Origin of the sequence: Marinobacter profundi (assembly GCF_002744715.1) — a bacterium.
Taxonomy (GTDB): domain Bacteria; phylum Pseudomonadota; class Gammaproteobacteria; order Pseudomonadales; family Oleiphilaceae; genus Marinobacter; species Marinobacter profundi.
The window spans coordinates 115,343-172,078 of the sequence record NZ_KZ319370.1; the positions used below are offsets into that span (position 1 = coordinate 115,343).

Genomic DNA, 56,736 nt, shown 5'->3' on the forward strand with positions numbered 1-56,736 from the left:
CCTCGGCCTGGGCCAGGTCCAGCTTGTCGTTGAGGAAGGCCCGTTCGGAGAACTCACCGGGCCGGGCGAGGCGGGCGCCCAGGCTGCAGACCTCACGCAACAGCAGGTCCAGGATCACCGTTCCGCCGTGTCCCTGGAGTTCGAACACATCCTCACCGGTGAACGATTGCGGATTGGGGAAAAACAACCCGATGCCCTCATCGATCAGCTCACCCCGGCGGTCGAGGAACGGGCCGAAATGGGCAAACCGGGGCTTCGGTTCAAAACCCAGCATCTGGCGGGCAATGGCGGCCGCTGCCGGGCCGGAAACCCGCACAATTCCCACCCCGGCCTGACCGGGAGCGGTGGCAATGGCGGCAATGGTGTCGGTGGTCTGGTTCATCGGGTTTCCATCCGGCTGAAATGACAGAGGCTCCGTCACGGAGCCTCTGTCTGGGTCAGGTTAACGGCACCGGTCAGTGCTTTTTACCTGCAACTTCCGCTTCAATCTTGCGGGTAATGTACCACTGCTGGCTGATCGACAGAATGTTGTTCACCAGCCAGTACAGTACCAGGCCAGCCGGGAACCACAGGAAGAACACGGTAAAGATCAGTGGCATCATTTTCATGATCTTCGCCTGCATGGGATCCGGTGGCGTCGGGTTCAGGCTCATCTGCAGGAACATGCTGGCGCCCATCAGAATCGGCAACACAAAGTACGGGTCCATCACCGACAGGTCGTGGATCCACAGCATGAACGGCGCATGGCGCAGCTGGACGCTCTCGAACAGTACCCAGTACAGGGAGATGAAGACCGGCATCTGGACCAAGATGGGCAGACAGCCCCCCAGTGGATTGATCTTCTCCCGCTTGTACAACGCCATCATTTCCTGGGACATGCGCTGGCGATCGTCGCCATACAATTCTTTCAGCCGGGTCAGTTGCGGTGCCACGGCGCGCATTCTTGCCATGGAACGGTAACTGGTGGCTGACAAATGGAAAAACAGGCCCTTGACCAGTACGGTCAGCAGGATGATCGCTACACCCCAGTTACCGACAAGTCCATGGAACCATTCCAGAACGATGAACAGCGGCAGGGCGATGAAGAACAGGAAGCCGAAATCCACCGTCCGATCAAGGTTGGGGGCGACGGCTTCAAGTCGATCGATAATTTTCGGACCCACGTAGGCGCGGGCACTGACTTCACCACTCTGGCCAGGTTCAAGCTGCAGTGCGGGATTGACGAAACCCATCACATACAGGCTGCCCCTGCGGGTCGTCTGGAACTGGGCTGGCTGGTCTTTTGCCGGAATCCAGGCACTGAGGAAGTAATGCTGCAGAAACGCCAGCCATCCATTGGTTACTGTCTGGTTGATCGGTTGTTCCGACAGGTCACTGAAATCAAATTTTTCATAGGGATCTTCCTGGGTGCTCATGACCATCCCGAGGAAAGCCTGGATACCCAGGCTGTTCTGGGCCGTGGGATCCGGGGCCTGGTCACGCACAATCTTGCCGGTCAGGTTGGCTTCCCAGGGAGCTGCTGACTGGTTATCAATCAGGTAGCGGACGCCGATTTCGTAGCTGTCGCGGGCCAGGAGGTATTGTTTGGTGATCTTCACACCGGCATCGGTGGTGTGGACCAGGTCGATAGCAAGTTCGTTATCACCTTCGGCCAGACGGTACTCGGTCGCGCTGCTCTGATAGACCGGAGTATCACCGTTCTTGCGGCTGTCCGGGCCGTTCTTGCCGATCAGGCCGCTCTCGAGGATATAGGTTCGGCCATTACTGCTCTGCAGAAGCTTGAGGGGTGCCTTGCTCTTCAGGGAGTCGTCGTAGTTGAGCAGGGACGACTCGACCAGATTGCCGCCAACCCGATCAATCTTGAGCTCAAAGACATCGGTGCGCACCGTAATCAACTGATCGCTGATGTCTGTTGCAGTGGCTGCTGCGCCAAGGTCGGTGCTGCCGCTCTCCGGAGTGGTGAATTCACCATCGCTGGCCGTCCCGGTAGTGGTGGTCGGCGGGGTGGCGAAGTCTCCGCCGGCGCTGTTGCCATTGGCCTGCTGGGCAACTTGGGCAACGGGTTGAGGCTGGTGGTAGTCCTCATTCCAGGCCAGCACCATCAGATAACTGACAATAGCCAGACCGGCAAACAGTACGATGCGTTGAATATCCATAGACTCAGTGTGTTGTCTGGTTGGAGTTGGGTGATTGGCTATCCGGTTGACAGCAAATGGCAGAGCGAGGCTGGTTGCTGTTTTCGGTGCCCGGAACCGGATCATACCCGCCTTCTGCCCAAGGATGACACCTTAGCAGGCGTCTTGAGGCCAGAAAAAGTCCCTTGAGCGCACCGTGGCGGGTAATGGCTTCAACGGCGTATTGGGAGCAGGTGGGGTAATGACGGCAATGACTGGCCATCAGCGGGCTGATTGCGTATTGGTAGAAACGGATCGGAAGGAGCAATAGCTTGCGCATTAGCCGGTTCCTTTACCGTCGGGCGATGCTGCCGCTGGTGATGACAGTGAACCCTGCGCTGATTTGGTTTTCAGTCGTCGCCAGATATCCTGAAGCAGGTTCCGGACCTTGGCGTTATCCAATGAAGCGAGGCCCTGCCGGCCAAGTACCACAATGTCCATGGCGGGCAGGTCTTGCTCCAGCCGGAATGTTTCGCGTACCTGACGCTTGATGCGGTTACGTTGTACCGCATGCTTCAGGTTCTTCTTGGCAAACACCAGACCAACCCTGGGGTGGCCCAAATCATTGGGTGTTGCCAGAATCAGAAAATGCCGGTGTGGAACCCGGACGCGAACATCATTGAAGACTTTGCCGTAATCCCGGGACTTGAGCAGCCGCGAGGATTTTGGAAAGGTCAAAGCCTTCATCAGGCTGACCAGGTCTTATGCGCAGAGACGGGCACGACCCTTGGCACGACGACGGGCCAGAACCTTGCGGCCGTTCGCAGTGGCCATACGGGCACGGAAACCGTGAACGCGCTTACGCTTCAGTACGCTTGGTTGAAACGTTCTTTTCATGGTGACTATCTCACATTACGTAGGGTGGACATTCATGGGTTGGCTGGAAAATGTACAGCCAAAACAGGTGCGGCATTCTATGCAAACTGGCTGCAGATTTCAATGCTTTTCCAGTAGGCCAAAATGCTTATGGCCGGTTAGCGGATGCGGACCGGCCTCCGGCCAGGTCGGATCTGCCGCTGTTATACGTTGGCTAATTAAAGTCAGTAAGGTCTTTTAAGTTTTTTAAAGAATTCTATTACTACTGTTATTAGGGGAGTCATTAACTGTGGAAAGGTTCCTTTTCAATAAACTATTCAATGAGCTATCCACTTTATAAACAGGTAGACAGGTGCCATTGAGCGCTGTGGATAACTGAATGGCGGATTGTGGGTAAAGTGGTTTCCGGACGGGATGGAGAGTTATCCCCATGTCGGCCGGTGAGTTAAACACAGGGCTTGGAGTGGTCTGCACACAAGGGGGTGTGGGTAACTTGGTCGGTAAGTAATTTCTGTACACAAGGCTGTAGGTAAGTCCGTAACAATATGAATCATAAACAGATAACTTTCCACAGGCTGTTTATGACCCGGCTTTTCCCCTTTTACTCGGGGGTCCCGCAAGGTAGAATCCGAGGTCATCTCTTCACCGGGTTCACAAGATCCGGACACGAGGAATATCCATGACATCGGAGGCAGGCTGTCGTGCCGCAGACCATTTGGCATCAATGTCTAGAAGTACTCCGGGATGAGTTTCCCGCCCAGCAGTTCAATACCTGGTTGAGGCCGCTGCAGTCGGACCAGCGCGAGGATCAGCTGATGCTGTTTGCGCCGAACCGGTTTGTGATGGACTGGGTTAATGAAAAGTACCTGCGGCGTATCGAGGAAGTGCTCAAGGATCTTCATGGCGGGCAGGCTCCGCGGGTCAATATGAAGGTGGGTTCGGCTCCGAGGGCGGGCGAACCGGTGGTGCGGGCAACCGATTCGGCCCAGGGCCGCCCCGGGGTGCACGATGAGTCGGGCAGCCGGGTGACCGACGAGGAAAAGGGTGTTGCGGCGACGGTGGTCGACACGGTTCCCAAGGCTGCCCAGACCGCGCGCAGGTCGGTGCAGGTGGAAGGTGACATCAAGCACCAGAGCTTTCTGAACGAAGGGTTTACCTTCGATACGTTTGTCGAGGGTAAGTCGAACCAGCTGGCGCGGGCGGCGTCGATGCAGGTTGCGGAGAATCCGGGTGGTGCCTACAACCCGTTGTTTCTCTATGGTGGCGTCGGTTTGGGCAAGACCCACCTGATGCACGCGATCGGTAATGAGATCGTGCGACGGAATCCCCGTGCCAAGGTGGCCTATCTGCGTTCAGAGCGGTTTGTGGCGGATATGGTCAAGGCACTGCAGCTGAACGCGATCAACGAATTCAAGCGTTATTACCGCTCGGTCGACGCGCTGTTGATCGACGACATTCAGTTCTTCGCCCGTAAGGAGCGTTCCCAGGAGGAGTTTTTCCACACCTTCAATGCGTTGCTTGAAGGGGGACAGCAGGTGATCGTGACCTGTGACCGGTTTCCGAAGGAAATTGTCGACATGGAAGAGCGCCTCAAGTCCCGGTTTGGCTGGGGACTGACAGTGATGGTGGAGCCACCGGAGCTGGAAACCCGGGTGGCGATCCTGATGAAGAAAGCGGAACAGGCGAATGTTCGGCTGACCAGTGAAGCGGCGTTTTTTATTGCCCAGAAGATCCGCTCCAACGTAAGGGAGCTCGAAGGGGCACTGCGTCTGGTGATAGCGAATGCTCACTTCACCGGTTCCGAGATCACCCCGCCGTTTATTCGCGAGAGCCTGAAGGACCTGCTTGCGCTGCATGAGAAGCAGGTCAGCATCGATAATATCCAGCGCACCGTGGCCGAGTATTACAAGATTAAGGTGGCGGATCTGTTATCGAAGCGGCGGACCCGCACGGTCACCCGGCCGAGGCAGGTAGCTATGGCACTGGCAAAGGAACTGACGAATCACAGCCTGCCGGAAATCGGTGACGCCTTCGGGGGCCGTGATCACACCACGGTTTTGCATGCTTGCAAGAAAATCGTCGAACTTCAGGAAAATGATCCGAATATTCGCGAAGATTACCAGAACTTCATGCGGTTACTCACAACCTGACGAACCGCGAAACGCGCAGTTACCCTTAGCCCCATTCATCCAACTGACAAGAAATTGCCGAGTGCCATGAAACTGACAATCAGCCGAGAAGCGCTACTTACTCCGTTACAGTCCATTGCCGGTGTCGTTGAGCGTAAACAGACCATGCCGGTGCTGTCGAACGTGTTGCTGGTGGCGGAGGACAATACCCTCACCCTGACCGGCACCAATATGGAAGTGGAACTGGTGGGCCGGGTCGTTCCGGTGCATGTGGACCAACCCGGTAGGATTACCGTCCCGGCGCGCAAGTTGTCGGATATCTGCCGCGCGTTGGGCGACGAGGCGCCGATAGAGCTGGGGCTGGAAGGAGACCGGCTGCACCTGCGCTGTGGCGCCAGTCATTTTACCCTGTCCACCTTGCCTGCCGAGCATTTTCCCAACGTTGAGGACGAAGCGGCGAGTTTCCGGTTGGAGTTGCCGCAGAAAGAACTGAGTCGGATGCTGGATGCCACCGCATTCGCCATGGCGCAGCAGGATGTGCGGTACTACCTGAACGGTCTGTTGCTGGAGGTGGATACCGGTCATGTGCGTACGGTGGCGACCGATGGCCATCGGCTGGCCATGGCCCAGCATGACCTGGCCACTGGTAGCGAGTCCCTGCGGCAGGTGATCGTGCCCCGTAAGGGGGTGCTGGAACTGGCGCGGTTGCTGGACGACGTGGAAACCCCGGTGACGCTGGTGATTGGTGACAATCACCTGCGCGCCACGGTGGGTTCATACACCTTTACCTCGAAGCTCATCGAGGGCAAGTTCCCCGACTATAACCGGGTAATCCCCAGGGGCGGGGACAAAGTGGTGCTGGCCGATCGCGCCACGCTGAAGAACACCCTGCAACGGGCGGGTATCCTGTCGCACGAGAATATTCGGGGGGTACGGCTGAACCTGTCGGCGAATCAACTGCAGGTGTTCGCCAATAACCCGGACCAGGAACAGGCCGAAGACGCGCTGCCGGTGGAGTATCAGGGCGAATCCCTGCAGATTGGCTTTAATGTAGGCTATCTGGTGGATGTGCTGAATGCGCTGGAAGAGGAACAGGTCAAACTGACGCTGGCTAACCCCAACAGCAGTGCATTGATTGAAGCACCGAATGATAACCGCTGCCTCTATGTGGTCATGCCGATGCGACTCTGAGGGTCGCACGGGTATGGGCAAGGCCACGGCTGGCAGCTCATCGGAAATCAGGATGAATGTGGGAAGGAAGGCGATCATGACGGCAGTAACGAACGGTATCAAGGGCGCGTTCAGGATCGGGCAGACGCTGGCGGTGCTGGGGCGTACCGGTCTGAACTGGGCACGGGGGGATCGGCCCCCTGCTCCGCGTTTGTTGCGGCAAACGTTTGAATCACTCGGGGCGACCTATATAAAACTGGGGCAGTTTATTGCCAGCTCGCCTACCTTCTTTCCCAAGGAATACGTCGAAGAATTCCAGTATTGTCTTGATAAGACGCCGAGCCTGCCGTTCAGCGTGATTCGCAAGATTATCCGGGACGAGTTGGGCCGGCCGATCGAAGAGGTGTTTGCGGAGATCGATCCGGTCGCGCTGGCGTCGGCATCGATTGCCCAGGTTCATGCCGCGAAGCTGGTTTCCGGTGAAGACGTGGTGATCAAGGTTCAGAAGCCGGGGGTGGAAAACATCCTGCTCACGGACCTGAACTTCCTGTATCTGGCGGCGCGGATTCTTGAAACCCTGGCGCCGAAGTTGTCGTGGACGTCGCTGTCCGGGATCGTCGAGGAGATTCAGCGTACGATGATGGAGGAGTGCGACTTCATCAAGGAAGCCAACAACCTCAAGGTGTTCCGTACTTTCCTCCTCGATACCCATAACGACGAGGCGACGGTGCCCAGGGTGTATGAACACTGCAGTTCGCGGCGGATTCTGACCATGGAGCGGTTCTACGGGGTTCCGCTGACCGATCTGGAAAGCATTCGCGGTTATGCCCGGGATCCCGAGCGCACGCTGATTACCGCGATGAATACCTGGTTTGCCAGCCTGACCAAGTGCGAATTTTTCCATGCGGACGTACATGCCGGCAACCTGATGGTTTTGCAGGACGGCCGGGTCGGGTTTATTGATTTCGGGATCGTTGGCCGGATCCGCCCGGATACCTGGCAGGCAGTGAGCGATTTCATCTCCGCGGTGATGGTGGGTAACTTCGAGGGGATGGCGGATGCCATGACCCGGATCGGTATTACCCGGGAATCGGTGGTGGTCAGTGCGCTCGCCAACGACTTGCGAACGCTGTATCAGCAAATGGACCGCATGGTGCCCGACCATGTGCCCTATGAGGCGGATCAGGCGGAAGATGATGTCAACAGTATCCTGATGGATATGGTGCGGGTGGGCGAAAGTCATGGCCTGCATTTCCCCCGGGAGTTTGCGTTGTTGCTGAAGCAGTTTTTGTATTTTGACCGCTATGTCCACATTCTGGCGCCGGAGATGGATGTGTTCATGGATGAAAGGCTCACCATGTTGCACTGATCTTCTGTACACTAAAGCAGCGGCCCGGAGTGTTCCGGCCCGCTGCTTTTTTTTTGTCCTTTCTGTTTTCCATTGAGATGCTATGGCACTGGTAAAACTGCAGACGGAACATTTCCGGAATCTTGTCGATGCGCCAGTGTGGTTCTCCCCTTCTTTCAATCTGTTGTTCGGTGAGAATGGCAGTGGCAAGTCCAGCGTGCTGGAAGCCATTGGTTATCTGGGGCTCGGTCGTTCCTTTCGGGTAAATCGCCATCAGGCAGTTTGTCAGCACGGTCATCAGAACTTTACGGTTTTCGGTGGGTTGGATGGCGGCCTCGGTGGTAGCCTGGCTGGAAGGTTGCCGGTCAGCGCGCAGCCGGAACTGGTGCACCGACTCGGTATCGGCCGCAACCTGGCGAGCAAGGAAACAACCCTGCGGGTGGATGGCGAAGCCGTGCGTAATCTGTCGGTGCTGGCCCGGCATCTTCCGGTATCGGTGATTGATCCGGGCGTTTTTGAGATTGTTGCTGGCGGCCCGGGTAAGCGACGGCAGTTTCTGGATTGGGCAGTGTTCCACGTGGAACCTGAATTCTCGTCGGTGTGGCAACAGTGTCAGCGGGTGATATCTCAGCGGAATCAAACGCTGAGAAATGGTAGACTAGACGAGGCTCTGATCCGGGTCTGGGACAGGCAGTACGAGGTTCTGGCAACCCGGGTGAATGAGGCTCGCCAGGCAGCGTTCGAGCTCTTTCGGCAGGCATTTGACCGCTTGCTGACAGAGGTTCCGACACCCTGGACAGCGGGACTGAAGATGGATCTGGCGCCGGGCTGGGACACCAGTCAGCCCTTGGCCGAGCTTCTTGCAAACCATCGCGAACAGGAAATGCGGATGGGCCATACGCTTTATGGTCCCAACCGCGCCGATATCCGCATGCGTTTTCAGGGCCGCCCGGTGGCTGAAACCTTTTCCCGAGGCCAACAGAAGACCCTGGTCATTTTGATGAAAATTGCCCAAGGCATCGTGCTTAACCGACTTGGCAAGCAGGTGACCTTCCTGCTGGACGATATCAACGCCGAGCTGGATGTGGGGCACAGGGCCATGCTGGCCCAGAAACTTTATGAATTGCGGTGTCAGGTGTTCATGACATCGATTGAAAAGCCGCAGCCGCAGGATTTGTGGCCGGGCACCGTACCGGAGTACCGGATGTTCCACGTGGAACATGGCGGCTTAACGGAAGAATAGACACCTGCGCTTCAGGAGCGTCCTAATGAGTGAATCGAGTTACAACTCCTCCAGTATCAAAGTCCTGAAAGGCCTTGATGCCGTGCGTAAACGGCCGGGAATGTACATCGGGGATACCGATGATGGCACCGGCCTTCATCACATGGTCTTTGAAATCGTCGACAACTCCATTGACGAGGCGCTTGCTGGCTATTGCTCCGAAATCGGCGTCATCATCCATCCGGACGAGTCGGTCACCGTCAAGGACAATGGCCGGGGGATTCCGGTCGACCTGCACGAAGAGGAAGGTGTTTCCGCCGCCGAGGTCATCATGACCGTGCTCCACGCCGGAGGTAAGTTTGACGACAACACCTATAAGGTATCCGGTGGTTTGCACGGTGTGGGTGTGTCCGTGGTCAATGCGCTATCAGCTGCGCTGACCCTGACGATCCGCCGTGACGGCAAGGTCTGGGAGCAGGTTTACCACCACGGCGTGCCTCAGGCCCCGCTGAGCATGGTTGGTGACACCGATGCCAGTGGCACCAAGGTACATTTCATTCCGTCGCCGGAAACCTTCACCAACATCGAATTCCACTATGACATCCTGGCCAAGCGGTTGCGGGAACTGGCGTTCCTCAACAGCGGTGTACGCATTCGCCTGCAGGACGAGCGCAGTGGCAAGGAAGAAGTGTTCGAGTACGAAGGCGGCTTGCGCGCTTTTGTTGAGCACCTCAATACCAACAAGACGCCGATCAACCGGGTGTTCCATTTTAACCGGGAACGGGAAGACGGTATTGCCGTCGAAGTGGCGATGCAGTGGAATGACGCCTTCCAGGAGAACATCTACTGCTTTACCAACAACATTCCCCAGCGCGACGGTGGCACCCACCTGGCGGGCTTCCGCGCTGCCCTCACCCGCTCGCTGAATAACTACATCGAGCATGAGGGTATTGGCAAGAAGTCGAAGGTTGCCACTTCGGGTGATGATGCCCGCGAGGGCCTGACTGCCATTGTCAGCGTCAAGGTACCGGATCCCAAGTTCTCCTCGCAGACCAAGGACAAGCTGGTTTCGTCCGAAGTCAAAACAGCGGTTGAACAGGAAATGTACCAGTCGTTTGCTGACTTCCTTCAGGAACAGCCCAATGAAGCGAAGCAGATCGTTAACAAGATGATCGAGGCAGCGCGGGCACGGGAAGCCGCCCGCAAGGCCCGTGATATGACCCGACGCAAGGGCGCGCTGGATATTGCAGGTTTGCCGGGCAAACTGGCAGACTGCCAGGAAAAGGACCCTGCCCTGTCCGAACTGTTCATAGTGGAGGGTGACTCCGCCGGCGGCAGTGCCAAGCAGGGCCGCGACCGCAAGACCCAGGCCATCCTGCCGCTGAAAGGCAAGATCCTCAACGTCGAGAAAGCCCGGTTTGACAAGATGCTGTCGTCAGCAGAAGTTGGCACATTGATTACCGCCCTGGGTTGTGGCATCGGCCGCGAGGAGTTCAATCCGGAGAAGCTCCGTTACCATTCCATCATCATCATGACGGATGCCGACGTGGATGGCTCCCACATCCGAACCCTGCTGCTGACCTTCCTGTTCCGCCAGATGCGGGAGATTATCGAGCGCGGTCATGTCTTCATTGCCATGCCGCCGCTGTACAAGGTCAAGCGGGGCAAGCAGGAACAGTACCTGAAGGACGAGAAGGCGAAGGAAGCCTACCTCACCCAGACGGCCCTTGAAGGCGCCCAGCTGTATGTGAATCCCGAGGCTCCGGCGATCAAGGATTCCGCCCTGGAAACCATGGTCAAGGACTACCAGGCGGTGATGGCGATGATTGACCGTCTGTCCCGTGCCTATCCGGCCAAGGTGCTGGAGCAGATGCTCCACAATGTGACCCTGAAGGCCGACGACCTCAAGAGCGAGGAAGCGGTTACCCGCTGGGTTGCCCGTCTGGGCGAGGGCCTGCATCTCGATACCCGTACCGGTACCAAATACACCTTCTCGGTCCAGAAGGATAGCGAGCGTAACCTGTATCTGCCGAAGGTGACCATCTACGTGCATGGCATTCCTCACGTCCACGTATTCGGCCATGAGTTCTTCGAGTCGTCCTCCTACGGCGCCATTGCGCGGATGGGTGAAACCCTGGAAGGCCTGATCGAGGATGGTGCCTATATCCAGCGTGGTGAGCGCAAGCAGGCCGTACTGTCCTTTGAAGGAGCCCTGGAATGGCTTATGAAGGAAGCGCAGCGGGGACTGAATATCCAGCGCTACAAAGGGCTGGGTGAAATGAACCCCGAACAGCTGTGGGAAACCACCATGGATCCGGAAACCCGTCGAATGATGAAGGTCACTATTGAGGACGCGATTGCAGCCGATCAGATCTTCACTACCCTCATGGGCGACGATGTGGAGCCCCGGCGGCAGTTTATCCAGACCAACGCGCTGTCGGTCACCAATCTGGACGTCTGAGCGGATCTCGCTGAACCGTCCACCCAACAGAAAAGGCGGCCATTAGGCCGCCTTTTTTATTTATAAATCAATAAGTTGATTTAGATGATTCCGGGGTGCCCGGCCTCAGGCTCCATTCGCCCCGGAACGCGAGCATTACTTGCTACCGGAGGCCCGGTCCGAAGGCTTGCTGGCTTCGTGTTCGTGAACCAGGTGGGCAGCCATCACGTCCTCAAGGCGGTAGCCGGTCAGCCGGCTGATGGTGCGCCACAGGTACCAGAAAATCGCGATCATCATCACCATCGAGGGAATGGCGATCATCGGGTAGCTCACCAGGGTCATCCGCCCCAGTTCCTCATTGAAGGCCTGGGTGCCCGAGGGGCTCACCACGATCCATTTCGCGAGCACGTAGTTCATGATTGAGGAAAACAGGAAGGTCGCGGCAAAAAAGTAGCTGGCATTCAGCAGCCTGGCTTCAAACTCCGCGACACAGCCCTTGGCCTCCAGAGAGGCATGAATCTTGTCCACATTGAGTACGCTGGGGTTGTACAACAGGGTGCGTACCAGCGGGTAGCGGGTGCGGGTCGACAGCAGCACCGCCAGGCCGATCACTGCGGGCACTGCGGCCTCCTTGATGGCCAGCCAGCGGGCATCCAGTTCCATCAGCCCGATACCACCGGTGAGGCCGACACTGATGACCCCCAGCACTGCGATAAAGTTGTACTTGCGATAACGCACCAGCTCGAACATTCCCCAGCCCAGGGGAAACGCCAGGCCGATCACCAGCGCCCAGGTATTACCGAGGAATTCGTCGCCACTCAGTTTCATCAGGATAACCGAGGGGATGACGATGCTCACCAGCAGGTCGATCCAGGGACGTGGCTTGTGGGTGGGCGTCTGTGCTTGCTGCGGGTTGGTCATTGGCTTGCCTGAAGTCGTGTAGTCAGCCCGGGCTGGCCGGACGCGGATACTGTTGGCAGTATACGATGAATAGGTGCCGAATCGAAGGTTCCGTCGTCCCATGCTCCGCCCCGGGGGGAACGGCAATCAGCGACCCACGGCTGACCGGGATTTGCTCAGAAATGCCGGAATGTTGAGTTGACCCAGGGAACAGGGTGACCAGCAGGTACTGTGAGGACCAGGGAGTGTAAATGAACAGGGAAAATAGACGAACAGGAAGTATCGGGAAATAACAGCGGGAAAATGGTCGGCGTGGCAGGACTTGAACCTGCGACCCCTTCGTCCCGAACGAAGTGCGCTACCAGACTGCGCCACACGCCGAATCACGGCACGAATTATACGGATTCCGCGCCCATTTACCAGCCCCCTGGCAATAAAATCCTGTCAGCAAAGCTACTAAGGTTATCGAATACCCGAACACCCGGCAGTGGCCGTTCGTTCAGGTGCTGTTCGGTCTCGGGACCGTTGCCGGTACGCACCAGAACCGCCTGACAGCCGGCCGCGAGGGCAGCTTCCAGATCCTTGCGACTGTCACCCACCATGATCGCGCCGTGCAATGAAGGCAGGTGGTAGTGGTCACGGATCTGTTCCAGCAACCCGGTCATCGGCTTGCGGCAGTCGCAGCCCTCATCCGGGTGGTGGGGGCAGAACGTGATGATGTCGATACAGCCGCCCTGCTGTTCCACCAGCGCTTCCAGCTTGTCGTGCATGGCGTCCAGTTCATCGGTACCGTAGTAGCCCCGGGCGATACCGGACTGGTTGGTGGCGATGGCGATACGGTGCCCGGCGTTACATAGCCGGGCAATGGCGTCGATGCTGCCCGGGAGCGGAATCCAGTCATCAGCGCAGCAGATGTAACTGCCATCGTACTCGTTGATGACCCCGTCGCGGTCAAGAATGATCAGCATCGGACGCCCGCCCGCAACCGATCAGCCCGAGGTTGGCAGGAGCGAAATGTCTGCCACTCTCAGGAACAGGTTGCGCAGCTGGTTCAGCAGTGCCAGACGATTGTTGCGGACGGCCTCGTCTTCGGCCATGACCATGACCTCGTCGAAGAAGCGATCCACCGGCTCTCGCAGATGGGCCAGCGAGCTCAGTGCCGCCCGGTAGTCGCCTTGCTCGAACAAGGGCAGTACCGTCCGGGCCTGCTCTTCCACCGTTGCGGCCAGCGTCTGTTCCGCCTTGTCCTGCAACAGGGCGGAATTGACGGCCTCGCCGACCTGCTCGCCACCCTGCTTGGTGAGGATGTTGGAGACGCGCTTGTTGGCACTGGCCAGCGCCTGTGCTTCCGGCAACTGACGGAAGGCTTCAACCGCCTTTACCCGGCGGTCGAAGTCCAGCGGCCGGGTTGGCCGGCGGGCGTGCACAGCCAGGTAGACTTCAGCTCCGATACCCTGTTCGTCGTAGTGGGCACGGAAGCGCTCCAGCATGTAATCGACCACCGTACTCGCGGTGTCCGGTTCGCTCAGCTGACTGAAGTTTTGCTCTGCCCATTCGCAGCAGGTCTGCAGGTCCAGCGGCAACTCACGCTCGATGATGATCCGCAGGACCCCGAGGGAGGCGCGGCGCAGGCCGAACGGATCCCGGGTCCCGGTCGGTGGCTGGCCGATGCCGAACAGACCCACCAGCGAGTCGAGCCGATCGGCAATCGCTACCGCGCACCCGGTCAGGGTGGTGGGCAGGTCATCACCGGCAAAGCGTGGCATGTACTGTTCGTTCAGGGCCTTGGCCACGTCATCGGCCTCGCCGTCATTATGGGCGTAGTACTGGCCCATGATGCCCTGCAGGTCGGTGAATTCCAGCACCATTTCGGTAACCAGGTCGGTCTTCGCCAACATGGCGGCACGTTCCGCCTGTGCCGGGTCGGAACCGATGGCGTTGGCAATCTTCCCGGCCAGCGCGGCAACCCGCACCGACTTGTCGTGGATGCTGCCGAGTTTCTCCTGGAACACGATCGGCTTGAGGGCGTCGATGCGGTCTTCCAGGCGGGTCTTGCGGTCGGTTTCGTAGAAGAACGCCGCGTCCGACAGCCGTGGCCGGATCACCTTCTCGTTACCGGCGACCACCTGGGCCGGGTCCTTGCTTTCAAGGTTGGCTACGGTAATGAACAGTGGCAGCATGCGGCCGTCCTGGTTCACCACGTGGAAATACTTCTGGTGCTCTTTCATCGACGAAATCAGCGCCTCGGCGGGCACTTCGAGGAAGCGTTCCTCAAACCGCCCCAGCAGCGGCACCGGCCACTCGTTCAGAGCGGTCACCTCGTCCAGCAGGTCTTCGTCGATCACTGCCCTGCCCTGGCCTTGCTGTTCGGCAATGGCCGCAACACCGGCGCGGATCAGTTCGCGGCGCTCGGCAAAGTCGGCAATGACGTGGCCTTCGTTCTTCAGCACCACCTCGTAGTCGTTCGGGGTCGGCACAATCAGCGCTTTCGGGCAATGGAAACGGTGGCCACGGGTGGTGTTACCCGGCGTCAGGCCCATGATCGGCGCCTCAATCACAGCATTGCCGTAGAGCATGATGACCCAGTGGACCGGCCGGACAAACTCGGTGCGGTAAGCTCCCCAGCGCATGCGCTTGGGAATCGGCAGCGCCGCCAGGGATTGCTCCACCAGTTCCGGCATCAGTTCGACGGTCGGCTTGCCCTTCTCCACCGTGCGGTAGACCACCCAGGCACCCTTGTCGGTTTCCAGGGTGTCGAGCTGATCCGGAGTGACCCCGAGGGAGGTGGCGAAGCCGGTCAGGGCTCGGGTCGGGTTGCCGGCGTCGTCAAAGGCGGCCTTCACTGCAGGTCCGCGTTTTTCAACCGGCTTGTCGGGCTGGGCATCGCTGAGGTTACGGATCCGCACCGCCAGCCGGCGGGGGGCGGCGAACGCCTCCACAGCACCATAACCGATGCCTGCCTCTTCCAGGCCTCTGACAATGCCCTGGGTGAAGGCATCGGATAGCGGCCGGAGGGCCTTGGGAGGCAGCTCTTCAGTGCCCAGTTCGACGAGAAAATCCTGTGTTGCCATGATTATGCGTTCCCCTGTTCCTGCTTGGCTTTCTTCGCCTTTTTGCCTTTACCCTTGCCATTGTCCTCGCCGTCGGTCGCGGTAGCGGCGATCACTTCCTGGCGCAGCGCGTCCGGCGCGAGCGGGAAGCCGAGTTTGCGGCGACTGTCGAAGTAGGCCTGGGCGACGGCGCGGGCCAGGGTGCGTACCCGCAGGATGAAGCGCTGGCGCTCGGTCACCGAGATGGCGTGGCGGGCATCCAGCAGGTTGAAGGTATGGGAGGCTTTGAGGACCTGCTCGTAGGCCGGTAGTGCCAGGCCGGCCTCGATCAGGCGGGCACTTTCGCGTTCGTAGACGTCAAAGCTGTGGAACAGGAACTCGGTGTCGGCGTGCTCGAAGTTGTAGGTGGACATCTCCACCTCCTGCTGGTGGAACACGTCGCCGTAGGTGACCACCCCGTCCGGGCCTTCGGTCCACACCAGGTCGTAGACGCTGTCGACGCCCTGCAGGTACATGGCAATCCGCTCCAGACCGTAAGTCAGCTCCCCGGTCACCGGGTAGCATTCCAGCCCGCCAACCTGCTGGAAGTAGGTAAACTGGGTGACTTCCATGCCGTTCAGCCAGATTTCCCAGCCCAGCCCCCAGGCGCCGAGCGTGGGGGATTCCCAGTTGTCTTCCACAAAGCGGATGTCGTGTACCAGCGGGTCCAGGCCCAGCGCACGCAGGGAATCCAGATACAGCTCCTGGATATTGTCCGGGGACGGTTTCAGTACCACCTGGAACTGGTAATAGTGCTGCAGGCGGTTGGGATTCTCGCCGTACCGGCCGTCGGTCGGCCGACGGCTGGGTTGTACATAGGCAGCATTCCAGGTTTCCGGACCGATTGCCCGCAGGAAAGTGGCGGGGTGGAAGGTACCGGCGCCCACTTCCATGTCCAGGGGCTGGAGTACCACGCAGCCGTGCTGCGCCCAGAAATTCTGCAGAGCCAGAATCAGACCCTGGAAGGTCTTAATGTCCGGCGCGGAGTTGTTGGTTGCCTTGTCTGTCACGACGTTTGCCTGCTGGTCAGTCTGTGTGTGGCGCCCCACCGGCGGCGGGGCACTCCGGAAATTTAAAACGCGCATTATACGCCGGCCGGCGCTGTATTTCTAAGTGCCGGCCGGAAGGTTGTCTGGTCCTGGGTCAATCAGAAGAAGGTCAGCCCCACCTGGAACAGCTTTTCGACCTCCCGGATGCGGGATTTGTCGACCAGGAACAGGATTACGTGATCGTCCGGCTGTACCCGCAGGTGATCATGGGCGATCAGCACTTCGTTGTGACGGACGATTGCCCCGATGGTGGTGCCCGACGGCAGGTTGATTTCATCCAGCCGTTTGCCAACCACTTTTGATGACCGGTGGTCGCCGTGAGCGATGGCTTCAATAGCCTCTGCCGCGCCCCTGCGTAGTGAGTGAACATTCACTACGTCGCCGCGACGGACGTGGGTAAGGAGACTGCCAATGGTGGTCTGTTCGGGGGAAATGGCCACATCGATGTCGCCGCCCTGGATCAGGTCCACGTAATCGGGGCTGTTGATCAGGGTCAGAACCTTGCGGGCGCCAAGCCGTTTCGCCAGCAGCGAGGCCATGATATTGGCTTCGTCATCATTGGTTACGGCACAGAACACGTCGGTGTTCTCGATGTTCTCTTCCAGCAGAATGTCCTTGTTGGCGGCATTGCCTTCCAGCACCACGGTTTTCTTCAGGTTTTCCGACAGCATCACGCAGCGTTCGTGATCGCGCTCCAGTACCTTGACCTGATACCGGTTCTCCAGGGAGTTGGCCAGCCGGTAGCCAATGTTGCCGCCCCCGCAGATAAAGATGCGCTTGTAGGGCTTTGCCAGCGGCTGCAGTTCACTCATCACCGAGCGGGTATGATCTGCCGCAGCGATGAAGAACACTTCGTCACCATCCTCAATCACCGTATCGCCCTGGGGCATGATGGCCCGGTCCTTCCTGAAGATGGCGGCAACCCGGGTATCAATCTTCGGCATGTGGCTGCGCAGGTAGGCCAGCTCGCGGCCAACCAGCGGTCCGCCCCGGGTGGCGCGGAGGGCCACCAGGCGCACCAGGCCGTTGGAAAATTCCAGGATCTGCAGGGCGCCGGGAAACTCGATCAGCCGGGTAATGTGCTGGGTAACCAAGTGTTCCGGGCTGATCAGGACGTCGATGGGAAAGCCCCGCAGGCTGTCGAGATCCTTTTCCTTGTCCCTCTGGTAAAACAGTTCCGACTTTGCCAGGTAGGCATTGGCCCGCACCCGGCAGATCGTGGTCGGTGTCTTGTGCAGCAACTTGGTGACCTGGCAGGCCACCATATTGGTTTCGTCGCTGTTGGTCACCGCAATCAGCATGTCAGCGTCTTCCGCGCCGGCCTGCCGCAGCACCGTCGGGTAGGAGGCCTTGCCGTGGACCGTGCGGATGTCCAGGCGGTCCTGCAATTCCCGCAGGCGGGCGCTGTCACTGTCGATAACGGTGATGTCGTTGGCTTCGTTGGCCAGGTTCTCCGCCAGGGTACCGCCGACCTGGCCGGCGCCGAGAATGAGGATCTTCATGAGTGGTCTTTCTCCAGCACGGCATAGAAGAACCCGTCATGGCTGACCGGGTCCGGTAACAGCTGTCGTCCTGCACCCATATCCCTGCCCCAGGGAACCTCGGGGCTGACCAGGACGGCACCGGTTTGCTGTTTGAGGAACCGTTGGATTATACGGTGATTCTCTTGGGGGAACACCGAGCAGGTCGCGTAAACCAGGCGCCCTCCCGGTTGCAGGATCCGCCACATCGCCGCCAGCAGGCCGAGCTGGATGGCCGCCAGTGGTACGATGTCCGATTCCCGCCGCAGCAGCTTGATGTCCGGATGGCGACGGATCACTCCGCTGGCACTACAGGGCACATCGAGCAGGATACGGTCGAACGGGGTGCCGTCCCACCACTGGTCGGTGGCTGCGGCATCCGCCTGTTTCAGCGTGGCGGTAAGATCCAGACGGTCAAGGTTCTCCCGGACCCGCGGCAGGCGGTCGGCAGATTCGTCGATGGCGACCACTTCCTGCAGGTCGTCGCAGGCCTCAAGGATGGCGCAGGTCTTGCCCCCGGGCGCTGCGCAGGCGTCCAGCACCCGTTGCCCCGGCGCCAGGTCGAGCAGCGTGGTGCACAACTGGGCGGCTTCGTCCTGCACGCTGACGGCGCCGTCGGCAAACCATGGCAGCCGGTCCACCGGCAGCGGACTGGCGAGCTGGATTCCATGGGGCGCAAAGCGGGTCGCGGTGGCCTCGATGCCGGCGTCCTGCAACTGGGCGAGGTAGTCATCGCGGCGGAAACGGCGGGCATTGACCCGCAGGGTCATCGGGGCCTGGGCGTTATTCGCCGCGAGGATTGCCTGCCAGTCATCTGGCCAGTTATGCCGCAGTTTTTCCACCATCCACGAGGGATGACTGAAGCGTGTCGGATCGTCGGCTGGCTCGGGCTGGCCTTCCCGCTCGGCCGCTCGCAGCACCCCGTTCACCAGTCCCGTCAGGTGCGGCTTGTCGAGTGCCCGGCAGGCCTCCACGGTTTCGTTGAGTACTGCGTAGCTGGGCTGCTCGCTGTAGCGTAACTGAAACAGCGCCACCAGCATCAACTGGTGGATGATGCGGTCGGGCTTGCGCAGGGGTTTGCTGAGCCGGTCGCGCAGCTCGGCGTCCAGCCGGTGGTACCAGCGACAACTGCCGTAACAGACTGCCTGCAACTGGGGGCGTTGCTCCGGCGCAACCTGGGTCAGCGCCGGCGGCAGACTCTGGGACAGCGACTGGCCGTTCTCGACCCCTTGCAGGACCCGGGCTGCGATTGCCCGCCATGGCTGGTTGCGTCCGTTCATTCAGTGCAGCTCCTGGCCGGGCAGCAGCAACTCGCGACCGCCATTGATCAGGTCATTGACGGTCTGGGCCCGGCTGCCGGGCAGCTGGAGCCGGGTGATCCGCAGGATGCCCTGGCCGCAGGCAACGTCGATACCGTCCCGTTCCCGCCGTACCACGGTGCCTGCTGGCTGCTCAACGGTGCCGTCAACTGCCGTTGCTCCATGAATGCGGATGCGTTGGTCGCCAAGGTCGGTAAAAGTGCCGGGCCAGGGATTGAACGCGCGGACCAGGCGGTCGATGCTGGTGGCATCCAGTTGCCAGTTGATGTGGCCTTCTTCCTTGGACAGCTTGTGGGCGTAACAGGCCAAACCGTCGTCTTGCGGTACGGGCTGCAGTTTGCCCTCTTCCAGTTGATCAAGGGCGTCAACAATGGCGGCGCCGCCAAGGATGGCCAGCCGGTCGTGCAGACTGCCGCCGGTATCCCCGGTGGCAATGGGTGTGGCACGCTTAAGCAGCATGTCGCCGGTGTCCAGCCCCTGGTCCATCTGCATGATGGTGATCCCGGTCTCCTGGTCGCCGGCGGCGATGGCACGCTGGATGGGCGCGGCTCCACGCCAGCGTGGCAACAGCGAGGCGTGGATGTTCAGGCAGCCAAAGCGGGGAATGTCCAGCACCGCCTGGGGCAGGATCAGGCCGTAAGCGGCAACAATCATGACATCGGCCTGCAGTGCCTGCAGCTCGTCCCGGGCTTCCGAGGTTTTCAGGGACTCGGGCTGGAACACCGGGATGCCGGCATCAAGGGCGACCTGTTTTACCGGGCTGGGCATCAGTTTGCGGCCGCGGCCGGCAGGCCGGTCAGGCTGGGTGTAGACGCCGACAATCTCGTGCCGGGTGTCCAGCAGGGCTTTCAGGGCGGTGGCGGCAAAATCCGGTGTTCCGGCAAAAACGAGTCGCACGGGTTGGTGGCCTCTGTTCCGTTCAATACGAAAAGACCGGGTGTTAACCCGGTCCGGAATGGGTGTCTGGCAGGTTCCTGCTCCGGCGGAGATCAGGCGCTCTGTTTGTGGAGCTTCTCCAGCTTCTTGCGAATCCGGTTGCGCTTGAGGGCGCTCAGGTAATCCACAAACAGCTTGCCGTTGAGGTGATCCATCTCGTGCTGGATACACACCGCCAGCAGGCCCCGGGCCTCCAGCTCGAAGGGCTTGCCGTCGCGGTCCAGGGCGCGGATCATGCAGTGCTCGATGCGCTCAACGTCCTCATAGAAGCCGGGTACCGACAGGCAGCCTTCCTGCATGGGCTCATAGTCGCCGTCGAGCACCTCGACCTGCGGGTTGATGAACACCCGCGGCTCGCTCTTGTCCTCGGACAGGTCCATGACAATGATCTGCTTGTGTACGTTGACCTGGGTGGCGGCGAGGCCAATGCCGGGCGCATCGTACATGGTCTCGAACATGTCGTCGATCAGGGTGCGGATGTCGTCCGTCACCTCAGCCACCGGTTTGGCGATGGTGCGGAGGCGGGGATCCGGGTATTCGAGAATTTCTAGTATCATAACGTTCGGATTCTGTAGTCTGTGGCGTCGGCAACACGGTTAATAGACAGCCCGGCTCCGGGTCGGTTCCCAAAATGCGACAGCGGTCTGCGCACGGCGGGTCATCGGAACATTATAGTAGAACCTGACCGTAACCCTTGACCGTAACCCCGGTGGCTAACCCGCCGGGTGAATAATCTGGGCGACGGGACCGGATTCAAGCGGATAGCCTTTATTGCCGGTATTATCCCTTAACTCGGTCATTGAGTACAAACTGATCAGTCCATAGCCTGAAACTACCGGTAACCGGGTAGAATTTACTGCAAGAACAAAAGATAACATCACAATTTGCGAGACATCTTCTATAGTAGAGTAACAAATAGCGCTATGCGGTCTGCATACCAAGAATACCAATTACCGATTAAGGCACGCGATCAAGGACTTAGACAATGAGGAAACTGCTGTACGCTCTGGCAGCTTGCATGCTGCTGTTAACTTCCTGGGCCCAGGCTGCCCCGGAACTGCGGTCCGATCATCCCGAGCGTTACACTGTCGTAAAGGGTGATACCCTGTGGGATATCTCATCCCGCTTTCTCAACAACCCGTGGTACTGGCCTGAAATCTGGCACGTCAATCCGCAGGTTCGCAATCCTCACCTGATCTATCCGGGGGATGTGCTTGCACTGGTATACATTGACGGCAAGCCGCGGGTGACCAAGGTCAGCCGTTCCAACGATGTGGTCCGGCTGTCGCCCCAGATTCGCTCCGAAGCGCTGGACACGCCGATTCCGGCAATTCCGCTGGATGCCATCAACAGCTTCCTGTCGGATACCCGGATTGTCGATCCGGCCGAGTTCGAAGGCGCCCCCTACGTGCTGGAAGGTGAGGACAGCCGCATCATCACCGGCGCCGGGGACCGGGTCTATGCCCGCGGCGAGAAGCCGGCGGACAAGGTGGGCGTGTTCCGCCGCAGCAAGAGCTTCATGGATCCGGACACCGGCGAATTCCTGGGCCTGGAAGCCCGCAGCATTGCCCGCGGCGAGATTCGTGCCGAGGATGGTGAAGTGCTGACTGTGGGCCTGACCCGCTCCAGCGAAGAAGTGCGGATTGGCGACCGTCTGCTGGTCAGTGAAGATCAGCCGATCAACGCCAGCTTCACTCCGAGTTCACCGGCGAGCGAAATTTCCGGAACCATGATTTCCGTGGAAGACGGTGTCAGCCAGATCGGCCAGTACGACGTGGTTGCGATCAACCGTGGTGAACGCGAGGGCCTGGTACCGGGCAACGTACTGGCGGTTTACCGCAGTGGCAACGTCGCACGTGATCCGGTCACCAACGAGGCGATTCAGCTGCCCTCCGAGCGCGCCGGCTTGCTGATGGTCTTCAAGACCTACGAGAAGATGAGCTACGGCCTGATTCTCAGCGCGACCCGTCCGCTGTCGCTGGGCGATACGGTCCGTAACCCCTGAGGCTGACATCCGGTCGTGTTGACCGGGTGAGCGCAAACGGGAGTCCGGCAGCCGCCGGCTCCCGTTTTTTTGTGGCATAATCTGCCGCTTCGTTCCCGCTGCCGCCATGGCAGGGTTCGCCAGGATGGCGACGTTCGACAAGGACTGTTTTGATGATCCCAGATACTCCCTGCCCGCCGCCGGGCGCCGATCTGTTCAGTTCCGCTACCGGAACCTGGCTATTACTGTCACGTTTGCCCCGTTTTCGCACCCGCCGGCGCCAGGCGGTGCTCGAGCAGTTTGGCAGCCTGCCTGCCCTGCTTGACCAGGGCTACGCCACGCTGCGGGCCGCCGGCCTGGAGCCGCAAACCTGCGATGCGGTGCGAGCCTGGCAGCAGCGGGATCTCGGCCATCCGCTGATTGCCGCAGTTGCCGCCATCCGCCAGGGCTGTATCGACCGGCAGATCGGGCTGATGACCTGGGACGATACCGACTACCCGGAACCCCTGCGTCACATCCACGATGCCCCGTTGCTGCTGTACCTGAAAGGCAACCGTGACCTGCTGGGCCTTGACCAGATCGGCATTGTCGGCAGCCGCAATGCCAGTCGAACCGGGCTTGACCATGCCCGTCGTTTTGCCGCCGCCCTCGGCGACGCAGGCTACCTCGTCACCAGCGGCCTCGCCCTCGGTGTCGACGGTGCCGCCCACGCCGGTGCCCTCGATGCCGGGCATCCGACGGTGGCGGTGATCGGTACCGGGGTGGATGTGCCCTACCCCCACCAGCACCGCGCCCTGGCCGAGCGCATCATCGCCAACGGCGTACTGGTATCGGAACTGCCGCCCGGTACCCGGCCCCGCGCGGCGCATTTTCCCCAGCGTAACCGGATAATCAGCGGACTCAGCCGTGGCGTGCTGGTGGTGGAGGCCGGGCTGAAAAGCGGTTCGCTGATTACCGCCCGCCTGGCGCTGGAACAGGGGCGTGAGGTGTTTGCCATTCCCGGTTCCCTGCACAATCCGCTGGCCCGGGGCTGTCATGACCTGATTCGCCAGGGTGCCCGGTTGGTGGAGACCGTCGCCGATATCAGCGAGGAGCTGGCGGGCTGGTGGTGCGCGGGAGAGCGGGCGGCAACGCCGGCGGAATTACGCCGCCGGCCGGCACCCCATACACCAGCACCCCTTGCACCAGCACCCCTTGCACCAGCAGCTCTTGCACCAGCACCCCGCAACGCCGCGCGATCACAACCCTGTGCACCGGTCGCCGTTGCTACCCCGCAGGTGCCGTCGCCCCCGGCCCTTGCTACGGCCAGTCTGGACAAGCGGGAAATCGCTGTGCTGGAGGCTTTAGGGTATGATCCGTTGTCAACGGATGATCTGTGTGCCGCCACCGGTCTGCCCCCGGCCCAGTTGATGCAGTCGTTGTTGCTGCTCGAGCTGCAGGGCCTGGTTGTCTCTGCTCCGGGGGGCTTTCAGCGTATGCCCTGATGGTGCGGCCGGTCATCACTTCCGATCTGAACAAGCCATGAGACACCATGACTGACACTGCTGCTGTACTGTCTGACTGGCAGTTACACTGTGCCCGGCGAACGGTTGCCGCCGGCGGTGTAATTGCCTATCCCACCGAGGCCGTCTGGGGCCTGGGGTGCGACCCCTGGAACCAGGCCGCGGTGGAGCGCATTCTGACGCTGAAACAGCGTCCGGTGGAAAAGGGCGTTATCCTGGTGGCGGCCTCGGTGGCGCAGGTCCGCTTTTTGCTGGATCCGCTGCCGGTTGCACTCCAGGAACAGGCCCTGCAGCACTGGCCGGGGCCGGTAACCTGCCTGTTGCCCGATATCCACCACCAGATTCCCCGCTGGGTGCGCGGTCGCCATGACTCGATTGCGGTGCGGGTGAGTGGCCATCCGGTAGTACGGGCGCTGTGCGAGGCGGTGGGCCATCCGCTGGTGTCCACCTCCTGTAATCCGGCTGGCCGGCCGCCTGCCCGGCATGCGTGGCAGGTTCGCAAGTATTTCGGCGACCAACTCGACTGGCTGGTGCCCGGTGCCCTTGGCGGCAACCGGCAGCCCAGCCGGATCCTCGATATCGCGACCGGCCAGCGCCTGCGTTAGCAACTAGGAACCTGTTATGACCAAGCAGCCCGATACCCAAGCCGTCTATCATTACCTGACCGGACTACAGGCCAGGATCTGCGAACGCCTGGAGGCCCTCGATGGCGGTGCCTCGTTTGAAACCGACACCTGGACCCGGCCCGAGGGGGGCGGCGGCGCCAGCAGGGTGATCCGCGATGGCGCGGTGTTTGAAAAAGGCGGGGTGAATTTCTCCCACGTCACCGGCGCCACCATGCCGCCATCTGCAACGGCCCACCGCCCTCATCTGGCGGGTGCCCCCTGGCAGGCGATGGGCGTGTCGCTGGTCATCCATCCGCGCAACCCCTATGTCCCGACATCCCATGCCAATGTGCGCTTCTTTATCGCCACCCCGGCGGACGGCGAGCCGGTGTACTGGTTTGGTGGCGGCTACGATCTGACGCCCTATTACGGCTTCGACGACGACTGTGTGCACTGGCACCAGGTGGCCCGGGCTGCCTGCGAGCCTTTCGGCGACCAGGTCTACCCGGAGTACAAGCGCTGGTGCGACGACTACTTCTTCCTCCGTCATCGTAACGAACCCCGGGGTATCGGCGGCTTGTTCTTTGATGACCATAACAGCGGCGATTTTGCTCGCGACTTTGCCCTGATGCAGTCTGTGGGTAATAGTTATATTGAGGCCTATGAGCCGATCGTGCGGCGTCGTCGCGACCAGTCTTATGGTGAACGGGAGCGCGAGTTCCAGCTCTACCGACGCGGCCGGTACGTGGAGTTCAACCTGGTGTATGACCGCGGTACCCTGTTCGGTCTGCAATCCGGTGGCCGTACCGAATCGATTCTGATGTCCTTGCCGCCCCTGGTGCGGTGGGACTACAACCGCGTGCCGGAGCCGGGTACCGAAGAAGCCCGGCTGACGGACTATTACCTGACCGCCCGTGACTGGCTGGACCTGGAGGGAGCATGACCAACGAACTCTATGCGGTGGTGGGTAACCCCATCAGCCACAGCAAATCGCCACGGATTCACAGCCTGTTTGCGGAGCAGACCGGCGAGGCGGTGGAATACACTGCTATCCAGGCGCCGCTGGAGGGTTTCGAGACCACCGTGACCAGCTTCTTCGAGCGGGGCGGCCGTGGCCTGAACGTCACGGTGCCGTTCAAGGAGCGGGCCTGGCAAATGGCCAGCCGGCGGACTGACCGGGCGGCCGCGGCCGGCGCTGCCAACACCCTGTACCTTGATAGTGAGGGATCACTGACCGCCGACAATACCGACGGTGCCGGCCTCGTGACCGACCTGACCATCAACCATGGCATCGCGCTGGCGGATACACGGATCCTGATTCTGGGTGCCGGCGGCGCGGTGCGCGGCGTACTGGGCCCCCTGCTGGCTGCGCGACCAGCCAGCATCACCATCGCCAATCGCACCCTGGCCCGGGCGGAAGCCCTGGTTGACCTGTTCGCCGGCCAGGCTGGCGAGACCCGGCTCGAGGCCTGTGAGTTCCGCGCCGCAGACGCGCCAATGGACCTGGTGATCAACGGCACCAGTGCCAGCCTGCAGGGCGACCTGCCGCCACTGTCGCCCGCGGTGCTGGGTCCGGATACCGTGGTCTACGACATGATGTACTCGCTGCAGACCACCACCTTCAACCAATGGGCACTGGACCAGGGCGCTACCCGGGTCTTCGATGGTTTGGGCATGCTGGTGGAGCAGGCGGCGGAGTCCTTTCAGGTCTGGCGTGGGGTGCGTCCGCAGACCGCGCCGGTTATCGACGTGCTGCGCAACGAATGATCACAGCCGGGCTTATGCCTGGCTGGCAGAAGCTCAGGCTGAATTTGTATAACTTAAGGTTTTTCAAAAAGTTATACTCTTTGCCCCGTTAAATCAGCAACGACAGGACACGAGTAGCCATGAGCGGACCGGAAAAACCCAAGGTAATCGGTGAGGAATGGAGTGATGAGCGGGTGCGCAGTTTCCTGGCCATCACTCCGTATGATGCGTCCGAGAACCCGGACTACCACGTCATGCTTAAGGCCTACCACGCCATGCGGGCCGAGGATTTCCAGCGCTTTATCAGCTTCTTCGTCGCAGAAGGGCGCGACCTGAATGCCGTCAACGGCCAGGGTGAAACCATCCTTGATCTGATCGCCGGTCACCGCCGCAGCGAGGCCTATGCCGAGGCACTGGTGCAGGCCGGTGCGGTCACCGCCGCGGCCGGACATTGAGATCCGGCCACGGGGCGGTCGTTCCGGCACGGCCTTGGGGCATCACTCCACCTTGACTTCGATGGCTTTCGGCTCCCTGGGTTCTGACTTCTTCAGTTCCAGCGACAGGACTCCGTTCTTGAAGGAGGCCTTCACGCTGCCCTCATCCACATTGTCCGGCAGGGTGAAGCGGCGCAGGAAGCTGCCGTAGAAACGCTCGATCCGGTGATGCTTTTTGTCTTTGGTTTCTTCTTCCTGTTTCCGTTCCCCTTCGATGGTCAGTACACCGTCGTGCACGGTCACCTTGACGTCATCCCGGGTCATCCCGGGCAGTTCGGCATCGATCGTGAAGCCGTCTTTGGACTCTTTGATGTCCACCGCCGGCGCCCAGTCGCTACGACGGAACAGGTCTTTGCTCTCGCCGGCTCCCTGGGAGCGGGACAGTCCAAAAAACCGGTTGTAGCGGTCCATCATCTCTTCGAAATCGCTGACGGGATTCCAGCGGGTCAGATTGCTCATAGGAAACTCCTCCTTAACGAACCTGAAATCAGTGGTGAGATCAGCTTCGTTCGCGGAACAGCTCCATCGCGGTGGCGCCAGCCGGATGGGTATCCGTGAACTGCTGCTTAAGGAAATGTAGGTGCCGATGGTGGAATTTCAACCACCATCGCGACAAGCTTTGACCTGCATCAGGTTTGACCCGGGGCCGCGGAGGAATGGTCGGATCAGCTGTTGTTACCAGCCGCCTCGGCCAGGTACTGGTCTTTCAGCCGGACATAATTCGCCGCCGTGTAGCGGAAGAACGTGCGCTCGTTGTCGGTCAGCGGCCGCGCCTTCTTGCAGGGTGAACCGACGTAGAGGTGGCCAGACTCCAGCCGTTTGCCAGGCGGTACCAGGCAGCCAGCTCCGACAATCACCTCGTCCTCGACCACCGCGCCATCCATGATCACCGAGGCCATGCCTATCAGTACCCGGCTGCCGATGGTGCAGCCGTGAAGCAGGGCCTTGTGGCCGACCGTCACGTCATCGCCGAGGACGAGCGGCCAGCCGCCCGGGTTGAAATCGCTGGCATGGGTGATATGGAGTACCGAGCCGTCCTGGATGCTGCAGCGGTCGCCGATGCGAATCCGGTGCATGTCACCCCGCACCACGGTCATCGGCCAGATCGAGCAGTCGGCGCCGGTTTCGACATCACCGATCACCACGGCGCTGGGGTCGATCCAGCTGCGCGCGCCGAAGTGTGGCGTGATACCCTTGTGAGTGCGTACATTCGTCATTACATATACCTTTCAGGTGAACAGTTTTCTGGAGTCAGGAGTCTCCGGGTGAGGGCTTTCCGAAACACGCTCAAGCATATCCATGTGACGCTTGGGCTCCGCCATCCATGGCTCCGCACAGTTTCGGAAAGCCCTCACCCGAAGACTCCCCCGGCACCGGAGTTGCCTGAAACTACCTTATCCATAGACAGCTGAGAAGGGGACCTATGAATAACCCGTTACTGACCAACGAGCTTTTGCCGCGCTTCGACCACGTGCGTACCGAGCACATGGAGACGGCCATTGACCAGATACTCAGTGATAACCGGGTCCAGATTGCCAGCCTTGCCCGGCAGGATGATCCCGACTGGGATACCCTGGTGCAGCCGATGCAGGCGCTGGAAGACCGCCTCAGTAATGCCTGGTCGGTGATCTCCCACCTGAACGGGGTGATGAACAGTGACGACCTGCGCAAGGTGTACAAGAACTGCCTCGAAAAACTGACCGAATACAGCACCGAGCTGAGCCAGAACGCGGAGCTGTGTGCGGCCTACAAGAAGCTGGCGGCACGACCGGACTTCGCCGGGCTCAGTGTGGCTCAGCGCAAGGCGGTGGAGAACACCCTGCGGGATTTCCACCTGGGCGGTGTGGACCTGCCGGCGGACCAGAAAAAGCAGTATGCCGACCTGTCCCGGGAGTTGGCCGAACTGTCCAATCGTTTCAGCGATAACGTGCTGGATGCCACCCAGCACTGGTACAAGCAGATCACCGACGTGAACGAACTGTCCGGTTTGCCCGAAACCGCCCTCGAAGGGGCCCGCCAGGCTGCCCGGCAGCGGGAGCTGGACGGCTACGTTATCACCCTGGATTTCCCCAGCTTCCACCCGGTAATGACCTACTGTGACAACCGTGAGCTGCGCCGGGAAGTCTACGAGGCCTTTGTCACCCGGGCCTCCGATCTGGGGCCGGACGGTGGCACCTGGGACAATACCCCGGTGATGGCGGAGATTCTCAAGCGCCGCCATGCCCTGGCGCAGCTGCTCGGTTTCAATAACTACGCCGAACGCTCGCTGGCCACCAAAATGGCTCGCAGTGTCGACGAGGTGCTCGGATTCCTCAATGAACTGGCCAGCAAATCCCGGCCGGTGGCCCAGCAGGAAGTGGCGGAACTCCAGGCCTTCGCCCGTGACAACCACGGCGTGGCCGAGCTGGAAGCCTGGGACATCGGCTACTACAGCGAAAAACTGCGCCAGCAGCGATACGACATCTCCCCCGAAACCCTGCGGCCCTGGTTCCCCGTCGATCGGGTGGTTCCGGGCCTGTTTGCGGTTGCGGAGAAACTGTTCGATGTGCAGATCGAGGCGCGGCCAGACGTGGAAACCTGGCACCCGGATGCCACCGCCTATCGCATCAGCCGTCACGGCGAGCCGGTCGCCTGGTTCTACCTGGACCTCTATGCCCGTCAGGGCAAGCGTGGCGGAGCCTGGATGGCCGATTGCCGGGTACGCTGGCGTAACCAGCGGGGCCAACTGCAGTTACCGGTGGCCTTCCTGACCTGTAACTTCACCCCGCCGGTAAATGGCAAGCCGTCGCTGCTGACCCATGATGAGGTGACCACCCTGTTTCACGAGTTCGGCCACGGTCTGCATCACATGCTGACCCAGGTCGAGGTACTCGATGTGTCCGGTATCAACGGCGTGGCCTGGGACGCCGTGGAGCTGCCCAGTCAGTTCCTCGAAAACTGGTGCTGGAACCCGGAGTCCCTGGCGCTGATTGCCGCGCACCATGAAACCGGTGAGCCGCTGCCGGAGGACCTGCTGCAGAAACTGCTGGCCGCCAAGAACTTCCAGTCCGGCATGGCGATGGTGCGGCAGCTGGAGTTCTCCCTGTTCGATTTCCGCCTGCACGCCGAGTTCACCCCGCAGGCGCCCACCAACCCGCTGGACATGCACCGCCAGGTCCGCAGCGAGATTGCGGTGGTGAAATCACCGGAGTTCAACAGGTTCCCCAACGCCTTTTCCCACATTTTTGCCGGCGGCTACGCGGCGGGCTACTACAGCTACAAGTGGGCCGAGGTGCTGGCGGCGGATGCGTTCTCCCTGTTTGAGGAACGGGGCATTTTCGATCCGGAAACCGGCCATGCCTTCCTGCATAACATTCTGGAGAAAGGCGGGTCACAGGAGCCGATGGAACTGTTCAAGGCATTCCGCGGCCGCGAGCCGGCCGTGGACGCATTGTTGAAACAATCCGGCATCACGGACGAAGCCGCCTGATGACAGGGCCCGGTCGCCGCTGTGGTGGCCGGGCCGGTACGACCTGGAGGTAATGAGGATGGCGAGTCAAAAACGGTTTATCGCCGGTGCAGTGTGTCCCCGCTGCGCGGAGATGGACAAAATTGTGATGTTTACCACGGCCGACGGCCAGCAGGTGCGGGAATGTGTGGCATGCGGATTTTCCGATGCGCTGCAAGAGTCCGCGGATGCCACGCCGGAGCTGGAGACCCGGGTCAACAAGCGCAAGAACGAAGACGATCACACCGTCAAACAGGTGGTGTTCTTCAAAGCCGGTTCCGACGACTGAGCTGAACGAGCTAAGCCCTCGAAGAACAAGCTCTCAAAGTGCCGGATGACGGGGGGTGTCAAAACAGTCAGGGAAACAAAGTTTCCCGTTTTGACACCCCCCGTCATCCCGCCCCCACTCCCGGCTCCAGTGACGGCACTAAGCTACCGCCAAGACTCAGAGCACCATCGCCGCCAACCAGCCAAAGCCCAGCAACGGCAGGTTGTAGTGCAGGAACGTCGGCACCACCGTATCCCAGATGTGATTGTGCTGACCGTCCACGTTGAGACCGGCGGTAGGCCCGAGGGTGGAATCGGAGGCCGGTGAACCGGCGTCACCGAGGGCACCGGCGGTGCCGACCAGCGCCACAATGGCCAGTGGGCTGAAGCCCATCTGCAACGCCAGCGGCACATACAGCGCGGCAATGATCGGGATGGTGGAAAACGACGAACCGATACCCATGGTAATCAGCAGGCCAACCACCAGCATCAGCAGGGCCGCCAGCGGTTTGTTGTTACCGATCATGGCCACCGAACCCTGGACCAGGGTGGCGATCTCGCCGGTTTCCCGCATCACTTCCGCAAACCCGTTGGCGGCGATCATGATGAAACCGATCATCGCCAGCATCTTCATGCCCTCGGTGAACAGGTCGTCCGCCTCTTTCCACTTCACCACCCCGGACAGGTTGAACAGCACGAAACCCGCCAGCGCGCCAAGGATCATCGAGCCCAGCCAGAGCTGCACCACAAAGGCCACCACGATCGCAACCAGCGCCATCGCCAGGGTACGGGGACTGTACTTGACGTCCACCCGCTCGGTGCGGGCAATGGCGTCCATGTCATACCGGCGATCACCCCGGTAGCTGAAGAACACCGCCACCAGCAGGCCCACCAGCATGCCCAGCGCCGGTAACGCCATGGCAGACATCACATTGAGGCCGGTGGCGTCCACCCCGTTGTCGGCCACATTGGCCAGCAGGATTTCATTCAGGTAGATCCCGCCGAAACCCACGGGCAGGAACATGTAGGGCGTGATCAGGCCGAAGGTCAGCACGCAGGCAACCAGCCGCCGGTCCATGTTGAGCTTCGCCATGACATAGAGCAGTGGCGGCACCACCAGCGGAATGAACGCAATGTGGATGGGCAGAATATTCTGCGACGAGATCGCTACCGCCAGCAGCAGGCCGATGATCAGGAAGCGGATACCGTTCATCGCGGCACCGTCGCCTTGGCGTCCGACCAGGGCAAGGGCCTTGTCGGCCAGGGCATGGGCCAGCCCGGACTTGCCGATGGCAACCGCAAAGGCGCCCAGGGTGGCATAGGACAGCGCGACGGTTGCCCCGCCGCCGAGGCCCTTGTTAAAGGCCGCGATGGTAGCGTCAAGGGACAGGCCCGCGACCAGGCCTCCACTGATGGCACCGATAATCAGAGCAACAACAACGTGGATGCGGCACAGACTCAGGACGAGCATGATGGCGACCGCAGCAACAACGGCATTCATGGCAGACTCCGGATAGGATTTGACTGGTTACCCGGCCCCTTATGGGGGCCGGTATCACGAAAAGCGCGCTAATGTGCAGGAAAAGTGAGCAAAGGTCAAAAAACAGCCGGAAATTACTCGATCAGGCTGAACCGCGGCACCTGCTCGCCGGCCACGTCGACGGTTTCCAGAAACATCGACAGCGGACGCACCCAGAGGCTGAAATCGCCATACAGGCAGCGGTAGACCACCATTTGCTCCTCGGTTTCGCTGTGGCGGGCGACCCCGAGGACTTCGTAGTCCTGGCCCTTATAGTGCCGGTAGCGGCCGGGCGGAAGTGTCTTGGTCATGCTAGCCCCCTGCTGATCCCCGGGATCAGTTCTTCAGCTTGTACTTGCCCGGCCCCAGAAAGAGCACGGCAATGGCGGTAAACAGGAAGAAACCCTGCAGTTCCAGGGCCCAGCCGCCGTTGCCGCCGAGCGACATCAACTGGTGGCCGTGTACCAGTGCGATGGCCACCAGCATGTTGAAGGCAATCAGCAGGGCGCCGATGCGGGTCTGGTAGCCCAGGACTACCATCAGCGGACCGATCAGTTCACCCACGTAGACGCCGTAGGCCAGCACAGGGGGAAGACCGTGGCTGGCCAGCTCGCCTTCAATAAAGCCGATCCCGTTGAGCAGTTTGGCAATGCCGTGAAACAGCATCAGACCACCCAGGGTGAGGCGGATAATCAGTTTTCCAAGATCGGCGTTATCGAGCACGGGAGCCTCCGTTCGAAAGTTGAGAAATGCTGGAAGTTCCGTAGCTTACCGTGATCTGTCCCGGCCTCATAGCACTGTGTCAGAAGCCGGCGCCGAGGGAGAAGCGGATGTGGTTGCGGATGAGCAGATTTTCCCAGTAGTTGCGCATCCAGTCCCAGGCGGCATGGCGAACCTGTGCCACAAAGGGGTCCAGATCAAGTTCGTAGTAATCCGGGGTGCCCGCAATCTGCAGAACCGTCACGGCGATGGCTTCATCCAGCTCGTTGGCAAACGGTTCCCCGATCAGCTGGTGAGCCAGCAGGTTGGCCTGGGTCACCTCGATATCCACCAGCTGACTGGTGCGGGTGGAGTAGTTGTTCTCGTACATTTCTTCCATCAGGCGGTGGCACAGGTAGGCCCGGATCAACAGGCCGTCCAGCCCTTCATAGCGCGCAATCAGCGCCGAAGGCTGGGTAAAGTAGCGGGTTGCCGCCTCGATGAACGGGGCAAACAGCTCCGCCGTGTCGGCTTCGCGGGCACAGGCATCGACACATTCGATCAGCCGTGGCGCCATCTCGATGTATTCGATGGCAAACTGGAACAGGCAGGTGGCCGGTTGGTAGCCCTCGATGGTAATCGACGCGGGCAAGGTGGCCGCCTTTTCCTTCATCAGCCGGAGAAATTCTCCGGAATGGGCTTCCTGCCGCCTGGCCTGATCAATGATGTTGAGAACCACTTCTGGTGTCATGTCAGAAGATGCCGGTGTCTGAACGGAATAGGGTCGCAAGGCGCCTCCCGCTATTCGTGGGAAAATCGGTCCGGGACTGGCGTGGCGGGATGGCGACCCGGTCGCCGGTCATGCCTGGGTCCTGTGCCGGGCTCTTTGTGAGTATTGTAGTTGAGATTTGACGATCTGCGCGGTACCGGCTCACAGCCGGAACCAGATGCCGTTGCGGGTGTGGCGGAAGAACAGCCAGCCCATTCCCAGCGCCCGTGCCACCATCAGCGTAATCAGTGCAAACCACAGGCCGTGGTTACCCCAGCCAGTGGTGAGCCACCATACCGGAAGGAACACCCCGAAGGCGGCCAGCAGCATGGTGTTCTGCATGTCCCGGGTGCGGGTCGCACCAATGAAGATGCCGTCGAGCAGGAAGCCCCAGACGGTCGTCAAGGGCAGCAGCCAGAGCCAGGGCAGAAACTGCCAGGCGCGCAGCCGAACCTCGTCGATGCTGGTCAGCAGACTGATCAGCTGGCGCCCTCCCAGCACAAAGGCCAGGGTAAACAGCAACGCCCCCCACAGCGACCAGCGCAGCGCCGCACGGCAGACCACACGGAATTGCCGCCGGCTGCCGCGGCCGACGGCCTCTCCGACCAGCGCCTCGGCGGCGTTGGCAAAGCCGTCGAGGCCGTTGGAAATTACCAGCAGGAAGGTTATCAGCACCGCGTTGGCGGCGAGCGTTACTTCGCCCTGGCGCGCCCCCTGCGCGGTAAAGAAGGCCAGCACCAGCAGCAGGGTAACGGTGCGCACCAGCAGATAACGGTTGACCCGCAGGATGGCGGTGTAATCGGCCAGCCGGCCAAGCAGCGCCCGGCTGAAACGCTGGCCGGCGGGTAGCCGCTGCAGCACCAGCCAGAAGCCGAGCGTGGTGGCAGCATATTCCGCCATCACCGTGGCCATGGCGACGCCGCGGCTGTTCCAGCCCAGCACGGTGACGAAGACTATGTCCAGCACGATGTTGAGGCCATTGGCGACAATCAGCATCAACATGGGGCCGCGGGGACACTGGGTACCGATCAGCCAGCCCACCAGGGTGTACTGGCACAGCACAGCCGGCGCACTCCAGATGCGGATGGCGGCATATTCCGCGGCCAGTGCCGTTATTTCGGGGCCCGGGTTCATCAGAACCAGGCCGAGGCGGATCAACGGCTGATGCACGGCAATCAGGACCAGGCCGATTGCCACCGCCAGCGCCAGGGATCGCACCAGCAGGGCAGTCTGGCCAAAGTGGTCGCGCCGGCCAAAGGCCTGGGCTGCCAGGCCGGTGGTTCCCATCCGCATGAAACCGAAGGTCCAGTACAACAGGGTGAACAGGTTGGCGCCCACCGCCACCGCGCCGAGGTACTCAGGACGGTCAAGGTGGCCCAGCACGGCGGTGTCCACCAGCCCGAGCAGGGGCACGGTGAGGTTGGTCAGCATCAGGGGCCAGGCAAGCGCCCACAGACGCCGGTCGGTGGCCGTGACGGCGAGCGGTTTAGTCACTTTGTGTATAACCAGCTGTTTTTTAATCAGGTTAATGTTTAGTCAACTTTTTAGCGTTTTTTTGACCTATGTCTATACTCAGAATTGTTATATCCGTGAGCAGGCTTTCACTCTGCGCTGGCCGGTGCGTGCGAACACCGCGAGTTCAGAGGGATTGGACGCAAAATCCGACAAGAATAAGACTCTGTGGAGACACAGTATGATGCGCGTGCACGCCAAGCGTGCAGGTGTCCTTTTGAGCGGTCTCATGCTCCCTGCCCTGTCCCATGCGGACTGGGGGATGAACATGGTACCCGGGGTCACCGGCACCAGTAACGAGATATTCAGCCTTCACATGACCATTCTGTGGATCTGCGTCGCCATTGGTGTCGTGGTATTCGGGGTCATGTTCTGGTCCATCATTGCCCACCGCAAGTCCGATGACCGCGAGCCGGCCCACTTCCACGAGAACACGGCGGTGGAGATTCTCTGGACCATCATTCCCTTTGTCATCCTCGTGGCAATGGCGATTCCCGCCACCGCCACCCTGGTGGATATGTATGACACCAGCGAATCGGACATCGACATCAAGGTGACCGGGTACCAGTGGAAGTGGAAATACGACTACATCAACGACGATTTCGGCTACTTCTCCAACCTGGCGACCTCCCAGGACGAAATCTACAACCGCCTCGAGAAAAACGAAAACTACCTGCTCGAAGTGGATAACCCGCTGGTGATACCGGTCGGCAAGAAGGTGCGCCTCCTGCTGACAGCCAACGACGTTATCCATTCGTGGTGGGTACCCGAGTTCGGCGTCAAGAAGGATGCCATCCCGGGCTTCATCAATGAAACCTGGACCCGGGTGGATGAGCCGGGTATCTACCGCGGCCAGTGTACCGAACTGTGTGGCACCTATCACGGGTTCATGCCGGTGGTGGTCAAGGCGGTGCCCCAGGAAGAATACGACAGCTGGCTGGCGGAACAGAAAGCCGCTGCCGAGAAAGAGCGTGAACTCACCCAGAAAGACTGGACCATGGACGAGTTGATGGAGCGTGGCGAGAAAGTCTATGCCACCGCCTGTGCCGCGTGTCACCAGGCCGATGGTTCCGGCGCACCGCCGGCATTCCCGGCGCTCAAGGGCAGTGCCATCGCCACCGGTGACATGGCCGGCCACCTGGACATTGTGGTCAACGGCAAGCCCGGTACCGCCATGCAGGCGTTCGGCGAGCAGCTGAACGAGGCTGACCTCGCAGCAGTCATCACCTACGAACGCAATGCCTGGGGCAATAACACCGGCGATATGGTAACGCCCAAGGAAGTCTTTGATTACAAGAATCAGCAGTAAGCCAGACACTAAAACTTCACCAGCCAAGTCACGACGGCGGTAACGGGGGTTTTCATGAGTGCGGTCGCAGATACCCACGCCCAGGCACATCATCATGGTCCTGCCAGCGGCATAACCCGGTGGTTGTTCACCACTAACCACAAAGATATCGGCACCATGTACCTGGTGTTCAGTTTCACCATGTTCCTCCTTGGTGGCACCATGGCCATGGTGATCCGGGCCGAACTGTTCCAGCCCGGCCTGCAGATCGTGCAGCCGGAGTTCTTCAACCAGATGACCACCATGCATGGTCTGATCATGGTATTCGGGGCGGTGATGCCGGCCTTCGTGGGCCTGGCCAACTGGATGCTGCCGCTGATGATCGGTGCGCCGGATATGGCGTTGCCGCGGATGAACAACTGGAGCTTCTGGCTGCTGCCCTGCGCCTTCCTGATCCTGGTGTCCACCCTGTTCATGTCCGGCGGGGCGCCCAACTTCGGCTGGACCTTCTACGCCCCGCTGTCCACCACCTACGGTCCGCCCAGTACGACCTTCTTCATTTTCGCCGTCCACATCATGGGGATCTCTTCGATCATGGGGGCCATCAACGTGATTGCCACCATCCTCAACCTGCGGGCGCCCGGCATGACCCTGATGAAAATGCCGCTGTTCGTCTGGACCTGGCTGATCACCGCGTTCCTGCTGATTGCCGTGATGCCGGTACTGGCGGGTGTGGTCACCATGATGCTGATGGACATCAATTTCGGTACCAGCTTCTTTGACGCCTCCGGTGGCGGTGACCCGGTGCTGTTCCAGCATGTGTTCTGGTTCTTCGGCCACCCCGAGGTCTATATCATGATCCTGCCGGCCTTTGGCGCGGTGTCCCACATCATTCCGGCGTTCTCCCGCAAGCGGCTGTTCGGCTATGCCTCGATGGTCTACGCGGTGGGGGCTATTGCCCTGCTGTCGTTCATCGTCTGGGCCCACCACATGTTCACCGTGGGGGTGCCCATTGCCGGCCAGCTGTTCTTCATGTACGCCACCATGCTGATCGCGGTGCCCACCGGGGTGAAGGTATTCAACTGGGTGGCCACCATGTTCCGCGGCTCGCTGACGTTCGAGGCACCGATGCTGTTCGCGGTGGCCTTTGTCATCCTGTTCACCATTGGCGGCTTCTCCGGCCTGATGCTGGCCATTGCACCGGCAGACTTCCAGTACCACGACACCTATTTTGTGGTGGCCCACTTCCACTATGTGCTGGTGCCGGGTGCCATCTTCGGTATCTTCGCGTCCGCCTACTTCTGGTTGCCCAAGTGGACCGGCCACATGTATGACGAAACCCTGGCCAAGACCCATTTCTGGCTGTCGTTTATCGGCATGAACCTCGCGTTCTTCCCGATGCACTTCCTCGGCCTTGCCGGTATGCCACGGCGGATTCCGGACTACGCCCTGCAGTTTGCCGATTTCAACATGGTCTCGAGCATCGGCGCATTCATGTTCGGCGCTACCCAGCTGCTGTTCCTCGCCATCGTCATCAAGTGTGTCCGTGGTGGCGAGAAAGCGGCGGCCAAGCCGTGGGAGGGCGCGGAAGGCCTGGAGTGGACGGTCCCGTCACCGGCGCCCTACCACACCTTTGCCACACCGCCGGAAGTGAAATAACACGAGGTTTGAGCGATGCCCCGGACTCCCGACAAACACGCGCCCCGCAGTAACCTTCGAGTGGTGAGCTGGTGTCTTGCCGGTACCCTGGGCATGTTCGCCTTCGGTTTTGCCATGGTCCCGCTGTATGACGTGTTCTGTGACATCACCGGCATCAACGGTAAAACCGGCGGTCGCTATGAAGCCAGTGCCACCGAAGAGCGGGACGAAAACCGGACGGTGACGGTGCAGTTTATCGCCCAGAACGGGCCGGAGATGCCCTGGCACTTCCGGCCGGTGACGCGCAGCATTGTCGTCCACCCCGGTGAACCGACCACGGTGAACTTCTACGCCGAGAATCCCACCGGCCAGGCCATGGTGGCCCAGGCAGTGCCCAGCCTGGCGCCGGCCGAGGGTACGCTGTATTTCCACAAAACCGAATGTTTCTGCTTTAACCAGCAGCCCCTGGAGGCTGGTGAGAGCACCGAAATGCCACTGATCTTCATCGTTGACAGGGACCTGCCGAAGCACATTACCAAGCTCACCCTGTCATACACCCTGTATGACCAGACCCGCGCCGGTAAGGTTTCGAAAGCAGTGTCTGATCCAAAAACAACAACCGATAACGGATAAGCCGTCGGAGGCTGTCATGGCGACAAACCAGACCTATTACGTTCCGGAGCAGAGTAAATGGCCGATCATCGCCACGGTGGGCCTGGGGCTCACGCTGTACGGGGTGGCATCCATCATGGTGAACGGCTCCCAGGGCGAGTCCACCGCGGGTTCCTGGGCGCTGTTCTGGATCGGCGCGCTGATCATGGCCTACATGCTGTTTGGCTGGTTCGGTAACGTCATCCGGGAAAGCCGCGCCGGGTTGTACAGCCCGCAGATGGACCGCTCGTTCCGTTGGGGTATGAGCTGGTTCATCTTCTCCGAAGTGATGTTCTTTGCCGCGTTTTTCGGCGCCCTGTTCTATGCCCGGGTCTTTGCCGTGCCCTGGCTGGGTGGCGAAGGTGACCGGGGCAGTTCGAACATGCTCTGGGAGGGTTTCCAGGCCACCTGGCCACTGCTCAACAACCCGGATCCGCAGGCCTACCCGGCACCCAAGGACATCATTGGTCCCTGGGGCCTGCCGCTGATCAACACGGTGCTGCTGGTGACATCGTCGTTCACCGTCACGGTTGCCCACCACGCCCTCAAGGCCGATAACCGCAAGAAGCTGAAAATCTGGCTGGCGGCGACCATCGTGCTGGCACTTGCCTTCCTGGTTCTGCAGGGAGAAGAGTACGTCCACGCCTATCAGGAGCTGGACCTGACCCTGCAATCCGGCATCTATGGCAGTACCTTCTTCATGCTCACCGGCTTTCACGGTGCCCACGTGATGCTGGGCACGCTGATGCTGATCATCATGCTGGTCCGCATCCAGAAAGGGCATTTTTCCGCGGAGAAACATTTCGGTTTCGAGGCGGCCAGCTGGTACTGGCACTTCGTCGACGTGGTCTGGCTCGGTCTGTTCGTGTTTGTCTATGTGCTGTGAGGCGGCCGGATGGGGCTGTCAGGGAGTAGGGTTGAGCGACAGGTCGCCGTGCCACAGGGCGATGATGATCAGTACTAGCAACAACACACTCAGCGCGACACGGATTGCCAGGGAATTGACCACCCGATTGGTTTTACCGCCGTCCCGGATCAGGAAAAACAGGCCGCTGAACAGGCTGACCACAACGGCGAGCAGCAGGACGGCAATGGCAATTTTCAGCATGGGCAGGAGCTCCGTTGGGTTGTTGTGCAGGGGGCACGGTTCAGAGGTCACTATAGCAGAGCATGACTGATCACCAATGGCAGCCGCACAGGCAGTGGCACTTCGACTGGCGGCTGCTGGTTTTTGCCGGGTTGTTCCTGCCGCTGCTGGTCGGGCTGGGTATCTGGCAGCTGGGCCGGGCCGAGCAGAAACAGCAGCGGCTGGACCAGTGGCAGCAACAGGCCGAGCAGCTGGACTGGGCGGGCCATCTGCATCAGGGCCTGGCGGTTGGCCGGCCGGTAAGTCTGCAGGGGCGCTATGGCGAGGCCATCTGGTTGCTGGATAACCGTACCCGCGATGGCGTGGCCGGATATGAGGTGCTCAATCTGTTCCATCCCCGTGCCGGCCAGCCGGTGGTGGTCAACCGTGGCTGGATCCGCGCGCCACAACGCCGGGAAGTGTTGCCGGTGGTGCCGACGCCGGTAACCGAAGTGACGATTCACGGGCGGATCAGTGACTACCCGCAGCCACCGGTTCTGCAGGACACCGACGAACCCGGGCAGGGCTGGCCGAGGCGGGTCCAGACCCTGGGCCGCGACCAGGTCCGCCAGGTGGCCGCGGAGGCCGCGGACCTCGTGGTTCGACTCAGTAATCGTGAGCAGCCCGGGGCCTTCCGGGCTGACTGGGCGCCCGACCGGATGGGGCCGCAGACCCATTATGGCTATGCCCTGCAGTGGTTTGCCCTGGCCGGGGCGTTGCTTGCACTGACCGTGATTGCCAGTTACCGAAAAACAGGAGCCGATAATGACAATGACAATGGCTGACGAAATGACTGCACAACATCCCTCCCCGGAGCAGGTCCGCCGGGGCCGGCGCATGGCCCTGCTGCTGTTTGCCGTGGGCTTTGGGCCGATGATCCTCGCGACCATCATGTTCTACACCGGCTGGCTGAATCCCGGTGGCCACACCAACCGCGGTGTGTTGCTGGACCCGGTGGCGCCGGTCAGTCAGTTGCAGTTGCAGGGCGCCGGCGGCACACCGCTGGCAGACCGTTTCGGCCCCCTGCAGAGTGACAGCCGCTGGATGCTGATGGTGGTGGCCGGCAGCTGTGACGAGCGCTGCGAATCGCTGCTTTACCTCGCCCGCCAGGTCAACATTGCCCTGGGCAAGAATGCCAGCCGGGTGGAGCGGGCGGCGTGGCTGGGCAGCATGCCGGCGTCACTGGCCAGTCGGTGGCAGCAGGACTACGGCCTGATGGAACGCCTCGCCCCGGTCGGTGACGTTGCCCCGCAATGGCCGGTCGGCGTGCGGCCGGACGAACAGCCGCGCATCCTGCTGGTGGATCCCTTCGGCAACGTGATCATGCATTACGGATCCGAACACACCGGCAAGGACATGCTGAAAGACCTCAAGCATCTGCTGAAACTCTCGCAGATTGGCTGAGACCAGGACTTAACCGGAGGTGCCCGACGTGACAGGTGAATCCGCAACTGCACAGCGATTCCGGAAGATGGGCCGCTGGGCCCTGGTGGCCACCTTGCTGGCAGTGGTAGTGGTCATGCTGGGGGCCTGGACCCGGCTGGTCCACGCTGGCCTGGGGTGTCCGGACTGGCCGGGGTGTTATGGCTTCCTCACGGTGCCCCAGAGCGAGGCCACCATTGCCATTGCCAATGCGCGTTTCCCGGAGTCTCCGGTTGACGTGGCCAAGGGCTGGCCGGAAATGATTCACCGCTACGCCGCCGGCACCCTTGGCCTGATTGTCTTCGGCCTGGCCGGCTACGGGGTACGCCACCGCCGCCGGGGTCTGCCGTGGAAGTTGCCGCTGTTCATCGCCGGATTCATCGTGCTGCAGGCAGCGTTCGGCATGTGGACGGTGACCCTCAAGCTGTGGCCCCAGGTGGTTGCCCTGCACCTGCTCGGTGGTTTCACCACCCTCAGTCTGCTGGCACTGCTGACCCTGCGCTTGCGGGCCCGGCGGACCGCTTTGCCGGAGCCGGAGCGGCCCGCACTGGCCCGGTTGCGGCCCTGGCTGTTTGGCGCCCTGGCGCTGGTGGTCATCCAGATTGCCCTGGGGGCGTGGACTGCCGCCAACTATGCCGCCGTTGCCTGTACCGAATTGCCCACCTGCCAGGGCCAGTGGTGGCCGGACGCCATGGATTTCCGCCATGGCTTTGATGTTACCCAGCATGTCGGTCCCAACTATCTGGGTGGCCAGCTCAATGCCGATGGTCGGGTGGCGATCCATGTCAGTCACCGCCTGGGCGCGATGATTGTGCTGGGTTACCTGGCGGTGCTGCTGGCGGCGCTGTGGCGGGCATCCCGCCAGCCCGAGGTGCGCCGGGCCACGCTGCTGGTAGCACTGGCACTGGGAATCCAGCTTTGCCTCGGTCTCGCCAATGTGGCGTTCAGCATCCCGCTGGCCATCGCGGTTGCCCACAATGCCATGGGGGCAGGGCTGCTGCTGACTATCATTCACCTCGCCTGGCGTCTGCACGGTGTTCCCGTGCGCCAGGCGGTATCCCTTTCCCGCCCATCGACCCTCAATCAGGAGGTAACGGCATGAGTAATCAAGCCAAGACCCTGCAGGCACCCACCGCTACCGGCCGCACCACCGGCACCCTGTCCTGGCGGGACTTCCTCGAGCTGACCAAGCCCCGGGTGGTCGCGCTGATGATCCTGACCTCGGTGATTGGCATGCTGCTGGCTGCTCCCGGCGTGCCCCACTGGTCCGTACTGGTGTGGGGTAACCTCGGCATTGCCCTGCTCGCGGGCGCGGCCGCCGTGGTCAACCATGTGGTTGACCAGAAAATCGACACCATCATGGCCCGCACCCGCAAGCGCCCGGTCGCCACCGGACGGATTGCGCCGGTTGACGCGCTGTTGTTCGCCACCACCCTCGCCCTTGCCGGGATGCTGGTGCTGGTCTGGCAGGTCAACACCCTCACCGCCTGGCTGACCCTGGCGTCGCTGGTGGGTTATGCCGGGGTCTATACCCTGTTTCTCAAGCGGGCAACCCCGCAGAACATCGTGATCGGTGGCCTGGCCGGCGCCATGCCGCCGCTGCTGGGCTGGACGGCGGTCACCGGCCAGGTGGAAGGCCACGCCCTGCTGCTGGTGCTGATCATCTTCGCCTGGACCCCGCCGCACTTCTGGGCACTGGCCATCCACCGCAAGGAGGAGTACGCCAAGGCCGGGATCCCGATGTTGCCGGTGACCCATGGCAACCATTACACCGAACTGCACATCCTGCTGTACACCCTGATCCTGCTTGCGGTCAGCCTGTTGCCGTTTGTCACCGGGATGTCGGGTGTGGTGTACCTGGTGGGGGCGCTGCTGCTTGGCCTGCGGTTCCTCAATTATGCGATCCGGCTGTTCCGCGGCGACGATCGCAGGGTGGCCCTGGATACCTTCAAGTACTCCATCACTTATCTGATGGCGCTGTTTGTGGTATTGCTGGTCGACCATTTTGTATTCTTCTGAACCGACCGCCTGACCGGAGACCCGATGGACCGTTCGATACGCCTGACCCTGTTTGCCCTGCTGTTGATCGTGTTGCTGATATTCGGGCTGGTGGTCGGGCGCCAGGTGGTGCTGGTGGCCAGTCACGAGCCGGCCCCGCCACCTGAGCTCAGTGAGCTCAACACCTACGTCTACGACCGTGGCCGAGCACTGGCGGAATTCACCCTGACCGATGAAAACGGCGAGGCGGTTACCCGGGAGAATCTCAAGGGCCGCTGGACCTTTGCCTTCGTCGGCTACACCAACTGCCCGGATATCTGTCCTGCCACCCTGTCGACCCTGCGTCGGGCCGACCAGCTTATTTCGGCGGAACTGCCGCAGCCGGACTACCTGCTGATCAGTGCCGATCCGGACCATGACACGCCAGCGAAGCTGAAAGCCTACCTCGACTTTTTTGGCCCCGATTTCCATGGCCTGACCGGCGATGTCGAGGACCTGCGGGCGCTGGCCAAGAGCCTCAATGCGGTATTCGCCCAGCGGAAAGTGGATGGCATGACCCTGGTGGACCACAGTGCCCACCTGGCGTTGCTGGGGCCGGAGGGCACCATGGTGGCAGTGCTGCAGCCACCCCACACGCCGGAGGGCCTGGCCGAGGCGTTCCGCCGTATCTACAGCTGGGCGAAGCAGAACCAGGAGGGTGCCGGCTGAGCCCGGCGCTGCCGCAACGTTATTGCTTGCTCACCGGCCTGGCGTCGGTTTCTCAGCGAAAAGTCCCCTTCTGCCGCCGGCCTGAACGGCGTAAACTGGCGCGCTGATCATTGCCTGATAACCCGTCAGAACACCCGCCAGGAAGACCGCGATGCCAGCCAACCCTACCTCCTGCACCTCCCCCCGAGAGTTGTCCACGGTGCTGCTGGCAGGTGCGATCATCCTGCTGGTGGTGCATGGCCTCGGCCGGTTTATCTTCACGCCACTGCTGCCTTACCTGGTCCAGGATGGCCAGTTTGACGCCCAGCAGGGTGCTGCCGTCGCTACCTGGAACTACCTGGGTTACCTGATGGGTGCCTTGCTGGCCATCCGCTGGCACCGCATCGAGCATATCCGGCGCTTGCTGCCGCTGAGCCTGGCGGTCCATGTGATTACTCTGTTACTGCTGACCCAGCTCAATGACCTGACCGCCATTGATACCCTGCGCTGGCTCAACGGGGTCGCCAACGGTGTGGTGTTCGTGCAGGCTCCGGCGCTGATCCTGGAGTGGCTGGTGTCCCGCAACCGGTCGGCCTCCAGCGGGCTGGTCTACATCGGCGTCGGTGTTGGCCTGCTGGTTTCCAGCGGCCTGGTGTCCGGCACGGCAACCTGGCTCGCCGGTGCCGATCGCTGGTGGCCCGCCGCCGTGCTTTCCATCCCCCTGGGCTGGTGGGGCGTCGCGCGATTGTTACGGCTGCAGATCCCGGCGCGTGTCGCGGCCGACGGCAGCCAGCAAGCGGACCATGGCCCGCTGTTTGACCGTGCCAGCATTCCGCTGTTCCTGTCCTATGCCGGAGCTGGCCTCGGTTACATTCTGCCGATGACCTTCCTGCCTTTGCTGGCGCGGCTCGAGTTGCCCGCCCGCCACTGGTTGCAGGACGGCACCTGGCTGATCGTCGCCCTGGCGACCATTCCGGCACCCTGGATCTGGAACAGACTTGGTGCGAAAATCGGCGATCTCCCGGCATTGAAGCTGAACTTCGTGATCCAGCTTGCCGGTGTGCTTGCCGCAGTGCTGTGGCCGGGACCGGTTGGCCTGATCCTGTGTGCGGCCCTCGTGGGAGGGACCTTCCTTGGCACGGTCCTGCTCACCCAGCGCATTGGCCGTGCCCTCCATCCCCATCAGGGCCCGCGGCTTTCCGCCGCCACCGTCGCCCTCTACGGCTTCACCCAGATGGTTGGCCCGTGGCTAACCAAGCAGTGGCTGGGGGCCGGTGGCACCCTGGCAACCGCTTTCGGCATCGGGGTCGCCGCACTGGCCTTCGGGTTGTTGTTTGTCTTCTTCGTGCCCAAGCCATGCTCCCGATAGACCACATACTTCCGGAACTGAAACGCGCCCTGGAACACCACGCGGTGGCCCTGTTGCAGGCCCCGCCGGGCGCCGGTAAAACCACCAGGGTTCCGCTGGCGTTGCTGGCGGCGCCGTGGCTGCAGGGCCGCAAGATCCTGATGCTGGAGCCGCGACGGCTGGCGGCCCGTTCGGCGGCGCGCTTCATGGCCGGCCAGCTGGGGCAACAGCCCGGCCAGACTGTGGGGTACCGGACCCGGCTGGATACCCGGGTGTCTGCCGCTACCCGGATCGAAGTGGTCACCGAAGGTATTCTGACGCGACTGATCCAGAGCGACCCCATGCTGGAAGACTACGCGGCGGTGTTGTTTGACGAGTTCCACGAGCGCTCGTTACAGGCCGATCTTGGCCTGGCTCTGGTGCGGGAGACCCGTCAGGCCCTGCGGGACGATTTACGGCTGCTGGTGATGTCGGCCACCCTGGATACCGCGCCGATCGCGCGGCTGCTCGGGGACGTGCCGGTCATCACCAGTGCCGGGCGGGCGTTCCCGGTGGAGGTGCTGTACCGGCCACCAGCCCGCAATAGCCGCCCCCTCGATCACCTGGTGGCGGTGATCCATGAGGCATTGCGGGCGCAGGACGGCTCGTTGCTGGTGTTTCTGCCGGGGGCCGGAGAAATCCGCCGCGTCGAACAGCAGCTGCGTGGCCAGTTGCCGGCGGGCGTGGTGCTTGCTCCGTTGTATGGCAACCTGACGTCTGCCGACCAGGATCGGGCCATTTCACCCCCGCCGCAGGCTACCCGCAAGGTGGTACTGGCCACCGCGATCGCGGAAACCAGCCTGACCATTGAGGGTGTCCGGGTGGTGATCGATAGCGGTTTGCAACGGCGGGCGGTGTTCGATCCGAACAGTGGCATGACCCGGCTGGTGACGGGGCGGGTCTCGAAGGCCTCGGCGGAACAGCGCAAAGGCCGTGCCGGCCGGGTCGAGCCGGGGATCTGCTATCGCCTGTGGCGCGAGTCGGAGCAGGCGGGTCTGGCCGAATTCACGCCGCCGGAGATCCAGGAAGCGGATCTGGCGCCCCTGGTGCTGGAGCTGGCCCAGTGGGGTGCCCGGGTGCCGGACAGTGTCGAGTGGATCGATCCGCCGCCGCTGGCGCACTGGCAACAGGCCGCCGCCCTGTTGCAGTGGCTCGACATGCTGGACGACCAGGGTGCCATTACCGACCACGGCAAGGCGGCACGGGAGCTCGGTATCCACCCCCGGCTTGCCCACATGGTGCTGCGCGGCCGCCAGCTGGGCCTTGGCACCCTGGCGGCGGAGCTGGCGGCCTTACTGGGGGAACGGGATCTGCTGGGTTCCGCGGCGGGCGCCGATGTGCATGAACGGGTACGGCTACTGCGCGGTGAGACGTCGCCGCGGGGCGTGGACCCGGCACGGCTGAGGTCGGTGCGCCAGGCCGCCCGGCGGCTGGCCGACGGCCGGGACGGACCGGGCTTGCTGCCAACCGAAGCCGAGGTGGGACGTTTGCTGGCACAAGCCTGGCCGGACCGGATTGGTCGCCGGCGCTCCGGATCGGCGCCCCGTTACCAGCTCAGTAACGGCAGGGGGGCGGTGTTGCGGGATGACGATCCGCTGGGCTGTCATGACTGGCTGGTGGCGGCGGATCTTGACGGCAAGGCCCGGGAAGCCACCATCTTCCTGGCGGCCGCGGTGGACCTGCCAGACCTGGAACAGGATCTGGCAGCCCACATCAGCGACCGGGACGAGGCCACCTGGGACGACAAGCGTGGCACGGTGGTGGCGCGCCGGGTACGCCGGCTCGGGGAACTGGTGCTGGCCGAACAGCCATTGCCGCAGCCGGCCGCCGGGCTGGTCCGCCAGGGCCTGCTGGATGCGGTGCGCAAAAAGGGGCTGGCGAGCCTGCCGTGGACCACGGAAGCGCGCCAGTGGCAGGCCCGGGTCCAGCTGCTGGCAAAGTGCTTTCCCGGGGATTGGCCGGAGGTGTCTGACCAGGCCCTGCTGCAGCGCCTGGATGACTGGCTGGGCCCGTTCATGGCGGGTATTTCCCGCTGGAGCGAGCTGCAGCAACTGAACCTGCTGACGGCCCTGGACAGCCTGCTGGAGTACTCCGGTCAGCAACAGCTGGGGCAACTTGCACCAGTGCGCCTTACCATTCCCACCGGTCAGCAGGTGCGCCTGGATTATGCGGCTGCCAATGGCCCGGTACTGGCGGTCAAGCTGCAGGCGCTGTTCGGCTGGACTGCCACCCCGACGGTGGCCGGTGGCAAAGTCCCGGTTGTTATCCACCTGCTCTCACCGGCAGGCCGGCCTCTGGCGGTCACTGCCGACCTTGCCAGTTTCTGGCGCCAGGCTTACCCGGAGGTACGCAAGGACATGCGTGGCCGGTACCCGCGCCATCCCTGGCCGGAAGACCCGCTGGCGGCGCAACCGACGCTGGCGACCAATCGGGCCCTGCGCAACCGGAGCTGAGCGTTGCCCGTTCAGTCCATCGCCGGCATGCCGGCGGTGGGGCCGCCGGTGCGGACCAGGCCGTGCTCGGTCAGCCGTCCGCTGACCAACCGTTCGGGCACGGTTTCAAAGTAGATGTTGCGGGTGGTAATGAAAGTGCCGCTGGGGCCGTTCAGTTCCTTGCCGGACATTTCCTCCAGCTGCACGGTACGCGAGGTCTGGTCACTGTTGCGGAAGCTGTCGGCCAGCACCAGGCAGGGTTTGCCCTGATCCCGGGCCGCCAGGGCCATCAGGTAGGTGCCACTCTTGTTGACGAAATGCTGGTCGGCGAGCCAGCTGTCACATCCACAGACCGCAACGGTGGCCCGGGCCATGAACAACCCCATCTGGGCATCGGTGATCAGGGTGACCGGGATGGTGAGCCGGTCGAGAGCCTCCGCCAGGCGGGCTCCCTCGTTACCGGGACCGCTGAGGGTGGCGATGACCGAAAAGGACGTCTTGCGGTTGTACAGCTCGCGGAACAGTTTCTGTACCACTGAACTGTTGCTGTGGGTGAGGATGACGGCACCGGGCTCGATCAGGTCCGCGGCGTGGCGGGCGACCCGGCCGGCAGCATCCTGCAGGTGACCGATGATGGCCTCCAGTACTTCGAGCAGCCGCTGGTTGTCGGGACGCGACCGGCCGTCCGGGAACACCGCCTGTTGCCAGCGCAGCAGGGCATTGTTGAGCGGGACCATGCTGGGACGGGTCACCCGGAGGGTGCTGGCCAGCTCAAGGATTTCATCCGCCGCCACGTCCGCCTGCTGCTCAAGAAACTCCCGTAGCCCGAACAGGGTGTTCAGCGCTAGCTGGGTTGCGCCCGACTGATGGTCGTCGCGCAGGCGGCGAACCAGCTGGTCCCGTTGATCATTCATAACAATCCCGCCTCGCCGTGCTGTCTCGCTTGTCCAGTCATACCTTGCTGCCGCCCCTGTGCCGGGTCGCCGTCAAGGAAAGCCTAGCAGGGTCTGCCGGTTTGTCGCCTGGCGGGGTGGCAGTTGGTTAGCGGGCCAGGTGTTTTGAGCGGACCAGCCAGGCTTCGCCTGCTTGCTGCACCGTGGCCGGATCGGCATGCTCGGAGGCCTGGTGAACCGCCTCGAGGGTATCGGTGAGCAGCTGGACCTCGGTAGTGATGCGCGCCAGCGCATTCTCCAGGGTGTAGGTCTGCTGATGGATCTCATGCATCACCTGCGGCGTCAGTTCACCCTGCAGCAGGGTTTCCAGATTGCCGTTGGATGCCATCAGGTTGGCCATCGCCTGGGGCAGTGAATCCGCGGGCAGACCCTTGAAGTGGCGGGCGTCGCCGGCGACGGCGGTGGTGGCGATGAACAGGGTCAGGGCGGCGGTACAGGCGGATCTCAGCATGGGGTTTCCTCAGGTCATTTATCGTAATGCGAAGTATTATCATTTAATTTGGCGTTGGCCATGAGATTGGTCAATTAACCGGCAAAAAATAATGCTTGCCAGAATCCCGAAGCCGCCTAAAATGCGCGCAATTCCATCCTGAGTGCCGCTGATCCCATGCACCTTGTCTCCTTCGATATCTTCCGTACCCTGGGCTTTCCCGAGACCACCGTACTCAAACCCGAACACTTCCTGCGCCACAAGGATGAACTGCGGCAGGCGGACTGGGTGCTGTTTCCGGAATACTGGCAGGTCAATGCCCTGGTCCATGGTCTCAAGTGCCGGATCTTCCCCAGTGTGGCCAGCTACCGCATCGGCCACGACAAGGTAGAGATGACCCGGGCCTTCCAGACCGTGGCACCCGACCAAACGCCCTGGACGCTGATCGAGGCCAACGGTCCCGAGGAGCGGGAGCAGGTCTGGGAGGCCATGAGCCTGCCCTTCGTTGCCAAGCGACCGAAGGCGAGTATGGGTGAAGGCGTCTGGCTGATCGAAACCCGTGAAGACTGGCACCGGTACTGCGAGGGGGCTGATGTACTCTACGCCCAGGAATACCTGCCGATCGATCGTGATGTGCGGGTGGTGGTGGTGGGCAACCAGGTGGTGACCGCGTACTGGCGCACCCAGGCCGACCAGGGGTTCTACAACAACGTGGCCCGCGGCGGTCGGATCGATACCAGCCCGGTGCCGGCGGCTGCCACGGAGCTGGCCTTGCGGCTGGCGCGGGAGCTGGGTGTCGACCATGCCGGCTTTGATATCGCGCTGGTGGATGGTTACCCGTTTGTTCTTGAATTCAACCGGCTGTTCGGAAACCAGGGGCTGGCCGGCGGGCACGATCTGCGGGAGGCCATCCTGAGCTACCTGGAGCAACAGCTCGCTGGTGGCGACCCCGACAATCCGGTTTCGCCACCGACACCGCCGGCGCCCTGGCCGGTGGCAGTCTGAGCCGGAGTGAACTACAGTTCCAGTGCCACCGATGCGGTGGTTTGCGGGGTTTGCTTATGGGTAGATATGCTCATTCCAGCGCCGCCAGAAAAGCCCTAAATTCGCGCGAATTCCGGGTGCTCCAGCCATGCTGTGGTGCCCTTTTTTATGGCCGTTTTCCCCCGGAGGGACACACCATCCATGACCGACCACGCCGACATCCAGGTAGCTGATTACTACGACACCGATACCTTCAGTCGCATCAAGGCTTTTGCCGAGAACAGGGAAACGCCCTTCGTGGTGATTGATACCGCCACCATCGACCGCCAGTACGACGAACTGGTGGATGGCTTCCCTTACGCCAAAGTCTATTATGCGGTCAAGGCCAATCCGGCCCCGCAGATCCTGACCATGCTGCGGGACAAGGGCGCCAACTTCGATATCGCATCGGTGTACGAGCTGGATAAGGTCATGGCCCTGGGCGTAAGCGGTGACCGCATCAGCTATGGCAACACCATCAAGAAGGCCCGTGATATTCGCACCTTTTACGAGAAAGGTGTGCGGCTGTACGCCACGGATTCCGAAGCGGATCTGCGCAATATCGCCAAGGCGGCGCCGGGTTCGAAGGTGTATGTCCGGATTCTCACCGAAGGCACGCTGACCGCGGACTGGCCGTTGTCCCGCAAGTTCGGCTGCCAGACCGATATGGCCATGGATCTGCTGATCCTGGCCCGTGATCTTGGTCTGGAGCCATACGGCGTGTCGTTCCATGTCGGTTCCCAGCAACGGGAAATCGGTGCCTGGGATGCGGCCCTCAACAAGGTGAAGGTAATTTTCGAGCGTCTGAAGGAAGAAGACGGTATCGAACTGAAGATGATCAACATGGGCGGTGGCTTTCCGGCCAACTACATCACCCGCACCAACGATCTGCAGACCTATGCCGAGGAAATTGCCCGCTTCCTGCGCGAGGACTTTGGCGATGAGTTGCCGGAGATCATCATCGAACCGGGTCGTTCGCTGATTTCCAACGCCGGTGTGCTGGTGAGTGAGGTGGTGCTGATTTCCCGCAAGTCACGCACTGCCCTGCACCGGTGGGTATTCACCGATGTCGGTAAGTTCTCGGGGCTGATCGAGACGCTCGACGAAGCGATCAAGTTCCCGGTGTGGACGGAGAAGACCGGCAGTGGTGAGCCGGAAGATGCGGTGATCGCCGGGCCGACCTGTGACAGTGCGGATATCATGTACGAGCACCACAAGTACCCGCTGCCGCTCAATCTGGCGATCGGTGACCGGCTGTACTGGTTCTCGACCGGGGCCTACACCACCACCTACAGTGCGGTGGAGTTTAACGGCTTCCCGCCGTTGAAGGATTATTACATCTGAGTTGCAGGCGCCTGCCGTTAACGGCAGCGATTTGCCTGGCAAGGGTCAGTCTTCGGGCTGGCCCTTTTGTTTTTTCAGGTCGAGGGTGAACGCCAGGGGCAGTGCCAGCAGGCTGTAGCCGATCATCAGCAGGACCGCGTGGCGGACATCGCCGGTCCAGTCGGCGAGCACGCCGCCCAGCATGGGGACGGAAAACGCCAGGGTATAGCCCACCAGGAAGGTCCCGGCGGACAGCCGTCCGGTTTCCGCAGCGGGCACCAGCAACGGTGGCAGGGCTACCAGCAGGATCAGCAGGATGCCGGCGGCGAAGCTCATGACGGTGGCGCTGGCGATGGCCCACCAGCCGGTGAGCACAACCGCGCCGAGGGTTCCCGCGATGCTCAGCGCGGCGGTGAGGACGATAAACGTCCGCCGTCCGACCCAGGTCCTTGCCATTTTCAGCATCACCAGCGAGGCAAACACCTGGGCAATGTTGAACCAGAACAGGGCGTCGGCCAGTTTTTCGAAGTGGCCCTGCTGTGCGAGCAGGTTGCCCATGTAGGCATTGAGGCCGAAGAACAGGCTGCCGGACAGGCCCAGCAGCAGGCCGATTTTCAGGGTCAGCGGATTTTTCCAGTCCGGTAGCCAGGGGCTCCTGCGCAGCGGGCGAGCCAGGTCACGCCGGGGCAGGAACAGCGCGGCTGCCACCAGCAGTGCCGGCAGCGACCAGGCCAGCAGGGTGGCGCGCCAGCTGTTATCCAGCAGGGGCATCAGTACCGGCAGGGTGATGCCGGCGCCAATGAACTCGCCCATCAGCATGCCGTTCATGTAGATCGCCGAGCCCAGTGCCAGGTGATGGGGTTGTAACCAGCGGGACAGCAGTGCCGGCAGTGCCGGTTGCATCATGGCCACCCCCAGGCCCATGACGGCGCTGGCGATCAGCAGGGTCGGGGCATCCGGAACCAGGCCGCGACCGGCAGAGCCGATCACCATGATGACCATGGCCAGGGCGAGGGTGTTGCGTGGCCCCAGGCGGGCAATGGCGAGGGAGCCGGGCATGGCGCCGATGGCCAGCATCAGGATTGGCAGGGTGGTCAGGGCGCCGGTGAGCGCCTGGGACAGCGCCAGCTCGGCGCTGATGAAGGGTGCCAGTGGCGGTGCCACCAGCACCGGAATCCGCAGATACACCCCGGCCAGCCAAAGCAACACCGCCACCGGCAGCAGCTGTGCTGGCGGTGGCGGTGGGGTGGCGGCCCTGGGGTCTGCCACGGCTTACCGGCTTAGTTGCCTTCGGTATCCGGCAGGTAGGCGCCATCCTCGTCGTGCACTTCCTGGCCGGTTACCGGCGGATTGAAGGCACAGATCAGGCGCATGTCTTCAGTACCGCCACGGAGGATATGCTTGTCGTGCTTGTCGAGGGCGTACAGGGTGCCGTCGGTGATCTGATGGGTCTCACCGGTGGCCAGGTCGGTGATCGAGCCATTACCGGCCACGCAATACACCGCTTCCAGATGATGCTTGTACCAGAAGGTGTGTTCGGAACCGGCCGGGATGATGGTCTCATGGAACGAGAAGCCCATGCCGTCCTTTTTCAGCAGCAGGCGGCGGCTGGTCCATTGCTGGGCGCTGACTTCGCGTTCGGTACCGATGATGTCCTGGACACGTACAATCTTCATATGCATTCCTCATTTTGTGATGGAATAGCCATACAGTATAAACATCTCTGTCAGGTCCGGTTCAACCGCCAATCGTCGTAGGTGGTCAATACCGCCCCGATTGCGGCGACCAGATCGGCCCGGGCGGCGGGGTCAATTTCCTTGCGTTTGCGGCACCGGTCGAACGCTTTCTGGATGGCCTGCCGGTACGGGCGTTGCAGGCCTTCCAGCCAGTGGCTGTCGGCCGGCTGCAGATCCAGCAGGTCCCGTCCTGCGTGATTGCGGTGGCTGATCTGCCACCAGTGATCCACTGCCCGGCCCAGCACCACGTACCCGAACTGGCTGTCCTGTACCGGGCCAAAGGTGGCGGTTTGCAGGCCGGCACGGATCGGCCCCAGCTTCACCGCGGGAAAGCGTAAACGGTCACCGTAGAAATAACTGCCGGCGGCGCCGATCAGGCCGCCGATCAGTGCCCCGGTCCCCAGCGAGGCGCCGAAGGTGACCGCATCGATCCCGGCACCGCCCAGCGCGCCGGCACCGAACCCGGCGGTGGCCAGGTAGCCGCGGCTGACACCCCAGGCTTCCCGGCTGTCTTCGCTGAACAGGTCATGGTCGCTGTGCCAGCTCAGTTCGGCCTCCTGGCGGCGGATCCTGGTGTGTTGGTACAGCTGCTCGATGGCGGTGCGCAGTTGCTGCTCCCGTTGCCGCTGGTGCTGGTACCAGCGCTGGCGCAGGGTCTCGGACAGCGATTCGCCGGTGTCGTTGCCGCCGGCAGCGATCTGCAGGGTGTTTTTTTCCTGCCAGCCCATCATGGCGATCAGGGCATCGGCAATCAGTTCCGCCGAGCGGGCCTGCCGCTGTTCGCGCTGGCTGGCCAGGAAACGGACCGCCTGTTCCAGGGGTTGTTCCCAGGCCGGCTCCAACTGGCCAAAGGCTCGCAACAGGCTGAGATGTTGGTCAAACGGGGCGCGAACGGCGTCGAACTTGCGGACAACCTGAAAAAACTGGCCAAGTGCTGCCTGCCAGGCATCGCTGTGGTCATCCGGCCCGATGCTGTTGATCAGGGCCAGGCTGGGGCGTCCGGTCCAGCGCAGGACCGTCATTTCCGCCTCGTGTTCACTGCTGTAGGGTACCGAGCCGTCCACCACGTAGATGATTCCGGCCCCGTCGATCAGTGGCGCCAGCAGTTCGCATTCGTCGTGAAAGCGGGGATCGTCACGGTGCTGGGTGACAAAGGCGGCGACGGTCTCGGCGCGGTCGGAAGCCGACAGGCTGTGGGCTTCCAGCCATTGCAGCACCCGCCGTGGCCGCTGGAAGCCGGGGGTGTCCACCAGGGTGTAGAGCACCCGGTCATCGACCGTCAGCGGGTAGGCCTGGCGCTCCCGGGTGGTGCCCGGTTCCAGTGCAATGGCGATGGCGTCGTTCTGGGACAGCGTCGCCACCACGCTGGATTTGCCCTTGTTGGGGTGGCCAACCACTGCAAATACCGGTGCCGGAGTCATGATGCCGCCCCGCGCGTCTTGCTGCCGGAGCCGGTCAGCCCGGTGGCGGTGGCGACCTGCAGCAGCGGGTCCTGACGGCGTTCACTGAACCGCAGCCACTGGCTGAGCTGATGGTCTGGCAGGGCGGCCCCGGGCTCCACCGCCAGTGGCAACAGAGCGATGCGGGTCGCGCCCGGCCACAGTTCGCGGGCGGTTTCGAGAAAGTCTGCCAGTTCCCCGGTGGGTGGCTCCCAGCCGCGGGTCACCAGGATCACCGCGGGGCTGTCGGCGGCTGCCAGCTCTGCGGCGGCGTCGAGCTGGGTTTGCCGGTCCTGTGCCAGGGTGGCACTGCCGCCTGCCGCCAGGCTCGGCGCCGATGCCAGTTGTGGAGGTGGTTCCGCACCGGCCCAGCGGATGATCACGCTGGCGGCCGGTACCGCGGTTGCCCGGCTGGCGGTGGTAAGGTCCGGTTGGTGATGGGAGTCGTCCCGCTGGTTGCCGGTGTCGAGGGCCGGGGTCTCCATGCGGTATTGCAGGGCGGTCAGCCCCGGGTGGTGGGCCAGGGTGCGGCGGATCTGCCGCTGCAGGTGGGCGCGGGCCAGCAGCAGCAGAAGCAGCCGGGGTGCGATGACGTAGACCAGCCAGGTCATGGTGACGAAGGGCCACCAGTCGCCCCAGCGGGAAACCCCGATGGTGCCGCTGTCAGCCTGGAGGCGGAAAAACCGGGTGGCTTCCACCAGCGCAAGATCGGGTACCGCTGCGGGCCACAGCCAGTGCCAGGGTGTGGCGATGGTGCCGAGTAAGCGGTGATAGCCCGCCGCGCCGGTATCGAGGGTGGTGCTCCAGCCGAATGCCAGGTCCTGCACCACCACCAGGACCAGCAGGGTCAGCAGCCCCGCGATGCCGAACAGCAGGCCACCAGTGTGGGCAATCCTCGCCATCAGTTGTGGCCGAAGGCGTGCCAGGGCCGGACTCGACGGCGCGTCGTGGCGCCCGAGCTGCGCCATCAGCCAGCCCCAGGGCTGCCAGCCGGCCACAGCCTGTACCGTGGTGGCCAGTGCAAACAGCAGCTGCAACGCGACAAAGCCGAGGATCACCGTCAGGTTGATGCGCTGGCTGCCATCGTAGAACAGCAGGCCGAGCATGGTGAGGACACCGAACACGGCGCCGGCGAGGGCAAAGCCGCGGCCCAGCAGCTGCCAGCGGAGCAGCCGGGGGTCGGTGCCGGTGACGGCTGGGCGCGGATTGAGCCGGTGCAGGTGGGCCAGCCAGTGCTGCGGGTCGGGTGCCAGGCCTTGCTGGGCACAGTCGAGGGCAAAACGGCGGTCACGGCGGTGGAGAAAGACCGGTGACTGCTCCTGGTCACGGCGGACCTGGTCGTCAAAATCCAGTAGCAGTGTCAGTAAGGGATCGGGCATTGGGCGTCCTGGTGGCCGGATGCGGTGAGCAAGGGTTCATGGTGGTAGGATAAGGGCATTCCGTGAACCGATGCCAGACGTAACGCCCATGCCCCATCACCTGATGAACCTTCGCAATGTCCCGGATGACGAGGCGGAGGAGATCCGCGAGCTGTTTGAGAGCCACGCCGTGAGCTATTACGAGACCCCTCCGAGCCGCTGGGGAATCAGCATGGGCGGCTTCTGGGTCCATGACGATGACGAGGCGCGCCGGGCGCGGGCGCTGCTCGACGACTACCAGCGGCAGCGCCAGCACCAGCAGCGGCAACGCTACCAGGACGGGCTGCACCGCGGCGAAGTGGCCGGCTTCTGGCAGCGACTGGTGCGTCATCCGGTGCGTATCCTGGCGGCCTGCCTGGCTATTGCCGTCATCATTGCCCTCACCCTGGCGCCGTTCCTCAACCTGGGCTGATGCACCGGCGCTCCGCGCAAGTCTGTCCCCCAGGCAGGATACCTAACGAGGGCAGTCAGACAGGGTGTGAGCTGGTTCACAGATTTACCAATCCGTGACCTTGCCGGTTCCGCTGAAAAACTCCCAATAAAGCTGCAAAAACAATCAGTTGTGCGATTTCCGGCAAGCATCGGCCGCGCCGACCGCGGGCCAGGTCGCTGGTGCCAATCTGTGGCCGTGTTCCGCTGGCTAAGGTTTTCCGCTCATCAAACGCGGGCCCGTATACCCACGGCACCTGCTTCGTTGCGGATAAAGGGAGTTTCATGATGTTTGCTGCCGCCGGCACTTTCCAACCTCGTCGATTGCTGGCCGTTCCGGCCCTCATGGTCACACTCACTGCGGCGCTGCCACCGGCTGCGGTCGCCAGCATGGGTAATATCGGATCGACCTACGGCGTATTGCCGTCCGACCTGGCGTCCGCGCAGGCGTTGTCGATGTTCAACAGCCAGGTGTCCGCCACCTTCTATAACCCGGCCTACCTGACCACGGACCCCCGCGGCGAGCTCACCGCCGGCATGCTCCATGCCCAGCCGAACCTGGAGGCCAGCGGGGCCAACGGTACCTATACCCTCGACAAGGAAAGCCAGCATGTGCTGATCGGCATGAAAACCAACCTGTCCTCGATGTTGCGCAATGGC

General features: G+C 61.9%; 55 protein-coding genes and 1 tRNA gene (2 of these 56 only partly in view). 28 read left to right on the forward strand and 28 right to left on the reverse strand.

Going from position 1 to position 56,736, the window contains the following annotated elements; genetic code table 11:
* The 5 genes from mnmE to rpmH form a co-directional block, all read right to left on the reverse strand.
* Positions 1–382: the beginning of a tRNA uridine-5-carboxymethylaminomethyl(34) synthesis GTPase MnmE gene (mnmE, locus tag CLH61_RS08540; RefSeq protein ID WP_099614307.1), read on the reverse strand. The gene continues 989 nt to the left of window position 1, outside the view; 382 of the gene's 1,371 nt are visible here — the first part of the coding sequence; the start codon lies at positions 380–382; its stop codon lies off the left edge, out of view.
* Positions 383–455: 73 nt separating this feature from the next.
* Positions 456–2,156 (reverse strand): membrane protein insertase YidC, encoded by a 1,701-nt coding sequence (yidC, locus tag CLH61_RS08545; RefSeq protein WP_099614308.1) that lies wholly within the window; start codon positions 2,154–2,156, stop codon positions 456–458.
* Between the two features lie 4 nt (positions 2,157–2,160).
* Positions 2,161–2,454: a membrane protein insertion efficiency factor YidD gene (yidD, locus tag CLH61_RS08550; protein ID WP_099614309.1), complete on the reverse strand. Its 294-nt coding sequence runs from the start codon at positions 2,452–2,454 to the stop codon at positions 2,161–2,163.
* A complete protein-coding gene (gene rnpA, locus CLH61_RS08555; protein WP_099614310.1) occupies positions 2,454–2,861 on the reverse strand; it encodes a ribonuclease P protein component in 408 nt (135 codons plus the stop codon). The genes yidD and rnpA overlap by 1 nt, the downstream gene beginning before the upstream one ends.
* 15 nt (positions 2,862–2,876) lie before the next feature.
* The gene (rpmH, locus tag CLH61_RS08560) at positions 2,877–3,011 is read right to left on the reverse strand and encodes a 50S ribosomal protein L34 (RefSeq protein ID WP_099614311.1); all 135 of its coding nucleotides are present in this window, start codon (positions 3,009–3,011) and stop codon (positions 2,877–2,879) included.
* Between the two features lie 680 nt (positions 3,012–3,691).
* Here rpmH and dnaA point away from each other — a divergent pair.
* From dnaA to gyrB, 5 genes are all read left to right on the forward strand, one after another.
* Positions 3,692–5,140 (forward strand): chromosomal replication initiator protein DnaA, encoded by a 1,449-nt coding sequence (gene dnaA, locus CLH61_RS08565; protein ID WP_099614312.1) that lies wholly within the window; start codon positions 3,692–3,694, stop codon positions 5,138–5,140.
* 66 nt (positions 5,141–5,206) lie between these two features.
* Entirely contained in the window at positions 5,207–6,310 is a 1,104-nt protein-coding gene (gene dnaN, locus CLH61_RS08570) for a DNA polymerase III subunit beta (RefSeq protein ID WP_099614313.1), read from the forward strand.
* Positions 6,311–6,386: 76 nt separating this feature from the next.
* Entirely contained in the window at positions 6,387–7,658 is a 1,272-nt protein-coding gene (locus tag CLH61_RS08575) for an ABC1 kinase family protein (RefSeq protein ID WP_099614314.1), read from the forward strand.
* Between the two features lie 82 nt (positions 7,659–7,740).
* Positions 7,741–8,880: a DNA replication/repair protein RecF gene (gene recF / locus CLH61_RS08580; protein WP_099614315.1), complete on the forward strand. Its 1,140-nt coding sequence runs from the start codon at positions 7,741–7,743 to the stop codon at positions 8,878–8,880.
* A gap of 25 nt (positions 8,881–8,905) precedes the next feature.
* Positions 8,906–11,320 carry a DNA topoisomerase (ATP-hydrolyzing) subunit B gene (gene gyrB / locus CLH61_RS08585; RefSeq protein WP_099614316.1) on the forward strand — a complete coding sequence of 805 codons (2,415 nt, stop codon included), beginning with the start codon at positions 8,906–8,908 and terminating at the stop codon, positions 11,318–11,320.
* A 135-nt stretch (positions 11,321–11,455) separates the two neighbouring features.
* Here gyrB and CLH61_RS08590 read toward each other — a convergent pair whose 3' ends face one another.
* The 9 genes from CLH61_RS08590 to def all read right to left on the reverse strand — a co-directional run bounded on the left by CLH61_RS08590 (position 11,456) and on the right by def (position 20,669).
* The gene (locus CLH61_RS08590; RefSeq protein ID WP_099614317.1) at positions 11,456–12,220 is read right to left on the reverse strand and encodes a VC0807 family protein; all 765 of its coding nucleotides are present in this window, start codon (positions 12,218–12,220) and stop codon (positions 11,456–11,458) included.
* A 283-nt stretch (positions 12,221–12,503) separates the two neighbouring features.
* Positions 12,504–12,580, reverse strand: a tRNA-Pro gene (locus tag CLH61_RS08595).
* A gap of 35 nt (positions 12,581–12,615) precedes the next feature.
* Positions 12,616–13,167, reverse strand: a complete 552-nt coding sequence (gene gmhB, locus CLH61_RS08600; RefSeq protein WP_099614318.1) for a D-glycero-beta-D-manno-heptose 1,7-bisphosphate 7-phosphatase — start codon at positions 13,165–13,167, stop codon at positions 12,616–12,618.
* A gap of 21 nt (positions 13,168–13,188) precedes the next feature.
* Positions 13,189–15,270, reverse strand: a complete 2,082-nt coding sequence (glyS, locus tag CLH61_RS08605) for a glycine--tRNA ligase subunit beta (protein WP_099614319.1) — start codon at positions 15,268–15,270, stop codon at positions 13,189–13,191.
* A gap of 2 nt (positions 15,271–15,272) precedes the next feature.
* The gene (gene glyQ, locus CLH61_RS08610; RefSeq protein WP_228152602.1) at positions 15,273–16,262 is read right to left on the reverse strand and encodes a glycine--tRNA ligase subunit alpha; all 990 of its coding nucleotides are present in this window, start codon (positions 16,260–16,262) and stop codon (positions 15,273–15,275) included.
* Positions 16,263–16,435: 173 nt separating this feature from the next.
* A complete protein-coding gene (trkA, locus tag CLH61_RS08615) occupies positions 16,436–17,839 on the reverse strand; it encodes a Trk system potassium transporter TrkA (protein ID WP_099614321.1) in 1,404 nt (467 codons plus the stop codon).
* Entirely contained in the window at positions 17,836–19,137 is a 1,302-nt protein-coding gene (gene rsmB / locus CLH61_RS08620; protein WP_099614322.1) for a 16S rRNA (cytosine(967)-C(5))-methyltransferase RsmB, read from the reverse strand. Before rsmB ends, trkA begins: the two co-directional genes overlap by 4 nt.
* Entirely contained in the window at positions 19,138–20,073 is a 936-nt protein-coding gene (fmt, locus tag CLH61_RS08625) for a methionyl-tRNA formyltransferase (protein WP_099614323.1), read from the reverse strand.
* Between the two features lie 92 nt (positions 20,074–20,165).
* Complete coding sequence (gene def / locus CLH61_RS08630) at positions 20,166–20,669, reverse strand: peptide deformylase (RefSeq protein WP_099614324.1); 504 nt, start codon at positions 20,667–20,669, stop codon at positions 20,166–20,168.
* 428 nt (positions 20,670–21,097) lie between these two features.
* On the opposite strand from def, the gene CLH61_RS08635 reads away from it, so the two are divergent.
* From CLH61_RS08635 to CLH61_RS08665, 6 genes are all read left to right on the forward strand, one after another.
* Positions 21,098–22,117 carry a LysM peptidoglycan-binding domain-containing protein gene (locus CLH61_RS08635; protein ID WP_099614325.1) on the forward strand — a complete coding sequence of 340 codons (1,020 nt, stop codon included), beginning with the start codon at positions 21,098–21,100 and terminating at the stop codon, positions 22,115–22,117.
* A gap of 152 nt (positions 22,118–22,269) precedes the next feature.
* A complete protein-coding gene (gene dprA, locus CLH61_RS08640) occupies positions 22,270–23,580 on the forward strand; it encodes a DNA-processing protein DprA (RefSeq protein ID WP_228152578.1) in 1,311 nt (436 codons plus the stop codon).
* 47 nt (positions 23,581–23,627) lie between these two features.
* Positions 23,628–24,203, forward strand: a complete 576-nt coding sequence (locus CLH61_RS08650; RefSeq protein ID WP_099614326.1) for an L-threonylcarbamoyladenylate synthase type 1 TsaC — start codon at positions 23,628–23,630, stop codon at positions 24,201–24,203.
* 16 nt (positions 24,204–24,219) lie between these two features.
* Complete coding sequence (gene hemF / locus CLH61_RS08655; RefSeq protein ID WP_099614327.1) at positions 24,220–25,146, forward strand: oxygen-dependent coproporphyrinogen oxidase; 927 nt, start codon at positions 24,220–24,222, stop codon at positions 25,144–25,146.
* Positions 25,143–25,970, forward strand: coding sequence for a shikimate dehydrogenase (gene aroE / locus CLH61_RS08660; protein ID WP_099614328.1), 828 nt, complete (start codon positions 25,143–25,145; stop codon positions 25,968–25,970). The genes hemF and aroE overlap by 4 nt, the downstream gene beginning before the upstream one ends.
* Before the next feature lie 119 nt (positions 25,971–26,089).
* Positions 26,090–26,404 carry a PA4642 family protein gene (locus CLH61_RS08665; protein ID WP_099614329.1) on the forward strand — a complete coding sequence of 105 codons (315 nt, stop codon included), beginning with the start codon at positions 26,090–26,092 and terminating at the stop codon, positions 26,402–26,404.
* Positions 26,405–26,446: 42 nt separating this feature from the next.
* Here the strand turns inward: CLH61_RS08665 and CLH61_RS08670 are convergent, their stop codons facing one another.
* Both CLH61_RS08670 and CLH61_RS08675 read right to left on the reverse strand, forming a co-directional pair.
* Complete coding sequence (locus tag CLH61_RS08670; RefSeq protein WP_099614330.1) at positions 26,447–26,902, reverse strand: Hsp20/alpha crystallin family protein; 456 nt, start codon at positions 26,900–26,902, stop codon at positions 26,447–26,449.
* Positions 26,903–27,108: 206 nt separating this feature from the next.
* A complete protein-coding gene (locus CLH61_RS08675; RefSeq protein WP_099614331.1) occupies positions 27,109–27,660 on the reverse strand; it encodes a gamma carbonic anhydrase family protein in 552 nt (183 codons plus the stop codon).
* Between the two features lie 206 nt (positions 27,661–27,866).
* Between CLH61_RS08675 and prlC the strand changes: the two genes are divergently transcribed.
* Entirely contained in the window at positions 27,867–29,912 is a 2,046-nt protein-coding gene (gene prlC / locus CLH61_RS08680; protein WP_099614332.1) for an oligopeptidase A, read from the forward strand.
* A 58-nt stretch (positions 29,913–29,970) separates the two neighbouring features.
* Entirely contained in the window at positions 29,971–30,219 is a 249-nt protein-coding gene (locus tag CLH61_RS08685; RefSeq protein ID WP_099614333.1) for a YheV family putative zinc ribbon protein, read from the forward strand.
* Positions 30,220–30,375: 156 nt separating this feature from the next.
* On the opposite strand, the gene CLH61_RS08690 is transcribed toward CLH61_RS08685, so the two are convergent.
* From CLH61_RS08690 to CLH61_RS08710, 5 genes are all read right to left on the reverse strand, one after another.
* Positions 30,376–31,698, reverse strand: coding sequence for a Na+/H+ antiporter family protein (locus CLH61_RS08690; protein ID WP_099614334.1), 1,323 nt, complete (start codon positions 31,696–31,698; stop codon positions 30,376–30,378).
* Between the two features lie 113 nt (positions 31,699–31,811).
* Complete coding sequence (locus CLH61_RS08695; protein WP_099614335.1) at positions 31,812–32,027, reverse strand: DUF1653 domain-containing protein; 216 nt, start codon at positions 32,025–32,027, stop codon at positions 31,812–31,814.
* A gap of 25 nt (positions 32,028–32,052) precedes the next feature.
* Positions 32,053–32,439, reverse strand: a complete 387-nt coding sequence (locus tag CLH61_RS08700) for a DoxX family protein (RefSeq protein ID WP_099614336.1) — start codon at positions 32,437–32,439, stop codon at positions 32,053–32,055.
* A gap of 79 nt (positions 32,440–32,518) precedes the next feature.
* A complete protein-coding gene (locus CLH61_RS08705) occupies positions 32,519–33,166 on the reverse strand; it encodes a hypothetical protein (protein WP_099614337.1) in 648 nt (215 codons plus the stop codon).
* A gap of 180 nt (positions 33,167–33,346) precedes the next feature.
* Entirely contained in the window at positions 33,347–34,615 is a 1,269-nt protein-coding gene (locus CLH61_RS08710) for an MATE family efflux transporter (RefSeq protein WP_099614625.1), read from the reverse strand.
* Positions 34,616–34,877: 262 nt separating this feature from the next.
* Between CLH61_RS08710 and coxB the strand changes: the two genes are divergently transcribed.
* The 4 genes from coxB to CLH61_RS08730 are packed head-to-tail and all read left to right on the forward strand — an operon-like array spanning position 34,878 to position 39,159.
* The gene (coxB, locus tag CLH61_RS08715; protein WP_407657561.1) at positions 34,878–36,005 is read left to right on the forward strand and encodes a cytochrome c oxidase subunit II; all 1,128 of its coding nucleotides are present in this window, start codon (positions 34,878–34,880) and stop codon (positions 36,003–36,005) included.
* A 54-nt stretch (positions 36,006–36,059) separates the two neighbouring features.
* On the forward strand, positions 36,060–37,643 hold the full coding sequence (gene ctaD, locus CLH61_RS08720; protein ID WP_099614338.1) for a cytochrome c oxidase subunit I: 1,584 nt from the start codon (positions 36,060–36,062) through the stop codon (positions 37,641–37,643).
* 15 nt (positions 37,644–37,658) lie between these two features.
* Positions 37,659–38,255, forward strand: coding sequence for a cytochrome c oxidase assembly protein (locus tag CLH61_RS08725; RefSeq protein ID WP_099614339.1), 597 nt, complete (start codon positions 37,659–37,661; stop codon positions 38,253–38,255).
* A 16-nt stretch (positions 38,256–38,271) separates the two neighbouring features.
* Positions 38,272–39,159 (forward strand): cytochrome c oxidase subunit 3, encoded by an 888-nt coding sequence (locus CLH61_RS08730; RefSeq protein WP_099614340.1) that lies wholly within the window; start codon positions 38,272–38,274, stop codon positions 39,157–39,159.
* A gap of 18 nt (positions 39,160–39,177) precedes the next feature.
* Here the strand turns inward: CLH61_RS08730 and CLH61_RS08735 are convergent, their stop codons facing one another.
* A complete protein-coding gene (locus CLH61_RS08735) occupies positions 39,178–39,381 on the reverse strand; it encodes a twin transmembrane helix small protein (RefSeq protein WP_099614341.1) in 204 nt (67 codons plus the stop codon).
* 62 nt (positions 39,382–39,443) lie between these two features.
* On the opposite strand from CLH61_RS08735, the gene CLH61_RS08740 reads away from it, so the two are divergent.
* The 7 genes from CLH61_RS08740 (at position 39,444) to hrpB (ending at position 47,346) form a co-directional block, all read left to right on the forward strand.
* Positions 39,444–40,184: an SURF1 family protein gene (locus tag CLH61_RS08740; RefSeq protein WP_099614342.1), complete on the forward strand. Its 741-nt coding sequence runs from the start codon at positions 39,444–39,446 to the stop codon at positions 40,182–40,184.
* On the forward strand, positions 40,165–40,803 hold the full coding sequence (locus CLH61_RS08745) for a hypothetical protein (protein WP_099614343.1): 639 nt from the start codon (positions 40,165–40,167) through the stop codon (positions 40,801–40,803). The genes CLH61_RS08740 and CLH61_RS08745 overlap by 20 nt, the downstream gene beginning before the upstream one ends.
* A gap of 67 nt (positions 40,804–40,870) precedes the next feature.
* Complete coding sequence (locus CLH61_RS08750) at positions 40,871–41,923, forward strand: COX15/CtaA family protein (RefSeq protein ID WP_099614344.1); 1,053 nt, start codon at positions 40,871–40,873, stop codon at positions 41,921–41,923.
* Positions 41,920–42,840, forward strand: coding sequence for a heme o synthase (gene cyoE, locus CLH61_RS08755; RefSeq protein WP_099614345.1), 921 nt, complete (start codon positions 41,920–41,922; stop codon positions 42,838–42,840). Before CLH61_RS08750 ends, cyoE begins: the two co-directional genes overlap by 4 nt.
* Before the next feature lie 24 nt (positions 42,841–42,864).
* Positions 42,865–43,527: an SCO family protein gene (locus CLH61_RS08760; protein WP_099614346.1), complete on the forward strand. Its 663-nt coding sequence runs from the start codon at positions 42,865–42,867 to the stop codon at positions 43,525–43,527.
* Positions 43,528–43,678: 151 nt separating this feature from the next.
* Entirely contained in the window at positions 43,679–44,875 is a 1,197-nt protein-coding gene (locus tag CLH61_RS08765; RefSeq protein ID WP_099614347.1) for a YbfB/YjiJ family MFS transporter, read from the forward strand.
* Positions 44,863–47,346, forward strand: a complete 2,484-nt coding sequence (hrpB, locus tag CLH61_RS08770) for an ATP-dependent helicase HrpB (RefSeq protein ID WP_099614348.1) — start codon at positions 44,863–44,865, stop codon at positions 47,344–47,346. Before CLH61_RS08765 ends, hrpB begins: the two co-directional genes overlap by 13 nt.
* A gap of 11 nt (positions 47,347–47,357) precedes the next feature.
* Here the strand turns inward: hrpB and CLH61_RS08775 are convergent, their stop codons facing one another.
* Both CLH61_RS08775 and CLH61_RS08780 read right to left on the reverse strand, forming a co-directional pair.
* Positions 47,358–48,239: an eIF2B alpha/beta/delta subunit family protein gene (locus tag CLH61_RS08775; RefSeq protein WP_099614349.1), complete on the reverse strand. Its 882-nt coding sequence runs from the start codon at positions 48,237–48,239 to the stop codon at positions 47,358–47,360.
* Positions 48,240–48,366: 127 nt separating this feature from the next.
* Complete coding sequence (locus CLH61_RS08780) at positions 48,367–48,729, reverse strand: DUF6746 family protein (protein ID WP_099614350.1); 363 nt, start codon at positions 48,727–48,729, stop codon at positions 48,367–48,369.
* A gap of 156 nt (positions 48,730–48,885) precedes the next feature.
* On the opposite strand from CLH61_RS08780, the gene CLH61_RS08785 reads away from it, so the two are divergent.
* Positions 48,886–49,713 (forward strand): ATP-grasp domain-containing protein, encoded by an 828-nt coding sequence (locus CLH61_RS08785; protein ID WP_099614351.1) that lies wholly within the window; start codon positions 48,886–48,888, stop codon positions 49,711–49,713.
* Positions 49,714–49,893: 180 nt separating this feature from the next.
* Positions 49,894–51,075 (forward strand): type III PLP-dependent enzyme, encoded by a 1,182-nt coding sequence (locus CLH61_RS08790; protein WP_099614352.1) that lies wholly within the window; start codon positions 49,894–49,896, stop codon positions 51,073–51,075.
* 45 nt (positions 51,076–51,120) lie between these two features.
* On the opposite strand, the gene CLH61_RS08795 is transcribed toward CLH61_RS08790, so the two are convergent.
* The 4 genes from CLH61_RS08795 to CLH61_RS08810 are packed head-to-tail and all read right to left on the reverse strand — an operon-like array spanning position 51,121 to position 55,608.
* Positions 51,121–52,323 (reverse strand): MFS transporter, encoded by a 1,203-nt coding sequence (locus tag CLH61_RS08795; RefSeq protein WP_099614353.1) that lies wholly within the window; start codon positions 52,321–52,323, stop codon positions 51,121–51,123.
* A gap of 11 nt (positions 52,324–52,334) precedes the next feature.
* Positions 52,335–52,730 carry an ectoine synthase gene (locus tag CLH61_RS08800; RefSeq protein ID WP_099614354.1) on the reverse strand — a complete coding sequence of 132 codons (396 nt, stop codon included), beginning with the start codon at positions 52,728–52,730 and terminating at the stop codon, positions 52,335–52,337.
* Positions 52,731–52,780: 50 nt separating this feature from the next.
* On the reverse strand, positions 52,781–54,211 hold the full coding sequence (locus tag CLH61_RS08805) for a GTPase/DUF3482 domain-containing protein (protein ID WP_099614355.1): 1,431 nt from the start codon (positions 54,209–54,211) through the stop codon (positions 52,781–52,783).
* Positions 54,208–55,608 carry a DUF2868 domain-containing protein gene (locus CLH61_RS08810; RefSeq protein WP_099614356.1) on the reverse strand — a complete coding sequence of 467 codons (1,401 nt, stop codon included), beginning with the start codon at positions 55,606–55,608 and terminating at the stop codon, positions 54,208–54,210. The genes CLH61_RS08805 and CLH61_RS08810 overlap by 4 nt, the downstream gene beginning before the upstream one ends.
* Before the next feature lie 88 nt (positions 55,609–55,696).
* Here CLH61_RS08810 and CLH61_RS08815 point away from each other — a divergent pair, with 88 nt between their 5' ends.
* Both CLH61_RS08815 and CLH61_RS08820 read left to right on the forward strand, forming a co-directional pair.
* Positions 55,697–56,059 (forward strand): DUF6164 family protein, encoded by a 363-nt coding sequence (locus CLH61_RS08815; RefSeq protein WP_099614357.1) that lies wholly within the window; start codon positions 55,697–55,699, stop codon positions 56,057–56,059.
* Between the two features lie 302 nt (positions 56,060–56,361).
* Positions 56,362–56,736, forward strand: partial view of an outer membrane protein transport protein gene (locus CLH61_RS08820; protein ID WP_322868224.1) — the 5' portion only. The gene runs 972 nt beyond the window's last position; the window shows 375 of its 1,347 coding nt (coding positions 1–375); the start codon lies at positions 56,362–56,364; its stop codon lies beyond the right edge, outside the window.

Bases quoted from the DNA above. Each gene is read 5' to 3' on its own strand.
- CLH61_RS08785 (WP_099614351.1), top strand. From the start codon at position 48,886: ATGCACCTTGTCTCCTTCGATATCTTCCGTACCCTGGGCTTTCCCGAG.
- CLH61_RS08685 (WP_099614333.1), top strand. From the start codon at position 29,971: ATGGCGAGTCAAAAACGGTTTATCGCCGGTGCAGTGTGTCCCCGCTGC.
- gmhB (WP_099614318.1), bottom strand. From the start codon at position 13,167: ATGCTGATCATTCTTGACCGCGACGGGGTCATCAACGAGTACGATGGC.
- yidC (WP_099614308.1), bottom strand. From the start codon at position 2,156: ATGGATATTCAACGCATCGTACTGTTTGCCGGTCTGGCTATTGTCAGT.
- hemF (WP_099614327.1), top strand. From the start codon at position 24,220: ATGACCAAGCAGCCCGATACCCAAGCCGTCTATCATTACCTGACCGGA.
- rsmB (WP_099614322.1), bottom strand. From the start codon at position 19,137: ATGAACGGACGCAACCAGCCATGGCGGGCAATCGCAGCCCGGGTCCTG.
- coxB (WP_407657561.1), top strand. From the start codon at position 34,878: ATGATGCGCGTGCACGCCAAGCGTGCAGGTGTCCTTTTGAGCGGTCTC.
- CLH61_RS08670 (WP_099614330.1), bottom strand. From the start codon at position 26,902: ATGAGCAATCTGACCCGCTGGAATCCCGTCAGCGATTTCGAAGAGATG.
- CLH61_RS08695 (WP_099614335.1), bottom strand. From the start codon at position 32,027: ATGACCAAGACACTTCCGCCCGGCCGCTACCGGCACTATAAGGGCCAG.
- CLH61_RS08675 (WP_099614331.1), bottom strand. From the start codon at position 27,660: ATGACGAATGTACGCACTCACAAGGGTATCACGCCACACTTCGGCGCG.
- CLH61_RS08745 (WP_099614343.1), top strand. From the start codon at position 40,165: ATGACAATGACAATGGCTGACGAAATGACTGCACAACATCCCTCCCCG.
- CLH61_RS08725 (WP_099614339.1), top strand. From the start codon at position 37,659: ATGCCCCGGACTCCCGACAAACACGCGCCCCGCAGTAACCTTCGAGTG.
- CLH61_RS08815 (WP_099614357.1), top strand. From the start codon at position 55,697: ATGCCCCATCACCTGATGAACCTTCGCAATGTCCCGGATGACGAGGCG.
- CLH61_RS08710 (WP_099614625.1), bottom strand. From the start codon at position 34,615: ATGCTGACCAACCTCACCGTGCCCCTGCTCGGGCTGGTGGACACCGCC.
- prlC (WP_099614332.1), top strand. From the start codon at position 27,867: ATGAATAACCCGTTACTGACCAACGAGCTTTTGCCGCGCTTCGACCAC.
- gyrB (WP_099614316.1), top strand. From the start codon at position 8,906: ATGAGTGAATCGAGTTACAACTCCTCCAGTATCAAAGTCCTGAAAGGC.
- ctaD (WP_099614338.1), top strand. From the start codon at position 36,060: ATGAGTGCGGTCGCAGATACCCACGCCCAGGCACATCATCATGGTCCT.
- CLH61_RS08730 (WP_099614340.1), top strand. From the start codon at position 38,272: ATGGCGACAAACCAGACCTATTACGTTCCGGAGCAGAGTAAATGGCCG.
- dnaN (WP_099614313.1), top strand. From the start codon at position 5,207: ATGAAACTGACAATCAGCCGAGAAGCGCTACTTACTCCGTTACAGTCC.
- CLH61_RS08810 (WP_099614356.1), bottom strand. From the start codon at position 55,608: ATGCCCGATCCCTTACTGACACTGCTACTGGATTTTGACGACCAGGTC.
- CLH61_RS08740 (WP_099614342.1), top strand. From the start codon at position 39,444: ATGACTGATCACCAATGGCAGCCGCACAGGCAGTGGCACTTCGACTGG.
- CLH61_RS08760 (WP_099614346.1), top strand. From the start codon at position 42,865: ATGGACCGTTCGATACGCCTGACCCTGTTTGCCCTGCTGTTGATCGTG.
- CLH61_RS08705 (WP_099614337.1), bottom strand. From the start codon at position 33,166: ATGACACCAGAAGTGGTTCTCAACATCATTGATCAGGCCAGGCGGCAG.
- dprA (WP_228152578.1), top strand. From the start codon at position 22,270: ATGATCCCAGATACTCCCTGCCCGCCGCCGGGCGCCGATCTGTTCAGT.
- CLH61_RS08750 (WP_099614344.1), top strand. From the start codon at position 40,871: ATGGGCCGCTGGGCCCTGGTGGCCACCTTGCTGGCAGTGGTAGTGGTC.
- recF (WP_099614315.1), top strand. From the start codon at position 7,741: ATGGCACTGGTAAAACTGCAGACGGAACATTTCCGGAATCTTGTCGAT.
- trkA (WP_099614321.1), bottom strand. From the start codon at position 17,839: ATGAAGATCCTCATTCTCGGCGCCGGCCAGGTCGGCGGTACCCTGGCG.
- CLH61_RS08635 (WP_099614325.1), top strand. From the start codon at position 21,098: ATGAGGAAACTGCTGTACGCTCTGGCAGCTTGCATGCTGCTGTTAACT.
- rnpA (WP_099614310.1), bottom strand. From the start codon at position 2,861: ATGAAGGCTTTGACCTTTCCAAAATCCTCGCGGCTGCTCAAGTCCCGG.
- CLH61_RS08805 (WP_099614355.1), bottom strand. From the start codon at position 54,211: ATGACTCCGGCACCGGTATTTGCAGTGGTTGGCCACCCCAACAAGGGC.
- CLH61_RS08780 (WP_099614350.1), bottom strand. From the start codon at position 48,729: ATGCTGAGATCCGCCTGTACCGCCGCCCTGACCCTGTTCATCGCCACC.
- glyS (WP_099614319.1), bottom strand. From the start codon at position 15,270: ATGGCAACACAGGATTTTCTCGTCGAACTGGGCACTGAAGAGCTGCCT.
- CLH61_RS08790 (WP_099614352.1), top strand. From the start codon at position 49,894: ATGACCGACCACGCCGACATCCAGGTAGCTGATTACTACGACACCGAT.
- rpmH (WP_099614311.1), bottom strand. From the start codon at position 3,011: ATGAAAAGAACGTTTCAACCAAGCGTACTGAAGCGTAAGCGCGTTCAC.
- CLH61_RS08590 (WP_099614317.1), bottom strand. From the start codon at position 12,220: ATGACCAACCCGCAGCAAGCACAGACGCCCACCCACAAGCCACGTCCC.
- CLH61_RS08765 (WP_099614347.1), top strand. From the start codon at position 43,679: ATGCCAGCCAACCCTACCTCCTGCACCTCCCCCCGAGAGTTGTCCACG.
- cyoE (WP_099614345.1), top strand. From the start codon at position 41,920: ATGAGTAATCAAGCCAAGACCCTGCAGGCACCCACCGCTACCGGCCGC.
- def (WP_099614324.1), bottom strand. From the start codon at position 20,669: ATGATACTAGAAATTCTCGAATACCCGGATCCCCGCCTCCGCACCATC.
- hrpB (WP_099614348.1), top strand. From the start codon at position 44,863: ATGCTCCCGATAGACCACATACTTCCGGAACTGAAACGCGCCCTGGAA.
- CLH61_RS08665 (WP_099614329.1), top strand. From the start codon at position 26,090: ATGAGCGGACCGGAAAAACCCAAGGTAATCGGTGAGGAATGGAGTGAT.
- CLH61_RS08575 (WP_099614314.1), top strand. From the start codon at position 6,387: ATGACGGCAGTAACGAACGGTATCAAGGGCGCGTTCAGGATCGGGCAG.
- CLH61_RS08650 (WP_099614326.1), top strand. From the start codon at position 23,628: ATGACTGACACTGCTGCTGTACTGTCTGACTGGCAGTTACACTGTGCC.
- aroE (WP_099614328.1), top strand. From the start codon at position 25,143: ATGACCAACGAACTCTATGCGGTGGTGGGTAACCCCATCAGCCACAGC.
- yidD (WP_099614309.1), bottom strand. From the start codon at position 2,454: ATGCGCAAGCTATTGCTCCTTCCGATCCGTTTCTACCAATACGCAATC.
- CLH61_RS08690 (WP_099614334.1), bottom strand. From the start codon at position 31,698: ATGAATGCCGTTGTTGCTGCGGTCGCCATCATGCTCGTCCTGAGTCTG.
- CLH61_RS08735 (WP_099614341.1), bottom strand. From the start codon at position 39,381: ATGCTGAAAATTGCCATTGCCGTCCTGCTGCTCGCCGTTGTGGTCAGC.
- CLH61_RS08775 (WP_099614349.1), bottom strand. From the start codon at position 48,239: ATGAATGATCAACGGGACCAGCTGGTTCGCCGCCTGCGCGACGACCAT.
- CLH61_RS08800 (WP_099614354.1), bottom strand. From the start codon at position 52,730: ATGAAGATTGTACGTGTCCAGGACATCATCGGTACCGAACGCGAAGTC.